This is a genomic window from Pseudodonghicola xiamenensis DSM 18339, assembly GCF_000429365.1.
Classification (GTDB): domain Bacteria; phylum Pseudomonadota; class Alphaproteobacteria; order Rhodobacterales; family Rhodobacteraceae; genus Pseudodonghicola; species Pseudodonghicola xiamenensis.
On the sequence record NZ_AUBS01000014.1, the window covers coordinates 55,230 to 105,609 of the forward strand.

Here is a 50,380-nt window from a genome sequence, read left to right on the forward strand (position 1 = left end):
ATCGCGCTCTGGTTGGCACTGTCGCTTTATACCGCCGCGTTCATTGCGGAAATCGTGCGCGCGGGGATCCTGGCGATCTCGAACGGCCAGACCGAAGCCGCCGCCGCGCTGGGGCTGCGACCGGGCCGGGTCATGCGGCTGGTGATCCTGCCGCAGGCGCTGCGTGTCATCGTGCCGCCGCTGATCTCGCAATATCTGAACCTGACCAAGAACTCCTCTCTGGCGATCGCGGTGGGCTATATGGACATCACCGGCACGCTGGGCGGCATCACCATGAACCAGACCGGGAAAGAGCTGGAATGCGTTCTGCTGCTGATGCTGATCTATCTGATCATTTCTCTGAGCATTTCGGGGGTGATGAACTGGTACAATGAATCCGTGAAGCTGAAGGAGCGCTGAGATGAGCAAGCAACTCGCCTATGTCCGCACCGAAATGCTTCCGCAGCAAACACCGCCGGTGACCTCGGTCGGGATGCTCGGCTGGCTGCGCGGAAATCTGTTTTCCGGCTGGCTCAATACGGGGCTGACACTGATTTCGCTGGTGGCAATCATCATGGTGCTTTCGGCGGTGGTGCCTTGGGTCCTGTCGCCGACGTGGCAGGCCACCTCGCTGACCGAATGTCGTGGGATCCTGCATGAACTGGGCCGCGATGGCCATTTCTCCGGCGCCTGCTGGGGGGTGATCCGTGACCGCTGGGTCCAGCTTTTCTTTGGCTTCTATCCCGCCGATCTTTATTGGCGGCCAATCTTGGCCTTCCTTCTGCTGGCCGTGGCCCTGGCCCCGATCCTGTTTTCGGACAAGGTGCCGGCAAAGCTTCTGTGGTTCTCGGCGGCCTTTCCGCTCCTCTTTCCCTGGTTGCTCTGGGGCGGGGCCTTCTGGGGGCCGCTTCTGATCCTTGCCGGGTTGGTTCTGGCCTATCTGGTGTTTCTGCAGGTCAGCCGGGCCAGCAGCACCTTGCCCGGGCTTATCGCTGCGGTGATCTTTGCCGCGGCCTGGTTCCTCTGGGGAATGGGGCTGATAACCGGCGCGATCAACTACGGGCTGGGCTCTGCCCGGATGGAGGGCACGCGGGCCGCTCTGGAGCTTCGCGTTGACGGGCTCGAAACCCGGGAGGCTGAGATCGACCAGGCCATTGCCTCCGCTCAGGATGCCGTGAGGGAGGTGATGAGCGGCGAGGCCGAGGCCGTTGCGTCGGGGGATGGGGCTTATCGTGCCCTGATCGCCCGTGCCGCCGCTCCGCGTGACAGGCTCAATACGCTGCAGTCCGAAAAGGCGCTGCTCGATGAAGCCCTGTTTTCCGCGCAGTCCCTGCTGGGCCGGATCGAGGTGCTGAAGGGGCAGGAAGAGGCGTTGCCGCGGCTGAAGCAAGAGGCCGAGGCCGCGCGCGCGGCCCTGCCCAGGACTGTCAGGAAGATTGATACCGATATCGGCCTCGAGGCGCTGAAACAGCGGATTCTGAGCGGCGAGGCCAAGGTTCCGGCGGAAGATATGGCCCAGCTTGACCGGGTCCTGGGGCTCGAGACCAACCTGCGCTCGGTCATCCTCGCAATCGACAGAACCTATGCGGATGTCGCGATGATCGGTCTCAGGCCGGTCACCAGCCGTGATTTCGGCGGCATGATGCTGTCGATCACCATCGGGGTGGTGGCGATCGCCTGTTCGCTGCCGCTGGGCATCCTGCTGGCGCTGGGGCGGCGATCTGACATGATGATCGTCAAATACCTCTGCGTCGGTTTTATCGAGTTCATCCGCGGTGTGCCGCTGATTACCCTTCTGTTCGTGGCCTCGACGCTTTTGAACATTTTCATGCCGCCAGATACCAAGTTCGACATCATCTTGCGGGTGCTGATCATGGTCACGCTGTTCGCGTCGGCCTATATGGCCGAGGTGATCCGGGGCGGCCTGGCCGCCTTGCCGAAGGGGCAGTACGAAGGCGCCGATTCGCTCGGGCTGAACTACTGGCAGGCGCAGCGGCTGGTGATCATGCCGCAGGCGCTGAAGATCTCGATCCCCGGGATCGTCTCGACCTTCATCGGGGTGTTCAAGGACACCACGCTGGTGTCGATCATCGGGTTGCTCGATCCGCTGGGCCTGTCGAACTCGATCCGCGCCGATGCCAACTGGAACGGTATCGTGTGGGAGCTTTACGGCTTTATCGCGCTGATCTTCTTCCTCTTCTGCTTCGGCATGTCCCGGTATTCCATGTATCTGGAGCGCAAGCTTCAGACCGGCCACAGGTAAGGAAACGCTATGTCTGAACTTACGACTGACCGTCAAATCGACCGCTCGAAAATGACCGTCTCGGATGAGATCGCGGTCGAGATCATCAACATGAACAAGTGGTACGGAACCTTTCACGTGCTGCGCGACATCAACCTGACGGTGAACTCCGGCGAACGTATCGTCATCGCCGGCCCATCGGGGTCGGGGAAGTCGACGCTGATCCGCTGCATCAACCGGCTGGAGGAACATCAGTCGGGCAAGATCATCGTCGACGGGACCGAACTGTCATCGGATCTGAAGAACATCGACAAGATCCGGTCGGACGTGGGCATGTGCTTTCAGCACTTCAATCTGTTCCCGCATCTGACCATCCTGGAAAACTGCACGCTGGCGCCGATCTGGGTGCGCAAGACCCCCCGGAAGGAGGCGATCGACACCGCGATGCACTTTCTGGAAAAGGTGAGGATCCCCGATCAGGCAAACAAGTACCCGGGCCAATTGTCGGGCGGTCAGCAGCAGCGGGTGGCGATCGCGCGCAGCCTGTGCATGCGACCGCGCATCATGCTGTTCGATGAACCGACCTCGGCGCTGGACCCCGAGATGATCAAGGAGGTGCTCGATACCATGATCGAGCTCGCCGAAGAGGGGATGACCATGCTCTGCGTGACGCATGAGATGGGCTTTGCCCGTCAGGTGGCGAATCGGGTGATCTTCATGGACCAGGGCCAGATCGTCGAACAGAACGAACCCGAGGAGTTCTTCAACAACCCGAAGAGCGAACGGACCAAGCTGTTCCTCAGTCAGATCCTGGGGCACTGAAGACTGTGGAAGCGACAGGGACGGGGCCGGGCCATGCGCCCGGCCTTTCTCATGCCTCGGTCAGCTCGCGCGGGACGATGAAATCCACCACTGTTGCCCCGCGCCAGGCGATGCGGGACCAGTCGTCAATGTCGAAATCGACAACCAGGGTCGCCCCGGTGGGATAGCTGGCGAACTTGGGGTGATCCGGCGGTTCCGGCAGAATCTCGGCTGCGAACTGGCCCAGGCCGGGATTGTGTCCCACCAGCAACACGGTGTTTCCCTTCGCCTGTGACAACAGCCGCAGGATCTGGTTGGCGGTCACCAGATACAGATGTTCGCTGACCTCGGCGGGTAGATCGAATCCCATGCGCGCATAGGTATCTTGCGTGCGCCGGGCCGAGGAGGTCAACACCTGGTCGGGGACATAGCCCTTGCGGCGCAGCCAGTCGCCCAGGGCTTCGGCCGCGCGTTTGCCGCGTTTGTTCAGTGGCCGGTCTGGGTCTGACAGTTCGGGATTGTCCCAGGCGGATTTGGCGTGACGGGTCAGGATCAGGCGGCGGGTCATCGGTGAAAAGACCTCATATGATGGGCAGATTGTGCCGGGGCACGGTTTGCGCCCCGACTGACCGGGCAGGCGCGGCGCACCGCGCACCCTTCCATCATACAGGATTTTCCCGCCGCGCGGTCGAGAAAGGCGTGGCATCTTGGCACATCATAGGGATGGTCCGGGCCGAGGGCCCCGACCGGGCAGGCCGACAGGCAGGGTTTACCGCTACAGCTTTCGCAGGGGGAGAGCGCCTGTGGTGCGGGAAAGGCCATGGCATCTGCAAAATGCAGCGCCCCGCGATAAGAGATCATCATTCCGACCTGATCATGCACCAGCATGCCGGTGGGGCTGGAAAAGGCACGACCGGATTTTTGTGCCCAGTCGATGAAGGGCGCATAGGGCGGGCCGCCGAAGGGATAATACGCGACCGCGCCGAAGCGGTCTGACAATCCGCCCACCACACGGGTGGACCAGCGATCAATCGGGTCTGGGGTGCCATCGACCCATTCGGGCGCCGCGGTCAGGATATTCCAGAACCCGGGGCCGGCGCCCAGCAGGATTAGCGTGCCACCGGACAGCCCTTTGGCCCCGCTGGCGGCAACGTCAAGCGCCCCCATGACGATCATCCCGGCCGCCTCAGTCGCCTGGCGAATCGCGTCATAGGGGGCTGTCATGGGCTCAGCCCTTACGGATTAAAGACCCCGCACCGTGTTCGGTGAAGAGTTCTAGCAGTACGGCATTGGGGGCGCGGCCGTCCAGGATCACCACGGCCCGTACGCCGCCCTCGATGGCGTCCAGCGCGGTTTCGGTCTTGGGGATCATGCCGCCGGCGATCACGCCCTCTTCGGTCATCTCTTTGATCTGCGCGGCGGTCAGCTCGGTCAGCACCTCGCCGGCGGCGTTCTTCACGCCCGACACATCGGTCAGCAGCAGCAGCCGGTCGGCCTTGAGCCCCGCGGCGATGGCGCCGGCGGCGGTATCGCCGTTGACGTTAAAGGTTTCGCCATTTCGACCGGCGCCGATCGGGGCGATCACCGGGATGATGTCATGGGCGAAGAGATCGCGCAGGATGGTCGGGTTCATCTCGGCAGGGGTGCCGACGAACCCCAGCGCCGGATCGGTCTGGTCACAGACCATCAGATTGGCGTCCTTGCCCGACAGGCCCACGGCCTTGCCGCCCTGCCGGTTCACCGCCTGCACGATCCGCTTGTTGACGAGACCGGAGAGCACCATTTCGACGACTTCGACAGTAAGCTGGTCAGTCACCCGCTTGCCGTTGACGAATTCCGACTTGGCACCCAGCTTGTCGAGCATGGCATTGATCATCGGACCGCCGCCATGGACGATTACCGGGTTCACCCCCACCTGTCGCATCAGCACCACATCGCGGGCAAAGCTTTCCATAGCTTCGTCGCTGCCCATGGCGTGGCCGCCCAGCTTGATCACGACAATGGCATCGTCGTAGCGCTGCAGATAGGGCAGGGCGCTCGACAAGGTGGCGGCGGTGGCAATCCAGTCGCGGTTCATATCCTGTGTCTTCATTCGAGGCTCGATGGGTTCCATTGCTGCATGGTGTTACGCGCTTCCGCCCTCTCTGCCAAGTGTCCGTTGCCGCCGTCGTCACGGCTGCTAGAATCCGCTCGGATAACTTCGTCGGAGGGGCGATCATGACACAGAAGACGCTGCTGTTGACCGGCGCCAGCCGGGGCATTGGCCACGCCACCGTTCGCCGCTTCAGTGATGAGGGCTGGCGGGTGATCACCTGTTCGCGACAGCCGTTTTCCGACAGGTGCCCCTGGCCCGGCGGGCGGGAGAATCATGTCCAGCTCGATCTTTCCGATCCGGCAGAGACGATCAACGCCGTGGGCGTGATACAAGAGATGCTCGAGGGCCGGCTCGATGCGCTGGTGAATAATGCCGGTATCTCGCCGAAAGGGCCCGATGGCGAACGGCTCAACACGATCGACACCGATCTTCTGACCTGGGGCAAGGTGTTCCACGTGAATTTCTTCGCCTCGGTCGTGCTGGCGCGCGGCCTGCGGGAGGAACTGGCCGCAGCTAGGGGATCGGTGGTCAATGTCACCTCGATCGCCGGCAGCCGGGTGCATCCTTTCGCGGGGGCCGCTTATGCGACCTCAAAGGCGGCGCTGACCCGAGAGATGGCGCATGATTTCGGCCCGCTCGGGGTGCGGGTCAACGCCATCGCTCCGGGAGAGGTCGAAACCTCGATCCTCAGCCCCGGCACGGAAAAGATCGTCGAAAACCTGCCGTTGCGCCGTCTCGGTCAGCCCGAGGAGGTCGCTGCGGCGATCTATTTCCTCTGTTCGCAGGAAAGCTCCTATATCTCCGGCACGGAGATCGAGGTGAACGGCGCCCAGCACGTCTGAGCCGGGCAGCCGGGGGCGGGATCAGAGCAGACTGTTAATGATCGCTCGCAGGGTGGCGATGCCATCGCCCTTTTCGGAAGAGGTCAGGACAATCTCGGGATAGGCGGCGGGGTGTTTCGCCAGCGCCCCGCGCACTTGGGCCAGCACCTTGTCGCGGTCCACAGCCTTGACCTTGTCGGCCTTGGTCAGCACGCATTGGAAAGTGACCGCCGAACTGTCGAGCAGCTTCATGATCTCGTCATCGACGGATTTGACCCCGTGGCGCGCGTCGATCAGCACGAAGGCGCGGCGCAGGGTCTGACGGCCGGAAAGATACTGTTTCAGAAGCTTTTGCCATTTCTCCACCACCTTGAGCGGCGCGTTGGCATAGCCATAGCCGGGCAGGTCGACCAGATAGAGGTCGGGACCCTGGGTGAAGAAGTTGATCTCTTGGGTGCGACCGGGGGTGTTCGACGCGCGCGCCAACCCCTTGGTGCCGGTCAGCGCGTTGATCAGGCTGGATTTACCGACGTTGGAGCGACCGGCAAAGCAGACCTCGACCCGGTCGGCGGGCGGCAGGCCGGACATGGCGACCACGCCCTTGACGAATTCCGACGGGCCGGCGAACAGCAGCCTGCCGTTTTCGGCGGTCTGGGCATCGGGCTCTTCAGCTTGGGGAAAGGGCAGTTGCATCAATCCAGAACCTCGATTGTAGAGCCTTCGCTCAGGCGACCGCCGCGGGTCACCCGGGCGTAGACGCCGCAGATTTGATGACCCCAGCCGGATTTCAGCGCACCGAGCGTGTCGGCATCGCGCTCTCCGGTCTCGGGATTGGCAGTGGTGGCCATGCAGCGCACGATCGGCTCGACCACTTCCAGTTCGACCTCACCCAGACGCAGGGTCTTGCCGGGCCAATCCATCTCGGCCCAGGGGGCCAGGCCGTCGATCAGCAGGTTGCCGCGCCACCTGAGCGGCGACAGCACCTGACCCAACTCCGCTTCGACGGCGGCATGGCTGGCCAGGTTGATCAACGAGACCGAGGCGAAATCGGTGTCCGTCATCGCCTGATCCGGTGCGCGCACCAGCCGGGCCGGTTGTGGACGGCCGGGGTTGGTGATGGGGCCGGCCCAGGCGATGAAGCGCTTGGCATCCTCCGCGTCGGTCGGGTCTATGGTGATGTCGGGCCGGGCCGGGTGGGTCAGGCTGATCCGGCCGGCGGCCTCATCCACCTGCGCTTCGATTGCCATCAGCGACGGCGATCCGGCGGCCCGGGTGAAGTTGCGGCAATGCGCCCAGGCGGGCGCGGCCTCGTCAAAGCGCGCCGCCTCATGTGCCACCGCCCAGGCCCTGTCCCAGGGCAGGGCGGCGCCTGCGGTCAGATCGACCTGCGCCAGCCGCTCCCGCCCGTGGGCCTTGATCGGATGGCGCCAGATTTCCCTGACCGCTGCCGTCACTTCTTGTCCTCGGGCGGAGCCTTCTTGAAGGTCTGTTTGATGTTGCCGAAGACGTCGGGCTTATAGCCCTGCATCCGCATGATCAGATACTGCTGGGTGAAGGTGATCGTGTTGTTGGTGATCCAGTAGACCACCAGACCGCTGGCGAAGCCGCCCAGCATGAACATGAAGACCCAGGGCATCCAGGCAAAGATCATTTTTTGCGTCGGATCGGTCGGCGCCGGGTTCAGCTTTTGCTGCAGGAACATCGAAATCCCCAGCAGCAGCGGCAGGATGCCGATCAGAACCGTCGCCATCAGGCTGCCCGCCTCGGGACCAGGCCAGGGGGCCCAGCCGAAGAAGTTCATGATCGAGGTCGGATCGGGGGCGCTCAGGTCCTGGAACGGGCCGAACCAGGCGGCGTGGCGCAGTTCCATCGTGACCGAGATCACCTTGTAGAGTGAGAAGAAGATCGGGATCTGCAGCAGGATCGGCAGACAGCCGGCGGCGGGGTTCACCTTCTCCTTCTTGTAAAGCTCCATCATGCCCTGCTGCAGCTTCTGGCGGTCGTCGCCGGCAGCCTCTTTCAGTGCTTCCATCTGCGGCTGCAGTTCCTTCATCTTCGCCATCGAGACGTAGGATTTGAACGCCAGCGGGAACAGGATCGCCTTCAGGATCAGGGTCAGGGCGATGATCGACCAGCCCATGTTGCCGATCAGGGTGTGAATGTTGTGCAGCAGCCAGAAAATCGGCTTGGTCAGGAAGAAGAACCAGCCCCAGTCGATCGAATCGATGAACCGGTCGATCCCCGACCGCTCATAGGCGCGGATGGTTTCCCACTTCTTGGCGCCGGCGAACAGCCGCGTGGTGACCGAGGCGGTTTGCCCATCGCCAAGCGTTTCGGTCGGCAGCACCGCTTCGGTCTGATAGATGTCGCGGCGGTCGTCGTATTTCGCCACCTGCTTGAAGGCGCTGCCCGGCGAGGGGATCAGCGTGGTCATCCAATAGTGGTCGGTGAAACCGATCCAGCCGTTTTCCTGCACCTGCTGAACTTCGGCCCGGGCGCCTTCGCGCTCCTGATAGTCGAAGTCCTTCATCTTCTTGTATTTGGTTTCGGTCAGCGTGCCGTCGGCCATTTCGATCACGCCCTCATGCACGACCGAAAAGCCTTTCGGGCCAACCGGCAGGCCATGACGGGCCAGCACCCCATAGGGGGCCAGGCCGACGGTGGAGCCGCTGGCGTTCTCGACCGACTGGGTGACGGTGAACATGTAATTGTTGTCCACCGAAATTTCGCGCTTGAATGTCAGGCCCTTGCCGTTCTGCCAACCCAGCGTCACCGGAGAGCCGACGCTCAGCGTATCGCCGGACAGAAGGGACCAGCGGGTATTCGGCCCCGGCACGTCGTCCAGCGCCAGCCCGGCCCCCGGGGCCCAGCCGTAAAGCGCGTAATAGGCGTCCGAGGCGCCGACGGGGTGCAGCATCTGAACGATAGGAGAGGTCGGATCGACCGTCTCGTGGTAATCTTTCAGCGCCAGTTCATCCATTCGCCCGCCGAGCAGAGAGATGCTGCCCGACAGCCGCGGGGTGTCGATCCGGATGCGAGGCGCATCGGCGACAGCGGCCTCGGGCGAGGCCGAGGTTTCGGCGGCCGCGGAGGCCGGAGCGCTCGGTGCCGCAGAGGGCAGGCTGTTGCTGCTGCCGGTCTCGGTCTGGGCGACCTGCGGCGCATTGGGATCCGCTGCCTGTTCCTCTGGCGGGAAAAAGAAGAACCACCCTAGGATCACCAGAAAGCTAAGCGCCGTTGCGAGGATAAGGTTCTTGTTCTGATCGTCCATCGGGGACTGCCACCTTGTGCTGCCTATGCTATGACAGGGTGGGTTCAACAGAGTAGCGCCCCAAAGGTCAAGCAATTTCCGGGGCGCTGTCGATGCCGCCCCCGGGCGACCGGGGCGGATCAACCGGTTTCGCGGCCGATCCGGGGGGCATCGCGCAGTTTTGCGCGATGGCTGGCGATCCAGTCCAGCGTCTGTTCGAAGGGCATCGGCCGACCGATGCCAAAGCCCTGCACATGATCACAGCCAAGCTGCGCCAGCAGCGCATGCTCCCCGACCGTCTCCACCCCTTCGGCAAGGGTTTCGATCTCCAGCCGTTCCGCCATAGTCAGGATCGCGGTGATGATGCGCTGCTGTTCCGGATCGCGATCCGCCTTCATCACGAAGGAGCGGTCGATCTTGATCCGCGACACCGCAAAGCGCCGGATCGAGGAGAAAGAGGCATGCCCGGTGCCGAAATCGTCCAGGTCGATGCTGCAGCCCAGCTTGGCGAGGCCCGCGATATTATGGGCGATGGTATCATCCGGATCGGTGCTGACCACCGATTCCAGGATCTCCACTGCCAGCCGGTCCGGCGTCAGGTCAAAGCGGTCCAGCTCCCAGCGGATGCGGTCGACCAGCCCGGGGTTGCGCAGCTCCTCGGGGGAGAAGTTCACGCCGACTCGGGGCACATCGACGCCGGCGCTGTCCCAGGCCTTAAGGGCGGTCAGCGCGTGATAGAGTATCACCTGCCCCAATCGCTCCATCAGGCCGGCCTCTTCCAGCGCAGGCAGGAAATTGTCCGGCGGCAGCATGCCGTGAACCGGGTGGATCCAGCGGGCCAGCGCCTCGAACCCGGTGATCTGCCCGGTATCGGTGGAAATCTGCGGCTGATACCAGGGTTGGATCTGGCCGTTTTCCAGCGCGAAGGCGGCTTCTTCACGCAGATCGTTGCGCGCCTGCGACCGGCGGTGTGTGTCGCTGGTATAGACCCGGATGCCCGAGGGACCGTTGCGTTGCGCTTCGGTCAGCGCCTCGCCCGCGGCGGAAAGCCAGCCAGCCGGATCGTTGCCCGGCGCGCGGCGGCGCATGCACAGGCCGACCGAGGCGGTCATGTAGACAGTGCTTGCATCAAGCGCGATGGGATCCTCCACGGCGCTTTGCATCCGGCCGGCAAGTTGGATGCAAAGTTCCAGATCCAGCATGCGCACCGGTGTGAGGCAAACGGCAAACCGGCTGTCTCCGATCCGCGCCACCACATCGTCGTTGCGCAGTGCTGCGCTGATGCGTTCGCCGGTGCTCTGCGCCACAAGATCGGCGGCGGCCATGCCGTGGCGTTCGGTCAGTTCCTTGTAATCGTCCAGCTCCAGAACGAAACAGGCGGACCTGAGCCCGGACCGCTTGGTATCCGCATAAACCCGGGCGAGCGCGGCTTCGAACCCTTCGCGCAGCAGCAGCCCCGTCACCCCGTCGCGTGGCGTCGCCGGGGTGCGGGCGCGGTCGTCGAAGGCGCCCACGAAGGCGAAGAGCAACGGAAGCCCGAGCGAGACGATGACCAGGGCCGCCTCTCCCCACAGCCAGAACACGCCAAGGGTGAGCGCGGGCAGGAAGGCCAGGATCGGCGGCCCCATCAGGACCGGCAGGATCCTGTTGCGCAGCCGGGTCAGCGGGCTGGATTTGGGCAGTTGCATCACGGGGCCTTTCACCTTTTGCGTCAGTTCGCACAAGATGACCGTAACCCGATGTTCTGACTGGGATGTTAACGCAGTCGAGGAATCTTGTCGTCGCTGTCGTTTCCCGGATCGCCCATCCCGCGCATCAGCCCGGCGAAGTCGAACAGCTTGGGATCCAGCATGTGCGAGGGGCGGATATTGGTCAGCGCCCGGAACATCACCTGCCGGCGACCGGGAGAGTTTTTCTCCCATCCATCAAGGATTTGCTTGACCTGCTGGCGTTGCAGGCCGTCTTGCGATCCGCATAGGTCGCAAGGGATGATGGGATAGTTCATCGCCCGGGCGAATTTCTCGCAATCCTCCTCGGCGACATGGGCGAGCGGGCGGTAGACGAACAGATCGCCCTCTTCGTTAACCAGTTTCGGTGGCATGGTCGCCAGCCGGCCGCCATGGAAGAGATTCATGAAAAAGGTTTCCAGGATGTCGTCCCGATGGTGCCCCAGAACCACCGCCGAACAGCCCTCCTCACGGGCGATTCGGTACAGGTTTCCTCGTCTCAGGCGGGAACAGAGCGCGCAATAGGTCCGCCCGGCCGGCACCTTGTCCATCACCACCGAATAGGTGTCCTGATATTCGATCCGGTGCGGTACGCCCATGCGCTCAAGAAACTCCGGCAGCACGGTGGCGGGAAAGCCCGGTTGGCCCTGATCCAGGTTGCAGGCCAAGATGTCGACCGGCAGCAAGCCGCGCCACTTCAGCTCATGGAGCACGGCAAGCAGGGTATAGCTATCCTTGCCGCCCGACAGGCAGACCAGCCAGCGCGTCGGCTTGGCATCCTTATCATGGGCGCCGGGCTCGATCATCCCATAGTGTTCGATCGCTTCGCGCGTCGCCCGCACGATGCGCTTGCGTAGCTTCTTGAACTCGGTGGTCGAGGGCGCACCGTGGAACAGCGGATGGATATCGTCGGACTCGTCAAGCATGGGCCGGCTTTAGTTGAAACCAGCGCTTCGGGCAAGCGGTGGCAATGCGCAGGAACCGGGTCGCCGAAGCGAACCGGGGCAGGCGATGAAAGGGGTGTTGCAGCCAAAGGAATCCGCCATGCCCGATCTGACCCTGCCGTTGCTCGCCTTCCTGTTCCCGCTGGCCTACAGCCCGGGGCCGGGGAACATGATCTTCGCCGCCACCGGCGCACGCTTCGGTCTGGCTGCAACGCTACCGGCGAGCCTCGGCTATCACCTCGCCACCTGGATCGTCACCGCCGCCCTGGGCTTCGGTTTCGCCACGGCACTGGCGCAGGCGCCGCTCATGTACTCCCTGCTGAAATGGGCCGGCGCCGGCTATGTCCTTTGGCTGGCGTTCGGCATCTGGCGGGCCGGAGCGGTGGCCCAGGGGGCCCAGGCCCGGCCAATGGGCGCGCGCGATGGCGCGGTGCTCCTGCTCTTGAACCCCAAGGCCTATGTGATCATCGTGTTGATGTTCAGTCAATTCCTCGGGCCGATGAGCCAGGCCGCCGGCGTCCTCTGGATCACCACGGTTTTCACCCTGAAACGCGCTGGCCTTCGCGGTCTGGAGCCTGATCGGCGATCGGCTGGCGATCCGCTTCCGCGACCCGCATCAGGCCCGGCGGCTCAATCGCGCGCTGGGCGCGCTCCTCGCCGCGGTGGCGCTCTGGATGGCGCTGAGCTGAGGCAGAGCGCGCTGTCTTTGCCTTCTCTTCGTCCCAAATACGGCCGCCGGAGGCTCCCGCCCGCAGCAGGGGCACGCCATTGGACAGGCCGCCCGGCTGCGGCCCCAAGCCACTTTTTCAACCTGGCGCGGTCTCAGTCCTGCGATTGCCGCAGCCGTGCCGTTTCCTCCTCATCCAACCGCAGCGGATTGCCGGTCACCACCACGCCGAACAGCCGGGCCGCCTGTTTTGGGGTGTATTGCCCCATTTCGACGTCATGGCGCACCGCCTCGACCGCTCGCTGGAACGGATCGCCATAGCCGCCCCCGCCCGGGGTTCGGACGTGCACCCGGTCGCCGGCCCGCAGCGGGATGTCCTGATCCTTGGACAGATGCGGCGGGACATAGGCCTCGCCGCCGCGCCAGACGGTAACATGGTTGACCGCCCCGTCGCCGCCGCCAAGCGCCCCCTGCGGCCCGGTCCGGCCGTGATCCATGACGAAGCTCGCCCGCGCCTCGCCGCGCCGCAGCTCCACCTCGTAATCCAGGCCGAAGCCGCCGCGATGCAGCCCGGCACCGCCTGATCCCTCATGCAGCGCATAGCGGTGATAAAGCACCGGATAGGCCTGCTCCATGATCTCGATCGGCGGCGCCTTGGAGATGCCGATGGTGGAACAGCCGTTCGACAGCCCGTCATGATCGGCGTTGCCGCCGTAGCCGCCGCCGGAGATCTGATACATCACGTAATCCCGTCCCCGCGCCGGATCATGGCCGCCAAGGGCGAAATTGCCGCTGGTGCCTGCTGGCGCTGCCGTCACCCGGTCGGGCAGCGCGGTGACGAGCGCGGCAAAGACCGCCTCGGCGATCCGCTGCGACACCTCCGCCGCGCAGCCCGACACCGGGCGGGGGTATTGCGCATCGAGGAAGGTGCCCTCGATCCCCGTCACCTCCAGCGGTTCAAACGCCCCGGCGCTCATCGGCACCTCGGGGAAGACATGGCGGATCGCCAGATAGACCGCGCTGAGCGTGGTAGCGCGGACCGAGTTCATCGGTCCGGCGCAGGGGGCGCTGGAGCCGGCGAAATCGAAGATCAACCGCTCGCCCTCCCTGGTCACTGCCAGTCGGATCGCCAGCGGCTCGTTCACCACCCCGTCGCTGTCGATCCAGGCGGTGGCCTGGTAGGTCCCTTCCGGAATATCTGCGATGAAGGCGCGCATCTGGGTGGCGGCGCGGCGGCGTAGTTCCTCGATCGCCTCGCTCACCGTGTCCTCGCCATAGCGGTCAAGGAGCGCGTTCAGCCGCTCCTCCCCCACCAGCAGGGCGGCGGCCTGCGCCTTGACGTCGCCGATCCGCTGGTCGGCGACGCGGATGTTGGAACAGATGATCGCATAGATCTCCTGATCGAGTTCACCCTGCTTGAACAGCCGCACCGGCGGCAGCCGCAGCCCCTCCTGTTCGACGGCGGTGGCAGAGGCGGAAAAGCCGCCGGGCACCGAGCCGCCGGTATCGGGCCAGTGGCCGGTATTCGACAGCCAGCAATAGAGCGCGCCACCCCGATAGAACGGCATGGCGAAGCGCACATCCATCAGATGGGTGCCGCCCAGATAGGGGTCGTTGACGATATAGATATCGCCGGGCGACGGCGCGGGGGTGACGCCGCGCCGGATGCGGTCGATCAGCTGCCGGGTCGAATCCTGCATGGTGCCGACGAAGACCGGCAACCCCTGCGCCCCCTGCGCGATCAGCGCGCCATCCTTGGCGGCATAGATGCCGTCCGAGCGGTCGTTGGCTTCGGCGATCACCGGCGAGAAGGCGGCGCGCGAGAAACTCAGGTCCATCTCGTCGCAGACCTGCTGCAGCCCGGCCTGGATGACCGAGAGGGTGACGGGATCGAGGCTCATTACTCCCCTCCGATTTCGACGATGATATTGCCGTCGGCGTCGCCGGTGGCGCGGTCGCCCGGGTCGATCAGCAGGGTGGTGTCCATCTGCTGGACGATGGCGGGGCCGGTGATCTCAAAGCCTTCGGGTAAATAATCGCGCCAATAGACGGGCGTGTCGTGCCAGCCGCCGCCGGCGTCCCTGTCGGCGAACCAGACCGGGCGGCGCGACATCTGGGCCTGATCCAGCGTCGCCTTGCGTTCGGCCGGGTCGATCAGGGACGAAAGGTCCAGTTCGGCGCGCGCCCCGATGACCGAACAATTGGCGTTCACCAGATTGGCGCGGATATCGTCCAGGACGACGCGGAAGCGTTTGTAATAGGCGGTCTCGAACAGCTCTTGCAGTGTCTCGACCGCCACCTCCGGGCGATCCAGCGGCACCCGCAGCAGATGGGTCTGGCCCTGGAACTGCATGTCGGCGCTGTAAAGCCGGCGAATGCCCCGGATTTCGATATTTTCCTTGCCGATCAGCGCCTCGCCCTCCGCCGTCTGGCGGGCGAAGACCTGCGCTAGGTGGCCGGGGTCGAGCGTGTCGAGCGGTCTGTTCACCGTGGTGACGAAGTCATGGCGCAGATCGGCGACCACGCAGCCCAAAGCGTTGGTGATGCCGGGGCGCGCGGGCACCAGCACGCGGGGGATCGACAATTCCCGCGCCAGCGCCGTGGCATGGAGCGGCCCGGCGCCGCCGAAGGCAAACAGCGCGAAATCGCGCGGATCGGCGCCGAGCGAGACGGAGACCATGCGGATGGCGCCGGCCATCTTGGTATTGGCGACCCGGATCACCGCGGCGGCGGCGCCGGTGGCGTCGAGCCCCAGCGGCGCGCCCAGATCGCGGGCGAAGATGTTGCGCACATGGTCGATGGAAATGCCGCCCTCCACCGCGTTCAGCCCGGCGGGATCCAGACGGCCCAGCAGCAGGTTGGCATCGGAGATCGTCGGCCTGTCGCCGCCGCGACCGTAGCAGATCGGCCCCGGCCGCGCGCCGGCACTTTCCGGTCCGACCTCCAGCAGCCCCGCCGGATTGACCCGCGCGATGGAGCCGCCGCCGGCGCCCACGGTGCGCACATCGACCATCGGCACATGGATCGGCATGGCATATTCGATCTCGATCTCGTTCGACACCGTGGGTTCCGCCCCCCGGATCAGCGCCACGTCGGTCGAGGTGCCGCCCATGTCATAGGTGATCAGGTTCTCATGCCCCGACCTCCGCCCGGTATAGGCCGCCGCCATCACGCCCGAGGCGGGGCCGGACATCACCGTCTTGGCGGCCTCCAGCGCCACGCGTCTGGCTGAAACCATGCCGCCGTTGCCGTTCATCACCAAGACCTCACCCCCATAGCCGCCTGCGGCAAGATGGTCGGTCAGCCGGCGGATGTAGCGGTCGAGCAAGGGCTGGACCGAGGCGTTGACGGCCGCTGTCACCCCGCGTTCGAACTCCCGGCTTTCTGACAGCAGGGCATGGCCCATGGTGATGTGATCGTTGGGCCAGATCTCGCGCAGGATGTCCGCCGCGTGCAGCTCGTGCGCCGGATTGGCATAGGCGTGGAGGAAATGGATCACCACCGCCTCGCAGCCCTGATCCAGCAGCGCCTGACCGGCGGCGCGCAGCCCGGCCTCGTCCAGCGGCACCAGGACGGCGCCTGTGGCATCCATCCGCTCCGCCACCTCAAGCCGCAGGTTGCGCGGGATCAGCGGCTTGAAATCGCCCTTCATCCCATAGGCCTGCGGCCGGGTACGGCGGCCCAGTTCCAGCACGTCGCGGAAGCCTTCGGTGGTGATCAGCCCGGTCTTCGACAGCTTGCGTTCCAGTACGGCGTTGGTGGTCGTGGTGGTGCCGTGCACGATCAGATCGAGCGCGGCCAGATCCGAGCCCGCTTCCTGCAAGGCTGTCAGCACCCCATGGGCCTGGTTCTCCAGCGTGCTCGCCACCTTGGCCAGCCGCACCCGGCCCGAGCCTGGATCAAGCTCGATCAGATCGGTGAAAGTGCCGCCGACATCGACGCCGACAACTGCGCCCGGGGTCTTCTCAGCCATGCCCATCCGCTCACACCATATATATTGTTCGTACACAAATGATCTGCGCAAGCGGGTCGCGCTGTCAACGGCGCTGGTCTCTTGATGTCGAACAAGGTGAGCATGCTGCCAAAAGGGGCGGCGGTTGCGGGAAAAGGATGCGGGGGCAGGATCGGACTTTCCCTATTGTTGGCCCCGGGTACACTCGCGCTCATGCGACAGATGCTTTCCCCGCGCCGGCTCGGCACCGCGATTCTCGCCCTGATCCTCGGAACCGGGGCGGCCCTGGCCCATGCCTCGGAACAGGGGCTGGTGCTGCTCTTGCCGACGGATGTCTATATCGCCTCGGGCGCGGCGGCGGTGGCGCTGACCGTCATGCTGATGGCGGTGTTGCCCGAGGGGATGCTGGGGGTCGTTTTCGCCCCCCTGCGGCTGATCGCGCTGCCGCGAAGTGCCGCACCGTTGGTCACCTCGACCCTCTCGGCGCTGGGCGTTCTGGCGCTGGTGGCAAGCGGCTTCGCCGGGCCGCGCGACCCGGTGGAGAATCCCCTGGTGCTGGCCATCTGGACGGTGTTCTGGATCTGCGTGGTGGTGTTTCAGGGGCTGCTCTTCGACATCTGGCGCTGGATCAATCCCTGGCGCGGGCCGCTGGCGCTGATCCGGCGGGTGACCGGGCTGCGGTCGCCGCTGCACTTGCCGGCCCGGCTGGGCTATGGGCCGGCGATCGTCACCTTTCTGGGCTTTGCCGGCTTCCTGATGGCCGATCCGGCCCCGGTCGATCCGGCGCGCCTGGGGTTGGTTACCGGTGCCTATTGGCTGCTGACGCTGATCGCCGGGCTGATCTTCGGGCCGCGCTGGATGATCAGGGGCGAGGGGCTTTCAGTGCTGATGCGCTGTTATCGCCAGATGTCGCTGCTGGCCCGTCGGGGTGGGCGGCTGGCGTTGGGGCTGTTCGGCTGGCAGCTCCTGAAGACCCGGGCGCCACGGGGCGGGCTCGCGATCTTCATGCTAGTGATTCTCGCCTGCGGCAGCTTCGACGGGGTGAACGAAACCTTCTGGTGGCTCGGGGTTCTGGGGATCAATCCGCTAGAGTTTCCGGGCCGCTCTGCCGTGGTCTGGCAGAATGTCGTCGGGCTGTTGACCGCAAACGTCCTGCTGGTGGCGATCTTCGCCGGGACGATCAAGGCAGGGCTGCTGCTGAACCGCTCCGACATGGCGTTGGGTGCGGCGATGCGGATCTTTGCCCCGACCCTGCTGCCGATCGCCTTGGGCTATCACATCGCGCATTACTACACCGCGCTGCTGGTCGATGGCCAATATGTGCTGGAGCTTCTGCGCGACTGGACCGGGGCGCTGAGCCATGGGTTGGTGCATGGGCTGAGCCACGATCATGCCGAGGGGCTGCAGCACCTGCACGTCACCACCGGTTTCTTCAACGCCACCGATACCATGCGGGCGATCTGGCTGACCCAGGCCGGTGCCGTGGTGCTGGGGCATGTGATCGCGGTGATGCTGGCGCATGCGCTGGCGCTGCGGGTGTTCGGCAGCAATCGCCGCGCTCTTCTCAGCCAAGCGCCGCTGGCGATCTTCATGGTCGGCTACACATTTTTTGGGCTTTGGTTGCTCGCATCGCCTCGTGGCGTATAGAAAACAAGCGAATCAACTGGACCGGTTACCAGTTTGTTTGCACACTAACAAGATCAGAAGCCGGGAAACGGACACGCATCTTTGACGCATGGGGGACATGCCATGACCATCAAGACCACGGGAACCACTCGGCGCGGCGCGCTGAAGACCTTGGCGGGCGGCGCGGCCGCGGCCACCAGCCTGCCGTTCTGGGCGCGCTATGCCCAGGCGCAGACCTCTGAACCGATCCGCATCGGTTTCCAGATGCACCGGACCGGGATCGGTGCCGCCTATGGCCGTTGGTATGGCCGCACCACCGAAGCCGCGACCCGGCTGATCAACGAGGCCGGTGGTATCAATGGCCGCCCGGTCGAGATCGTCATCGAGGATGACGGCACCGATCCCAAGCGTGGCGCCGAGGTGGTCGAGAAATTCGCCACCCAACTGAAATGCGATATCGGCTATGGTACGCTGTTTTCCCACGTGGTGGCCGGTTCCGCCCCCCGTGCGGGTGAGCTGAAGCTGCCCTATTTCATCGTCTCCGAAGGCCATCAGCTCGCCTCCGGTGGGTTGAATCGCTACACTATCCAGCCCGGCATCACCGACGTGAAAAGCCAGGTTCAGGCAATGGCACCCTTCGTGGCGGCGAATCTCGGCAAGAAGGTCACCATGATCTATCCCGATTATGCCTTCGGTCACGATCACCGCGATTTCTTTTCCGAGGCGATCGCGGCGCAGGGCGGCGAAGTGGTGGCCAAGCTGGCGATTCCGCCGACCGAGACCTCCTTCACCAAGTATTTCCCCAAGATCCCGCGTGAGACCGAAGTGATCTATCACGTTATGGTCGGCCCGGCCGTCCTGACCTTCGTCAAGGAGCTGGGCGAATTCTTCGGCCCCTCCCGTCCCGAGATGTTCGGCTTCATCGACAGTCTCGAGGCGGTCGATATCGCCAGCCCGGGGCTCGAATTCCTGGAAGGGTCGTATTTTTGGGAAGGCATGCCGCGCTATGCGCAGCCCGATCAGACCTCCTTCGACAAGTTCTATCGCGAACAGGTGGGGGTCGATGCCAATGGTGCCTCGGTCGCCGATCCCAAGGATGTTTCGACCTATGCCCACATGTTCGCCTGCTGGGAGACGCTTTATGTCATCAAGGCGGGGATGGAGGCTGCGGGCTATCAGTCGTTCAAGGATCGTCCGGCGTTGATCGAGGCGGTCGAGGCGATGACCGACATGGCGCAGTCCAACGAACACCCGCAGGGGCCGAAGCGGTTCAATGGCAAGACCCACCAGGTCTTTGGCCAGCAGTACATCAGCCAGGTGACCGACGGGAAGCTGCTGGTGAAACACACCACCTCGCTTGAGGATGGGTTCTATCCGGACGAGACCGACTATACCAAGATGCCGTTCTGATGGAGGTTCTGAGCCTTGCGCATCTGGCCTTCTTCGTGCCGGCGGCTGTTCTGGTCGCCGCCACGCCGGGGGCCAATAACATGCTGTCGCTGGTAAATGGCATCCGCGTCGGGACCGGTCGCACGTTGCTGAGCCTGTTTGGCCGCATGGCCGCCTTCGCCCTTTTGTTGGCGGGGGTGTCGCTGGGGCTTGGAACCCTGTTCGAAACCTCGGCGCTGATCTTCGGCGTCGTGAAATGGGCCGGTGTCGCCTATCTGGCGTGGATGGCGATCGGCATGATCCGGCGCGGGTCGCTGGGTCTGGTCGAGGCGCAGCCGGCAGCGCCGCGCAGCACCGCGCGCATGGCCCAGCATGAATTCCTGGTCGCCATCGGCAATCCCAAGGCGATCCTGTTGTTCACTGCCTTCCTACCGCAATTCGTGCTGTCGGGCGCGGATTTCGCCGCCCAGCTCTGGGCGCTGGGGCTGGTCTATCTGACGATAGAATTCACCGTGGCGAGCCTTTATGCCGCCACCGGCGCCCGCATGGGCCGGATCGTGACCACGCCGGGGCGCGAGACTTTGGCCGCACGGATCAGCGGCGCCATCCTTCTGGCGATGGCGGGGCTTCTGGCGACGGCACGGCGGAGCAGTTAGCAGGCAAGAACGCAATGGATTTCGGACCCTACCTTATGCTCGCTTCGCTCGAGGGCGCGGTGATGGCCGCCGTTCTGGCGCTGACCGCCGTGGGGCTGAGCCTTGTCTTCGGTGTCATGCGGGTGGTCAACGTGGCGCATGGCGAATTCTTCATGCTGGGCGCGGTGCTGGCCTGGTGGATCGCCAGCCATGTCGGCGGGCCGCCGGCGTTGGGCTTTGTCGCCGCGCTGATCCTGGCGCCGCTCGCTGTCGGGGCGCTGGCGGCGCTGGCCGATATCACCATCCTGCGGCGGGTCGATTACGATCCGGAGCGTACCATCGTGGCGACCATCGGCATTCTCTATATCCTGCAGCAGGTCACCCTGATGACCTATGGTCCCGAGGCGCGCCCGGTCGAGCCGCCCTTCAACAGTCGTCTGGCGTTGCCCTGGCTCGAATGGGGCGACACGGGGCTGCAGATGTACTGGCCCTGGGGGTTGAGCACGACCAGCTACAAGCTTTTCGTGATCGTTGCCGCCGTGGTGGTGCTGCTGGGGGTCTGGGCGCTGATGTCGCGCACCCGGATCGGCCTGCTGATGCGGGCAACCCAGCTTGATCGCGACATGGCGCTGGCCTTCGGCATCCCGGTCGAGCGGGTCTATGCCACGGTCTTTGGTCTGGGCGGGGCTTTGGCCGCGCTGGGGGCGGTGCTGATCGTGCCGATCCAGCAGGCGCATTACCTGATGGGGGGCGATCCGCTGCTATTGTCCTTCATCGTGGTGATCATCGGCGGCCTGGGCAGCCTGCCCGGCACCGTGGTGGCCGCCATCCTGATCGGTCTCAGCGACGGTATCATCTCGGTCTTCTTCTCGCCGATGCTGGCCAAGATCTTCGCCACGCTGCTGGTGGCGCTGGTGCTGGTGTTCCGCCCGCAGGGCCTGTTCGGAGTGAAGCCACGATGAGCGACAGCACCAAGACGGTGATCCTGCACGGCGGGCTTCTGGCCCTTTTGTTCCTGCTGCAGTTCCTGCTGCCGGCCTATCACCACGGCAACCTGGCCCGCATCATGGTGCTGGCGACCTTCGCCATGGGGTACAACGTGATGTTCGGCTATACCGGGCTTCTGAGCCTCGGGCACGCGCTGTTCTTCGCCGCCGGCATGTATGGCATGGGGCTGGCGATGCAATACGCCGGCGCCGGCCCGGTGCTGGCGATGAGTGCGGGGCTGGTCGCCTCGATCGTGGTGGCGCTGGTGGTGGGGCTCTTGGCGCTGCGCACCGCCGGGGTCGGCTTCATGATCGTGACGCTGATGTTCGCCCAGGCGGGCTATCTGATCATCCTCTACTATGGGGCCTGGACCCGTGGGGACGAGGGGCTGGTGATGCCGCAGGCGCTCAGGATGCTGGGGGCAATCGACTTCTCCCAGCCGGGGCCTCGGTATTTCGCCGCCCTCGGTCTTTTCGCCACGGGCTTCCTGCTGACGCTCTGGATGATGCGCTCCCCCTTCGGCAAGGTGCTGATCGCCATCCGCGAGAACGAGGAGCGCGCGCGGATGCTGGGCTATGACGTCTTTCGCTACAAGCTGGCGGCGGTGGTGATCTCGGGCACGCTCTGCGGGTTGGCGGGCGCCGCCTATGGCCTCCTGTTCGGCTATGTCGGGGCGACCTTCGCCTCGGTGCAATATTCGATCTTTCCGCTGTTGTGGGTGCTGCTCGGCGGGGCCGGCACGGTGATCGGGCCGCTGATCGGCACGCTCTTCATGTTCTACCTGATCGACCTCTCCAGCGCAGTGACCAGCGCCTATATGCTGGTCGCGGGGGTGGTGCTGGTGCTGCTCACCCTCTTCGCGCCACAAGGCCTGGCGGGTGAGCTGCGGGCAAGGGTCTGGAGGGGGCTGCCATGAGCCTTCTGTCCACCCGTGGCCTGTCGCGCAGCTTTGCCGGCCTGCGCGCGGTGCATGAGGTCGATTTCGACCTGCCCAAAGGCGAAGTCCGCGCTCTGATCGGCCCCAATGGCGCCGGCAAGACCACTTTCGTCAGCCTGCTCTGCGGTCGCATCCTGCCGACCTCGGGCCAGGTCTTCTTCGATGGGCGCGACATCTCCGCCCTGCCGGCGCACCGTCGGATCGGGCTGGGGATGGCCTATACCTTCCAGATCACCTCGGTCTTCTCGCGGCTCAGCGCCTATGAGAACGTGGCGCTGGCCGCCCGCCGGCGGGTGCATGGCCGGGCCGAGGTCGACCGCGTGGTGATGCGGGCGCTGGAACAGGCCGGGCTGCACGACCGCCCCGATCAGCCCGCCGGCGATCTGAGCTATGGCCACCAGCGGCTCTTGGAGATCGCCATGGGGCTGGCACAGGCGCCGCGCCTGCTGATCCTCGATGAGCCGACGCAGGGCCTGTCGGATGGCGAGGTCGCCGCCTTCAAGGCGCTGATCCGGGGCCTGAAGGACAGCACCACCATCCTGCTGATCGAACACAACATGAGCGTGGTGATGGAGACCGCCGACCGGGTGACCGTGCTGAACTTCGGTGAAATCCTGGCCGAGGGCACCCCGGCCGAGATTCATGCCAATGCGCAGGTGCAGGCCGCCTATCTGGGGACCGGATGATGCTGGAGCTCAACAAGATCAACGCCGGATACGGCCGCGCCCAGATCCTGCGCGACCTGAGCCTGACCGTCAGCCCGGGTGAAATCCTCTGCCTCTTGGGTCGCAACGGCGCCGGCAAGACCACCACGATGCAGGCGATCATGGGGCTGTTGCCCTTGATGTCCGGCGCCGTGCGACTGGAGGGGGAGGAGATCAGCAAGCCGGCCGCCCATAAGATCGCCGGGCGCGGCATCGGCTATATCCCGCAAGGCCGCCGGCTTTTCGGTGAGCTGACAGTGGCGCAGAACCTCGAGATCGGGCTGCGCGCCGGCCGTTCCGGGCCGGAGGTTCTGGAGGATGCGCTAGAGCTCTTTCCCCGCCTGCGGGAGCGGCTGACGCAACGGGCGCAGACGCTTTCGGGGGGCGAACAGCAGATGCTCGCCACCGCCCGCGCGCTCTGTCTCAGGCCGCGCATCCTGCTGCTGGACGAGCCGACCGAAGGGCTGCAACCCTCGATGATCGCGGCGATCCGCGATGTCATCACGGTGATGCGCGATCGTGGCGTCGGCATCCTGCTGGTCGAACAACGGGTCGATGCGGTGCTCTCGGTCGCCGATCGGGTCGCCTTCATCGAGAACGGCCGCAATCTGGAAACGCTCGAGGCCGAGGCACTGCGGCGCGATCCCGGGCTGATCGCGAAACATCTGGGCGTCTGAGCCCGGCCCGCTCGGGGTCGGGGGCTCTGCCCCCCGGCCTGCGGCCGCCCCCCGCCGTATTTGTCACGAAGAGAAACAGGCGAGCGCCGCGCTCTGGCGCTTCTTCTCGGCCCAAATACGGCCGCCGGAGGCATGGCGCGGAGCGCCATTCGGGCGCTCAGGTCAGCTTTTCGAGCAGGCGCAGGAAGGTTGTGCGGTCTTCCTCGCTCAAGGGCTCCAGCGTTTCGGCGGTGATCGCATGGGCGGCGGGAACCTGGCTGGCATAGAGCGCACGTCCCTCTGCCGTCGGGGTGAGGGTCAGGCGGCGCTGGTCGTCGGGGTCGGGGGCTGTGGCGATCAGCCCGCGCTTGCGTAGCCGGTCCGCGACCCCCTTGATCGTCGCTGCGTCCATCGCCGTGGCGCGGCCGAGTGCGTTCTGGGTGGCCTGGCCCAGCTCGCAGAGCTTGGCGAGGGCGGCGAATTGAGTCGAGGTCAGCTCAGGGATGCCACGGGCGAAGATCGCCAGATGCCGCTGGTTGGCCCGCCTGAGCAGGAAGCCCACCTGGGGATCGAGCCGATAGCTGGGCAGATTGTCATCGTGCTGGGTCATCAGTATCCCCCTTTGGGGCCAGTTTTGTTGACAGGGCGGGAGCGCTGTCTCAGAGTCTGTTTGTATACGAACAATAATCCTGTCCAACAGAGCGAGGGTGTGGCCATGAGCCTGTATCTGCGCCCCAGCGAATTGCAAGAGGCGCTGGCTGCTTTGGCGGCGGCACCGGTGCGGGTTGCTGCCGGATGCACCGATCTTTTCCCGGCGACGGAACGCGCGGCTCTGCCGGGGCCGGTGCTGGACATCACCGGCATTGCGGGCTTGGGCGGGATTTCCGAGACGCCGGAGGGCTTGCGGATCGGCGCCATCACCACCTGGGCCGAGATTGCGCGCGCCGCACTGCCGGGCGGCTTTGATATGTTGCGCCAGGCCGCGCGCGAGGTGGGCGCCTGGCAAATTCAGAACGCGGGCACCATCGGTGGCAATCTCTGCAATGCCTCGCCCGCCGCCGATGGGGTGCCGCCGCTGTTGGCGCTCGGGGCGCAGGTCGAGCTGGCCTCGACCGCGGGGACACGGCGGCTGGCTGTGGCGGAGTTCCTTCAGGGGCCGCGCCGCACCGCGCTCAACCCGGGGGAATTATTGCTGGCGGTGCATGTGCCGAAGGCGGCAGGGGCGGGGGCAAGTCGGTTTCTGAAGCTGGGCGCGCGCAAGTCGCTGGTGATCTCCATTGTCATGGTGGCGGTGCGGCTGGTGGCGCGGGACGGGCGTACGGCCGAAGTGGCGTTGTCGGTCGGCGCCTGCGGGCCGGTGGCCAGCCGTCTGCCGGCGGTGGAGGCGGCCCTGACCGGCCTGCCTCTGGCCGATCTGGCCAGGGCGATCCGGGCCGGGGATGTGGCCAATGCGTTATCGCCGATCGACGATATCCGCGCCGATGCGAGGTATCGGCAGGGCGCGGCGGTGGAAGTGCTGCGGCGGGCGGTGGCGGATTGTGCGGGGGCCCTGGCATGAAGGACACGGTCGGGATTTCGCTGACGCTCAATGGCACGCCGGTTCTGCTCGAGGCGGCGCCGGGGCGGCGGCTGTCCGAGGCGCTGCGCGGCGATCTGGGGCTCACGGGCACCAAGGTGGGCTGCGACGCGGGTGATTGCGGCGCCTGCACCGTGCTGATCGACGGCCAGCCGGTCTGCGCCTGCCTGACCCCGGCGATCCGTGCCGAGGGGCGTGCGGTGGTGACGGTCGAGGGGCTGGCGGCGCGGACTGCCGATCTGCAGGCGGCCTTTCTGCGCCATGGCGCGGCGCAATGCGGCATCTGCACGCCCGGGATGTTGACCAGCGCCGCGGCGCTCTTGGAGGTCAACCCGGCGCCGACGCGGGCAGATGTGGAGGTGGCGCTGGGGGGCGTGCTCTGCCGGTGCACCGGCTATGCCAAGATTATCTCGGCCGTGCTGGATGCGGCCGGGCAGGGGGGGCGGCCCGATCCTGTCGACATGCTGGGTGCCGGTCAGGCGGTGGGGGCGCGGATCGAACGGCTCGATGGCGCGCCCAAGGTCGACGGGCGGGAAAGCTTCGCCGCCGATCACATGCCGGCGGGGGCGCTTTGGGTGCGCGCCCTGCGGGCACCGCATTTCGCGGCGTGTTTTACGCTGGGCGATGTCGGGGCTTGGGCTGCGGCGAAGGGCGTTCAGGTCTTTACCGCGGCGGATATCCCGGGGCGCAACCTCTTCGGGGTGATCCCCGATTGCGCCGATCAGCCCGGGCTGGCCGATGGCCGCGTGCGGATGCGGGGCGAGGCGGTGGCGGCCATCGCCGGGGAGCCGGCGGTGATCGAGGCGTTGGAGCTCGATGATTTCCCAGTCACCTGGCAGGAGGAACCGGCGCTTCTTGAGACTGCCGCGGCGCGGGCGGCCGGGGCGCCGCTTCTGCATCCGGGGCGCGAGGGTAATATCCTGATCGGTGGCTTGGTTCATACCGGCGATCCTGAGGCGGGCTTTGCCGGCGCTGTCCATATCGCCGAAGGGCAGGCCGAGACCGCCTTTGTCGAACACGCCTATATCGAGCCCGAGGCGGGTGTCGCCTGGATGGAGGGCGACGTTCTGGTCATCCGCGCCTGCACCCAGGCGCCGGTGATGGATCGCGACGACATGGCCTGGCTGATGGGCCTGCCGCAGGACCGGGTGCGGGTGATCCCCTCTGCCATTGGCGGTGGGTTCGGCTCCAAGCTCGATCTTTCCCTGCAGCCGCTGATCGGGTTGGTGGCCTTTAAGACCGGGCGGCCGGCGCGGATGGTTTATAGTCGCCGCGAAAGCATGGCCTCGACCACCAAGCGGCACCCGGCGAAGATGGTGGCGCGGGCTGGTGTCGATGACGAGGGTCGGTTGCTGGCGATGGAGTTCGACGGCGATTTCGACACTGGCGCCTATGCCAGCTGGGGACCCACCGTGGCGGTGCGGGTGCCGGTTCATGCCTCTGGCCCCTATCGCATTCCGAATTACCATGCCGAGGCGCGGGCGGTGCATACCAACGGGCCGCCTTCGGGCGCCTTCCGCGGCTTCGGGGTGCCGCAGGCGGGTATCCTGCAAGAGACGCTGTTCGACGATCTGGCGTTGATGGCCGGGATCGACCGGCTGGAGTTCCGCCGCCGCAACGCCCTGCGCGATGGTGATCGCAGTGTCTGCGGGCAGCAGATGCAGGGGGTGGGGATCGGCCCCTGTCTTGATGCGCTGCAAGACCCCTGGGTGCGGGCGTTGGAGGCGGCGGAGGCGTTCAACGCCGACCATCAGGGCGTGAAGCGGGGCGTCGGCGTCGCCTCCTGCTGGTATGGCTGCGGCAATACTGGCATGCCGAACCCCTCGACCATGCGGCTGGGGATCACACCCGAGGGACGGCTGCGGCTGCACCAGGGGGCCACCGATCTTGGTCAGGGATCGAATACGGTGATCCCGCAGATCTGCGCCGATGCGCTGGGGGTGCCGCTGTCCGAATTCACCTTCATCGGCCCCGATACCGCGCTGACCCCGGATGCCGGCAAGACCTCGGCCTCGCGCCAGACGGTGGTGTCGGGGAATGCCGCTTATCTCGCCGGCAAGGCGCTCAGGGCGAAGCTTCTGGCGCTGAGCAATATGGGAGAGACCGCCCGCATCGGGTTCGAGCCGGGCGCCGTCATCGTGACGGATGGTGCGGAGCGGCGGCGGATCGACCTGGCGGGGCAACCGGTTGATCCCCATGGCTATGCCCTGGCGGTCGAGGAAAGCTATGATCCGCCGACCGAGGCCTTGGATGAGAACGGGCAGGGGCGGCCCTATGCCGTCTATGGCTATGGCGCCCATCTGGCAGAGGTCGAGGTCGATCTGGCGCTGGGCACCGTTCGGGTGATCCGGCTGACCGCGGCGCATGATCTGGGCCGGGTGATCAACCCGATGTTGGCCGAGGGGCAGATCGAGGGCGGCGTGGCGCAGGGGCTGGGTCTGGCGCTGATGGAGGAATTCATTCCGGGGCGGACCGAGAACCTGCATGATTATCTGATCCCCACCGCGGGCGACATGCCCGAGATCGTGCCGATCCTGATCGAGACCCCCGACCCGGAGGGTCCCTATGGCGCCAAGGGGCTGGGCGAACACGCGCTGATCCCCACCGCGCCGGCGATCCTTAACGCGATCCGCCATGCAAGTGGGGCAAAAATCACCCGGCTGCCGGCGCTGCCGCATCGGGTCCTGGCAGCGATCCGGGAGGCGCAGGGATGAGGGGGGCACGCGCGAAGCTCAGGCTGGTAGGACAGAAGGCTGGTTCTGCATGTCGGGGCAACGCATCTTCAGTATATGTCTCACCAAAGGCCGTTTCGCGTCAACGACAGTTCAGAATTGAGAAGGGTAGCGACTGCCTGGGCGGGCGCGAATGCGCCTGCCGGGGGGCAGGCAGGCGTAGCCCGGCGTGCCGCCGGGCGGTACCGGTGTTCAGCGCGCTCCTGGTTCGCAGGAGGGCCTGACATGACCGACCAACCCCGTTCCCGCGCAGAAAAGATCCGCTGCGATGCCTGTCCGGTGATGTGCTATATCGCCGAAGGCCGCGCCGGGGCCTGCGACCGCTATGCCAATCAAGGCGGCCGTATCGTCCGTTGCGATCCGCTGACCGTGCTCGACCGCAGGATCGCCAAGGGCGACGAAGTCCGCCCTTTCCTCAAGGCCGAATGGGATGGCCGGCTGATCCATGACGACGATCTCTTCGTCACCGCGGTGGGCGCCGGCACCACCTATCCCGATTACAAGCCCGCCCCCTTCATCGTCTCGCGCGAGGTCGATGGTGCCGATTTCGTTACCGTGGTGACCGAGGCGATCTTTTCCTATTGCGGCGTCAAGGTGAAGATCGACACCGACCGTCACCTGGGCCCCGAGGGCGCGGTGATCCGCGTCGGGGGCGAGGCGGTGGGGCTGATGATCACCTCGGAATACGGCTCGCAGATGATGTCCTTGGGTGGGGTCGATCACCTCACCGGCGGCTCCAAGCCTGAGGGCCGCATCACCTGCGACACGCTGATGCGGCTGTGCAACCGCGAGGCGGTGGAACTGGCGGTCGACGGCGGCGCCACCGTCATCGTGCAGGCGGGCCTGCCCCCCATCGTCGATGGCCATCGCGAGGAGCGGATGCGCGTCGGCTGCGGATCGGCCACCATCGGCATGTTCGCCAGCCAGTGGCAGGGGCTGGTGGAGGAGGTGGTGGTGGTCGACGATCATATCACCGGCGTGGTCAGCGAACATCAGGCCGGCAAGGTGCTTGGCTGGCCCGACACCGGGATCAAGATCAACGGTCGCCGCTCCACCCCCGGGCGCTATTTCCAGGTGGCGGAGCCCGGGCTGGGCTGGGGCGGCACCGATATCACCGATCCGCTGACCATCCTGGGCGCCTGGAATCCGAAGAAGGGCGCACACCCGGGGCTGAGCCTGTTGATGGTCTCCACCACCGGGGAGCAATACGGCTATTACGTGCTCGATGCCGATCTGGTGCCGCAACCGTATCCGCTGCCCGAGAGGCTGAAACCCTCGGTCGACCTGATTGCCGAGAATTGCGAGCCCGCGCTTTGCACCGTGATGTTCATGGGCGGCGCCGGTGGCTCGCTGCGCTCCGGTGTGACGAAGAACCCGGTGCGGCTGACCCGTTCGGTCCAGGCCGAACGCACCCGGGTGACAGTGGGGGGCGCGCCGGCCTATGTCTGGCCGGGCGGTGGCATCACCATCATGGCCGATGTGACCCGGATGCCCGACAATGCCTTCGGCTATGTGCCCACCCCGGCCATCGTCGCGCCGCTGGAATTCACCTTGCCGCGCGCCGAATATCGGGCGCTCGGTGGGCATGATGACAAGGCCCGCCCGATTGACGACATTCTCGAACACGGTGGCGAATATGGCGCCGATCTGCGCGCCGTGCCCCCCGCGGACAAGGCGGGCTGAGATGTCTGGCCCTCAGGTCGCCTTTCTGCCCGACGGGCGGCGCCTGCACCTGCAGCACGGGCCGATCGACCTGATCCTCGACGCCGAGGGGCCGGGGCGCGCCGCCGCATTCGAGGCTGCGATCCGGCGGTTCGACACGGTGCTGGAGGAGCTGGTGGCTGAACTCCCCCTGCTGCGGACGCCGGTGGGCGCCCGGCCCGGGGGCGCCATCGCCCGGCGGATGCACGCGGCGACAAGGCCCTTCGCGCCCGACTTCATCACTCCCATGGCTGCCGTCGCCGGCGCCGTGGCCGAGGCGGTGCTGGCGGCGATGCGTGAGGCCGGCGAGCTGACACGCGCCTATGTCAACAACGGCGGCGACCTGGCGCTGCATCTGTCCCCGGGCGCAAGCTTCACCGCGGCGCTGGCGGGCGGCACACCAGGGCGCGCGGTGATCGGGGCCGACATGCCGGTGCGCGGCATCGCCACCTCTGGCCGTCATGGTCGCAGCCATTCCCTCGGCATCGCCGACAGCGTCACCGTGCTGGCGCGTACTGCCGCCCAGGCCGATGCCGCCGCCACGATGATCGCCAATGCGATCGATCTGCCGGGTAGCGCCAAGGTGACCCGCGTGCCGGCGCGCAGCCTCGCCCCCGACAGCGATCTGGGCGACCGGCTTGTCACCGTCGATCTCGTCCCGCTCAGCGCGGCGGAGGCCGCCTTCGCCCTCTCCCGCGGAGCCGCTTTTGCCGAGATCTGCCGCGACGGGTCACTTATCATCGCCGCCGTGCTGTCCCTCGCGGGCCAGTCCCGCGCGGTCGGCGCGGCGCAGACATTGCAACTCAAGGACCAAACCCATGCCCGACTTCCCCCTGCGCAAGACGATGATCTTCATCGAGGATATTCACCATGACGGCGGTTCGCCCGCCAAGCTGCCGCGCCGCCGCGCCGCCATCATCGCCATCGTCAAGAACCCTTTCGCCGGGCGCTACGTCGAGGATTTGCGCCCGGCGATGGATGACCTCAAGCCGCTGGGCCTGATGATGACCGACCGGCTGATCGAGGCGATGGGTGGGATCGAGGGGATCGACGGCTATGGCAAGGCGGCGCTGGCCGGCGAGGGCGGTGAGCTGGAGCATACTGCGCTCTGGCACGTGCCGGGCGGCTATGCCATGCGCGAGCGGCTGGGCGAGGCCAAGGCGATCGTGCCCTCGGCCATGAAGGTCGGCGGCCCTGGCACCCGGGTCGACGTGCCGCTGGGCCATATCAACGCCGCCTATGTGCGCAGCCATTTCGATGCGATGGAGGTGGGGGTGGCCGATGCCCCGCGCGCGGGCGAGCTGCTCTTCGCCCTGGCGATGAGCCGGGGGCCGCGTATCCATAACCGAATGGGCGGCCTCGCCGCAGAGGAGGTCAGGGGGGAGGATGGGCTGCGCTGATCGCGCGGCCCGCTGCCTTTCTTTTTCTGGCTAAAAGTATCCCGGGGACTGAGCAGGCTGCCCGGAAACGCTCCGGCGGAGCGTTTCGCCTGCGAAGGGGCGGAGCCTCAGAGGGGGCAGCGCCCCTGCTTTCCCGAGGGGAACGACTTACCGCCGCCAGTCGAAAAAGCCGGGGCCTGCGCGGTCCAGCAGATCGCGGGCCATCTCGGTCCCGAGGGCTGCGCCATCTTCGATCGGGCAGCTCCGGTCGTCGGCGATCGCCTCGGAACCATCGGGGCGCAACACCTCGCCCCTCAACCGCAGGCTGCCGCCGGACAATTCCGCCAACCCGGCAATCGGCGTTTCGCAAGACCCATCGAGCGCGGTCAGAAAGGCGCGCTCGGCAGCAAGCCGCTGGCCGGTCGGGGTGTCGTGGATCGCCGCCAGCATCCCGGCCACGCGGGTATCGTTGCTGCGCCGTTCGATGCCGATGGCACCCTGCGCGATGGCGGGCAGCATCTGCTCCGGTTCGATCGGGGTCGCCGGCACATCCGTCCGTCCCAGCCGGTTGAGCCCCGCCATGGCGAGGAAGGTGCAATCGGCGATGCCCTCGTCCAGCTTCTGCAGTCGGGTCTGCACATTGCCGCGGAATTCCACCACCGTCAGATCGGGCCGCCGGTTCAGCAACTGCGCCCGCCGGCGCAGGCTGGAGGTGCCGGCCACCGCGCCCTGCGGCAACCCGTCCCAGCCCGAGAGCCCCGGCGACACGAAGGCGTCGCGCACATCTTCGCGCGGCAGGTAGCAATCGAGGACCAGCCCCGCCGGTTGCAGCACCGGCATGTCCTTCATCGAATGGACCGCGATGTCGATATCGCCGCGCCGCAGCTGTTCTTCGATCTCCTTGGTGAAAAGCCCCTTGCCACCCAGTGTCTTCAGCGCGGTATCCTTGGCGATGAGCGCCGCATCATCGCCGGTGGTCTTGATCACCACGATTACGAAAGCCTCCGGCGGCAGGTCGAAGGCCACTGCCAGCCGGTCACGCGTCTCATGGGCCTGGGCCAGGGCCAGGGGTGAGCCGCGGGTGCCGATTTTCAGCGGCGCGGCGGGGGTGGGCAGAGCGGTTTTCATGGGGTTCTCCTTTAGTCGGAGCCCTGCTGCCTGGCAACCGTGGGCTTGACAAATGCCTGCGCGAAAGGGACGCGTAGCCGGGATATGAAAGGGGGCGGATATGAGCAAGGACAAGAAACTGCTGCGGTCGCTGCGCGGAGAGGTGCAAGAGGTGCCGCCGATCTGGATGATGCGGCAGGCGGGGCGTTACCTGCCGGAATATCGCGCCACCCGCGCCAAGGCGGGGGATTTTCTCAAGCTCTGCTATACCCCCGATCTGGCGGCCGAGGTGACGCTGCAGCCGATCCGCCGCTATGGCTTCGATGCCGCCATCCTCTTCGCCGACATCCTGCTGGTGCCGCAGGCGCTGGGGGCCGATCTGTGGTTCGTGCAAGGCGAGGGGCCGCGGCTTTCCACCATTGCCGAACAGTCGGATTTCGATGCCTTGAAGCCGGTCGATGCCATTCACGACACGCTGGCACCTGTCTATGAGACCGTGCGGCTCCTGGCGCGCGAGCTGCCCGAGGATACCGCGCTGATCGGCTTCGCCGGCGCCCCCTGGACGGTCGCCACCTATATGATCGCCGGTCGCGGCACCCCGGCGCAGGAGCCGGCCCATGCGCTGCGCCAGGGTAATCCCGCGCTCTTCGATACTCTCATCGCGCGGATCACCGAGGCGACGATCGAATATCTTTCGGCGCAGATCGAGGCCGGGGCCGAGGTGGTGAAACTGTTCGACAGCTGGGCCGGATCGCTGAAGGGGGCGGCCTTCGACAAATATGCGATGGAGCCTGCACGGGTGATCACCGAGGCGCTGAAGGCCCGTCACCCCGGTATCCCGGTGATCGGCTTCCCGCGCGGCGCGGGCGAGAAATACGCGGGCTTCGCCAAGGCCTCCGGTGTCGATTGCGTGGCACTGGATCAATCTGTGGATGCGGGCTGGGCTGCGGCCCATGTGCAGATCGACGGCTGCGTGCAGGGCAATCTGGCGCCCGGGCATATGGTCACAGGCGGGCAGGCGCTGATCGACGAGACCCGGCGGATCGTGCGGGCGTTTTCGAAGGGCCCGCATATCTTCAACCTTGGCCATGGGATCACGCCGGAGGCGGATCCGGAGAATGTGCGGCTGATGGTCGATACTGTGCGGGAAGGTGCGCGCGGCTGATCGCGAAGGGGGCGCCCCTTCGGGGCGTGCCTCCGGCGGCCGTATTTGCGACGAGAAGAAGCGACAGGTTGCGTATGTCCTGTCTATTCGAGTTGGGGCGGTCGGGCCGGCGCCTGGTTGCCGGGGTCCATGTGCCGATGGAAGCTGCGTGACGCAAGGCCGGGTCGCGGGAGACATGTGCCGGATCGGCATCCCCTGCGCGTAGCCGATCCGGGGCGGACAGGAGGCTCTGCCGCGACGCCTGCGGCGATGCCCGGGGATGTTTCTGGCCAGAAAAGATGAGACGTGGGGTCACTTCGGGGCCCGGTTTTCTTTTGGCGGACGGCGTGTTTCCCTTTCGGGCGAGGAGAGAGGGAGGAGAGACCATGGCGGTCGTGGATTATGAGGTCGACGGGCGGATCGCTTGGGTCACGCTGAACCGGCCCGAGGTGATGAATGCGATCAATGACGAGTTGCCGGTGGAACTGGCGGCTGCGGTGGCGCGGGCGGATGCCGATCCGGGGGTGCATGTGATCGCGCTGTCGGGGCGGGGGCCGGCCTTTTGCGCGGGCTATGATCTGACCTATTATGCCGAGGGCAATGGCAGCGGTGAGGTGACGCAGGAGATGCCTTGGGATCCGATCAAGGATTACAGCTTCATGTGGCGCAACACCCAGCATTTCATGTCGCTCTGGCGGGCGATGAAGCCGGTGATCTGCAAGGTGCATGGAGCCGCGGTGGCAGGGGGATCGGATATCGCGCTTTGCGCCGATCTGACGGTGATGGCCGAGGAGGCGACCATTGGCTACATGCCTGCCCGCGTCTGGGGATGCCCGACCACGGCGATGTGGGTTTATCGGCTGGGGGCGGAGCGGGCCAAGCGGATGCTGTTCACCGGTGACAAGATTTCGGGCCGGGAGGCCGCCGATATGGGGTTGGTGCTGGAAGCGGTGCCGGCGAATCGGCTGGACGATCGGATCGAGGAGCTGGCGGCGCGGATGGCGAGCGTTCCGATCAATCAGCTCGCCATGCAGAAGCTGGTGGTCAACCAGGCGATCGAGCAGACCGGGATGATGCAGACCCAACGGCTGGCGACCATCTTTGACGGCATCACCCGGCATTCGCCCGAAGGTATCAACTTCAAGACTCGCGCTGAGGCCGTGGGCTGGAAGCAGGCGGTGCGGGAGCGCGACGAGGGCAGTTGGGACTGGACCTCGAACGAAGAGCTGCCGCGCCGCAATCGTTAGCGGCGCGCCCCTTCAGCGTTGCGAGATCTGCCAGTTCGGGTTGATCCAGGGGGCGGCGTTCTCCGGGGGCAGGGGCGCACGGCCCAGGATATGGTCGGCGGCCTTTTCGCCGACCATGATTGACGGTCCGTTGAGATTGCCATTGGTGATCTGCGGGAAGATCGAGCTGTCGGCAAGGCGGAGGCCTTCGACGCCGATCACCCGGCACTGCGGGTCGACCACCGCCATCGGATCGTCGGCGCGGCCCATGCGGGCGCTGCCGCAGGGGTGATAGGCGCTTTCGACATGATCCCGGATGAAATCGTTCAGCGCATCGTCACTTTGCACAGCCTTGCCCGGCTGTATCTCGTGCCCGGCGAAGGGTTTGAAGACCTTCTGAGCGAAGATTTCACGGGTCAGCCGGATGCAGGCGCGGAAATCGCGCCAGTCGTCTTCGTGGCTCATGTAATTGAAGGCGATCTTCGGTGCCGCCATCGGGTCGCCCGAGGCGAGCGTCACCGCGCCCCGGCTTTTCGACCGCATCGGGCCGACATGGGCCTGGAAGCCATGTCCTTCGGCTGCCGCCTGACCGTCGTAGCGCACGGCGATGGGCAGGAAGTGATATTGGATATCCGGGTAGCGGACGCCTGCGCGCGACCGGACGAAGGCGGCGCTTTCGAATTGGTTGGAGGCGCCGGGGCCGCCCTTGGTCAGCAGCCATTGGGCTCCGACGAAGGTCTTGCCGAGAAGGTTCCAGTATTTATAGAGGCTGACCGGCTGGGTGGCAGCCATCTGCAGATAGAGCTCCAGATGGTCCTGCAGGTTCTGGCCGACGCCGGGGCGGTCGGCCACCACTGCGATGCCGTGCTCTGCCAGGTGCGCCGCCGGGCCGATCCCCGACAGCATCAGCAGCTTCGGCGAGTTGATCGAGGAGGCGGCAAGGATCACCTCGCGCCGGGCGGCGATCACCTCGGTTCGGCCCTTGCGCAGGACCTCGACGCCCTTGGCGCGGTGGTCTTCGATCACCACGCGTTGGGCGTGGGCGCGGATCAACTCGCAGGTGGAGCGTTTCAGCGCCGGTTTCAGATAGGCCTCGGCTGCCGACCAGCGGCGGCCCTGCCAGATGGTCGCCTCCATCGGGCCGAAGCCTTCCTGCTGTTCGCCGTTGTAATCGTCGGTGGTGGGATAGCCGGCCTGGCGACCTGCTTCGACAAAGGCGCGGGTCAACGGGTTGTCGCGCTTGCCGCGGGTGACGTGTAGCGGGCCGTTCGTGCCGCGCCAGGCAGGATCGCCGCCATGGCCGCCGTCGTGCCAGCTTTCCATCCGTTTGAAATAGGGCAGTACATCGGCATAGGACCAGCCGTCGGCCCCCATCTCGGCCCAGGTGTCGAAGTCGCAGGCATGGCCACGGACATAGACCATGCCGTTGATCGAGGACGATCCGCCGATCACCTTGCCGCGCGGGGTGGCGAGGCGGCGACCGCCCAGATGCGGCTCGGGCTCGGACTGATAGCCCCAGTCGTAGGTCTTCATGTTCATCGGATAGGAGAGCGCGCCGGGCATCTTGATGAAGGGGCCCGCATCGCTGCCGCCGTGTTCGATGACGATGACCGAGGCGCCGGCTTCGGACAGCCTGTAGGCCATGGCGCAGCCGGCGGAGCCGGCGCCGACGATGACGAAATCCGCTTCCATCGCAAGTCTCCTCAATAGGGAGCTTCGGTGGGGGTCAGCGCGACATAGACGGATTTGAGCTGCGAATAATGCTCAATCGCCGCATGGCCGTTTTCCCGCCCGAAACCCGAGGCCTTGACACCGCCGAAGGGCATTTCCACCGGCGTGAGATTATAGGTGTTGATCCAGGTGGTGCCGGCCTTGAGCTGCCCGATCACCCGGTGGGCGCGGGTCAGATCGGCGGTGAAGACACCAGCGGCCAGGCCGAACTGGGTATCGTTGGCCCGCGCGATCACTTCGGCTTCATCGTCAAAGTCGAGCACGGCCATGACCGGGCCGAAGATTTCCTCGCGCGCGATGGTCATCTGGTCAGTGACATCGGCGAAGACGGTGGGGGTGACGAAATGGCCGCTGCGGTTGGCGCGGCTGCCGCCGGTGATCAGCCGGGCGCCTTCGGCTTTGCCGGCCGCGATATAGGAGAGGACCTTTTCCATCTGCGCCGCGCTGATCAGCGGGCCGAAATTCACCGCCTCGTCCATCGGGTCGCCCATGACGACACCTTGCAGCCGTTCGGTCAGCCGGGTCAGGAATTTCTCCTTGATGCCCTTCTGCACGAAGACGCGGGTGCCATTCGAACAGATCTGGCCGGAGGAATAGAAATTCCCCAGGATCGCACCGGAGATGGCATTTTCGATATCGGCATCATCGAAGACGATCAGGGGGGATTTCCCGCCCAGCTCCATCGTCACATGCTTCAGCCCCTCGGCTGCGGCGGCATAGACCCGGCGGCCGGTAGGGACCGAGCCGGTGAGCGAGACCTTGGCAACGCGCGGATCGGTGGACAGTGCGGCACCGACCGGTCCCATGCCCTGTACCACGTTGAACAGACCCGCAGGCGCCCCGGCCTCGATCAGGATTTCGGCCAGCTTCAGGGCGGAAAGCGGTGTCATTTCAGAGGGTTTGAACACCATGGCATTGCCGCAGGCCAGCGCCGGGGCAGCCTTCCAGCTGGCGATCTGGATCGGATAGTTCCAGGCGCCGATGCCGGCGCAGACGCCCAGGGGTTCCCGCACGGTATAGGCGAAATCGGCCCCCAGCGGGATATGTTCCCCGGTCAGCCCGGCGGCGATGGAGCCGAAGTATTCCAGCGCATCTGCACCACTGGTGGCATCGGCGACCAGGGTTTCCTGCAAGGGCTTGCCGGTGTCGCGGGTCTCCAGCTCTGACAGCTTGCGGTTGTTTGTGCGCATGATCTCGGCCGCGCGGCGCAGCACGCGGCCACGTTCGCTGCCGGAAAGTCTTGCCCAATCCGCCTGGGCGCGGGTGGCGGCGTCAAGCGCTTGGTCGATCAGCGCTGGCGTGGCAGCATGCAGGCGGGCGATCTCCTCACCCGTCGCGGGGGAGATTACCGGGATCGGATCGCCGGCGGCATCTTCTATATATAGGCCGTCGATGAAATGGCTGGCGGGCGGTTGGCAAAGCGCGGTCATGGGGCACCTCGGGGCTTGATCGGGCGGGAGAGTCGCCGTGATCGGAGTTCGGGCAGAATAGGGTCTCTAGACCGTATATTGATTGACCAGTCAATCAGTGCGGTTGCGAGAATCCCAAAATTATGGTTCTTGAGTCGGAATAATCGAAAATGGGGAGTGATCATGACGTTCAGACTGTCGATTTCGGCTTTGGCCCTGGCGGCCATGGCAAGCGCCGCGAGCGCCGCGGACTGCGGTAAGGTGCGGTTTTCCGATGTGGGCTGGACCGACATCACCGCGACCACGGCGGCCACCACCACGGTTCTGGGGGCGTTGGGCTATGACACGGATATCAAGGTTCTGTCGGTGCCGGTGACCTATACCTCGCTCGCCAAGGGGGACATCGACGTCTTCCTGGGCAACTGGATGCCTACGATGGAGGCCGATATCGCCCCCTATCGCGACGCTGGCACCGTCGACACGGTGCGCGCCAACCTACAGGGGGCGAAATACACGCTGGCCACCAACGAGGCTGGGGCCAAGCTGGGCATTACCTCGTTCAAGGCCATCGCCGAACACGGCAAGGACCTGCATGCCACGATCTACGGGATCGAGCCGGGCAATGACGGCAACCGGCTGATCATGGACATGATCGACGCGGATGCCTTTGGACTGAAGGGCTTCAAGGTCAAGGAAAGCTCGGAACAGGGGATGCTGGCGCAGGTGGCCCGTGCTGACCGCAAGGATGAGCCGATCGTCTTTCTCGGCTGGGAACCGCATCCGATGAACGCCAATTTCAAGATGACCTATCTTGAGGGTGGCGATGATTGGTTCGGTCCGGATTTCGGCGGCGCCACGGTCTATACCAATACCTCCGCCGGTTATGTCGAGGCCTGTCCGAACGTGGGCAAGTTCTTGCAAAACCTCGAATTCTCCCTGGCGATGGAGAATGAGATCATGGGCGCCATCCTGAACGACGGCACCAAGCCCGAGGCAGCGGCCAAGACCTGGCTGGCGGCGCATCCGGATGTCCTGGGCCCCTGGCTGGACGGCGTGACCAGCAAGGACGGCGGCGACGCCATGGCCGCGGTCAAAGCGGCGCTGGGGCTCTGACCCGCGTCGGGCCCTGCCGGCGGCGGGGCCTTTCCGGCGATTGACAGCGCCTGTCCTGCGGGCGCCAATGATCCGCGGACGATGCCGTCCGGCGGGCGTGCGGTTGCATGGTCTCTCCGACAGGCTGTGACGCCCGCGAACAGGGCCCGCGATGGCCCTGAAACGATACTGAACAACAAGGCGAGCTGAATGACCTGGCTGAGCGATCACAAGATCCCCATCGGTGATGGGGCGGAGGCGTTTTTCCTCTGGTTGCAGGATCACGGCGGGTGGTTCTTCGATGGGCTCTCTGCCGCGATGGAAAGTCTGATCGGCGGTATTCTCTGGGTGCTGCAGACACCGCCGCCGCTGATGGTCATTGCCGTCTTCGTTGCGATCACCTGGGGGCTGCAGCGGAACTGGAAGACCTGCCTTTTCGTGGCGCTGGGATTCCTGTTCATTCTCAACCAGGATTACTGGATCGAGACCACCGAAAGCCTGACGCTGGTTCTGTCGGCCTGTGTCTTCTGCATGGCGATCGGGGTGCCGATCGGCATCGCCGCTGCGCATCGGCCACGGCTTTATCAGGCACTGCGCCCGATCCTGGACCTGATGCAGACGCTGCCGACCTTTGTCTATCTGATCCCGGCCATTGTGTTCTTCGGTATCGGCATGGTGCCGGGGCTGCTGGCAACGGTGGTCTTCGTGGTGCCGGCGCCGATAAGGATGACGCATCTGGGCATCTCCTCCACCCCGCAGCCCTTGCTCGAGGCGGCGCAGGCCTTTGGTGCCACCGGGCGGCAGACCCTTTATAAGGTGGAGCTGCCCTATGCATTGCCGCAGATCATGGCGGGGATGAATCAGACCATCATGCTGTCGCTGTCGATGGTGGTGATCGCCGCGCTGGTGGGGGCCGACGGGCTGGGGGTGCCGGTGCTCCGCGCAATCAATACGGTCAATATCGCACTTGGCTTCGAAAGCGGTTCGATCATCGTGGTGTTGGCGATCATGCTGGACCGCATGCTGCGGATGGAGCGTTAACCCATGACCACGGCAGTGAAATTCGACAATGTTTCCATTATTTTCGGCGAGGCGCCCGAGGCGGCCTTGCCGCTGATGGACAAGATGCAGTCCCGCGCCCAGGTGCAGGAGAAGACCGGCCAGGTTCTGGGGGTTCATGATTGTTCGCTCGAGGTGGAAGAGGGCGAAATCCTGGTGCTGATGGGGCTGTCGGGGTCGGGCAAGTCCACGCTTCTCAGGGCGGTGAACGGGCTGAACCCGGTGGCGCGCGGCGATGTGCTGGTCAGGGATGGCGGCCAGATGGTCAGTGTCACCGGGGCCGAGGCCGCCAGTTTGCGCCATATCCGCCAGCGGCAGGTTGCCATGGTGTTCCAGCAGTTCGGCCTGCTGCCCTGGCGCAGCGTGCGCGAGAATGTCGGGCTGGGGCTGGAGCTGTCCGGCGTGCCCAAGGCCGAACGCGCCCGGCGGGTCAATGACCAGCTTGCGCTGGTGGGGCTTTCCGATTGGGCCGATCACAAGGTGGCCGAACTGTCGGGCGGCATGCAGCAGCGGGTCGGTCTGGCCCGCGCCTTCGCGACCGAGGCGCCGATCCTGCTGATGGATGAACCCTTTTCCGCGCTCGACCCGCTGATCCGGACCCGCCTGCAGGATGAGCTGCTGGACCTGCAGAAGACGCTGAAGCGCACCATCATCTTCGTTAGCCACGACCTGGACGAGGCATTCAAGCTGGGCAATCGCATCGCCATCATGGAAGGCGGTCGGATCGTCCAATGCGGCACGCCGCAACAGATCTTTTCGCAACCTGCCGACGATTATGTGGCTGAATTCGTGGCGCATATGAACCCGCTGGGGGTGTTGCGCGCCTGCGACGTGATGGGGCCTGCGAGCGGTGAGCCGGACCATAGCGTCCTGCCGACTGCACCCATTCAGGAGGTCATGGCCCGTATGGTTGCGGCTGGCGGGTCCCTCGGGGTCGTCGAAGGCGGGCAACTGCTGGGCGAGATCACGTCCGATGCGGTTCTGACGAAGCTTCTGGACCCGCGTGGTTGACTGTGTTCTCCTGCTTCTAGTCCGCGTCAAGACGGGCTGTGCAGGGGGAGTTTGTCGTGGGCCAGACAGTATTTGCCCAATTTCACGGCGACGCGATTAATTGTTGTGCGATTTTTTCGCCGTGTTGCCCGGGAACGATGCGGCACTTCGCCGATCCCTTGCTGTTCCGTTAACGAGGGAGGCTGATCGTCTCATGGGCCACACCGATACACAGTTTGATGAAATGCTTGCCGGCCTCGATCAGGCCCGGCCGCCTTACGAAGGCTATTACGATTGGTTTTGCGGCGAAGACCTGAAGGGGCTCCGGCGCAAATCGGCAGAGGCCGAGGCGTTCTTTCGCCGGATCGGCATCACGTTCAACGTTTACGGACAGGAAGAGGCCGACGAGCGGCTGATCCCCTTCGACATCGTGCCGCGGATCATCTCGGCACGCGAATGGGCCAAGCTGGAGCGCGGCATCGAACAGCGGGTGCGGGCGATCAACGCCTTCTTGCACGACATCTATCATCGCCAGGAAATCCTGCGCGCCGGGCGCATTCCGCAGCATATCATCGCGGGGAACGATGCCTTTCTGCCGCAGATGATCGGGGTCAATCCGCCCGGCGGCGTCTATACGCATATTGTCGGCGTCGATCTGGTGCGTACCGGCGAGGACGAGTTCTTCGTGCTGGAAGACAATGCCCGCACGCCCTCCGGCGTCTCCTACATGCTGGAGAACCGCGAGACGATGGTGCAGATGTTCCCCGAACTCTTCACCCAGCTGAACGTGCGTCCGGTTAGCTCTTATCCGCAGCTTCTGCGCCGCTCGCTGTCGGATTGCGCGCCGCAGAACTCGCCGAACGGAAAGCCGGTGGTGGCGGTGCTGACGCCGGGGATCCACAACTCGGCCTATTTCGAACATGCCTTCCTGGCGGACCGGATGGGGGCCGAACTGGTCGAGGCTCACGATCTGAGGATCGAGGATGGCCGCGTGGCGATGCGCACAACGCAAGGTTATCAGCCGATCGACGTGATCTATCGCCGGGTCGATGACGATTATCTTGATCCGCTGACCTTCAATCCCGAGAGCCTGCTGGGTGTGCCGGGGATCATGGATGTCTATCGCGCCGGAAATGTGACGCTGGCCAATGCGCCCGGCACTGGCATCGCCGACGACAAGGCGCTCTATTCCTATATGCCGGACATCATCGAATTCTATACCGGCGAAAAGGCGATCTTGCCCAACGTGCCGACCTGGCGCTGTTCCGAACCCGATGCCTTGGCCTATGTGCTGGAGCATCTTCCGGAACTAGTGGTGAAGGAGGTTCACGGCTCGGGCGGCTATGGCATGTTGGTGGGGCCGGTCGCCAGCAAGAAGGAAATCGCCGCCTTCGAGAAGAAGTTGCGGGCCAAGCCATCGAATTACATCGCCCAGCCGACCCTGTCGTTGTCGACGGTTCCGATCCTGACCAAGGCGGGGCTGGCGCCGCGCCACGTGGATCTGCGGCCCTTCGTGCTGGTGTCGCCCAACCGGATCGACATGACGCCGGGCGGGCTGACGCGGGTGGCGCTGAAAAAGGGATCCTTGGTGGTGAACTCGTCGCAGGGCGGCGGCACCAAGGATACCTGGGTTCTGGGAGACTGAGACATGATGCTGGGAAAGAACGCCGGCGGACTGTTCTGGATGTTTCGTTATCTCGAACGTGCCGAAAATATCGCCCGCCTGCTGGAAGCCGGCTGGTACATCGCGCTGACCCACGCCAAGGACGACGGATCGAACGAGTGGGAATCGATTTTGATCACGGCGGGAATGAATGCCGCCTTTCTTGAGAAATACGAAAGCTATGATGCGCACAGCGTGATCAACTTTCTGCTGCGCGAGCGGTCCAACCCCTCAAGCGTGATGAGCGCGATCGAGGCGGCGCGCTCGAACGCGCGCATGGTGCGCACCGCCTTGTCGGGCGAGGTCTGGGAGGCGGTCAACGAATGCTGGATGGAGCTGAAGGCAATCCTGGCCCGGCCGGTGACGGAACGCAATCTGCATGAAACCCTGACGTTGGTGCGCAACCGGACCTCGGTGGTGCGGGGCGCGTTGCATGGCACCATGTTGCGGAATGATATCTACGCCTTCGCGCGGCTTGGCACTTTCATCGAACGGGCCGACAACACGGCGCGGATCCTGGATGTGAAATATTACGTGCTGCTGCCCTCGGCCTCGTTCGTCGGCTCAAGCATGGATAACGTCCAGTGGGAGGTTGTCCTGCGGTCGGTTTCGGCCGAGCGGTCCTATCACTGGCTGAACGGTGGCGATGTCACGCCGCAGGGAATTGGGGAATTCCTGATCCTCGACAAGCGGGTGCCGCGATCCCTGGCGTTCTGCTATCTGAAGATCGGTCAGTACCTTGATCTTCTGGAAGAGGAATACGGTGTGCGGCAGGACAGTCAGGTTCTGGCGCATAGCGTTTGCGCGCGGCTGGACAAGGCGACGGTGGAAACGATCTTTGACGAGGGGCTGCATGAGTTTCTGAGCGCATTGATCGCTGATACCGGATCGCTTGCGCATCAACTTGAAACCGATTTCCGGTTTTACGGATAAAAGACATGCGGCTGAATATTTCCCACAAGACCACCTATGAATTCGAATTGCCGGTCTACTATGCGCTGCAGCAGCTCAGGCTGACACCGCTGAGTTCTGAAGGACAGCGGGTCATTGACTGGTCCTCTTCCATCTCTGGTGGCAGAAAAGAACTGCAATTCGAGGATCAGTTCGGCAATTTGACCGAGCTTGTCACGATCGAGCCTGGTGTGTCCCGAGTCGAGATCCTCACCGAAGGGGTGGTCGAGATCGAAGACCGAAACGGGGTGATCGGGGCCCATCGCGGGTTCGCACCGCTGTGGCTGTTCAAGGATAACGCTGGGCTGACGGCGAACGGGCCACAGCTGCGCCAGCTTGCCGGCCGTATCCGGGCGGAGTTCAAGGAGCTGGGCGGGATCGAGCCGCTGCATGCGTTGATGGCCGAGATTGCCGGGGCGGTGGACTATGAAACCGGCCATACCGACAGCACCACCACCGCCGAGGCGGCGCTGACCGCCGGGCGCGGGGTCTGCCAGGATCATGCCCATATCATGATCGCGGTGGCCCGGCTTCTGGGATATCCGGCGCGCTATGTCAGCGGCTATCTGCTGCTTGATGCGGTGGTGGATCAGGACGCTGCCCACGCCTGGGCCGAGATCTGGACCGAAGGGCTGGGCTGGGTCGGCTTCGATGTGTCGAACGGAATCTGTCCCGATGCCCGATATGTCCGGGGGGCGACCGGTCGAGATTATCGCGATGCCGCCCCGGTGCATGGTTTGCGGCAGGGGGCGGGGGAGGAGACGCTGCATGTCTCCTTGCAAGTTCAGCAATAGGCTGGTTGATAGGCGCGGTCGCGAAAGAGGTGCCGTCATATGACCTATTGTGTGGGACTCATGCTGAACCGGGGGCTGGTGTTCATATCGGACACCCGCACCAATTCGGGTGTCGACAATATCTCTACCTTCCGGAAGATGTTCACCTGGGAGGTGCCGGGAGACCGGTCGATCACCCTGATGACGGCAGGCAATCTGGCCACGACGCAATCGGTGGTCAGCCTGCTGGAAGAACGCAGCAAGGAACCGGCGGCGCGTCAGCCCGGTATCCTCGAAGCCAAGTCGATGTTCCAGGTCGCCACCTTTGTCGGCAATACGCTGAAAGAGGTGATCGCCACCCATGCCGAAGCTGGCCAGCGTGCCGATGCGGCGTTCAATGCGACGATCATTCTGGGTGGGCAGGTCGCCGGGGGAGAGCCGCGGTTGTTCCTGATCTATCCGGAGGGGAATTTCATCGAGGCCAGCTTTGATACCCCCTATTTCCAGATCGGGGAAACCAAGTATGGCCGTCCGATCCTGGTGCGCGCCTATAATCCCGAGATGACCTTTGAAGAGGCGATCAAGCTTCTGCTGGTGTCGTTCGATTCGACCATCAAGGCCAATCTTTCGGTCAGCCTGCCGTTGGACGTGCATGTCTATGAACGCGACAGCCTGCGGACGGGGCAGCTGTTTCGGATTCAGCAGAACGATCCCTATTTCGAAGAGATTTCGAACGGCTGGGGCATCGCCTTGCGCGATGCCTTCGGCCAATTGCCGGACTTCAGTTTTCCCGACGATGCGGAGTGAAGCGGGCTGATCTGTCGCGGGGACGGGGGAATTGCCTCGGGCGCGCAAAGCGGGCAGAGTGGCGCCATGAAAGCCCTTGGTTCCCTTCGACTGTTCGGTGTCCTGCTGGTGATGGTCCTGACCATTGCGACGGGGGCCCTGGGCTTCGCTCATCGCCTTCCTTCGGCTGATCAGCAGGCTTTGGACGCTTATGTTCTGGCTGGAGGCAACCCCGCGGATATCTGCGGCGGGGCAGGGGGGAACCGGGACGATCATCATTGTCCTGCCTGTTCCCTGACCGGTGCCGTGGTGCCTCCCGATCCGGTGGGCTTGGTCCATCGCGCGGAATATCATTACATCGCCCAGATCATCACTCCGCGCGAAAACCGCGCAGTGCGCGCGGTTCTTGATCCGGCGCTGGGGCTGCGGGCGCCTCCGCTGGCCTGATTTCGCCTGTCGTTCGATTCGCCTCGCGGTTCCGCACGCGGCGAGGCCGATCAATCTTTCAGCTTCTCGGACTTTCAGATTATCTGAGCTGCCCCGCTTCGGTGTCGGGGTGGCGTCTTCCGAGTTCACGGCGTCGTGGAGAGACGTCCCTTTCTTCGCGGCCCGTGTCCGGTCAGATCGTTCTGCGTGTGAGGTCTGGCCGACTTTCCCGCCGGGTGGCGACCCGGCGGGCTTTTTTTATAGGGGTCGAGTGTTCCGAAATCTGAACGATTTCAGAGCTCGGTTGAGGGGCTGAAACCGGCGTTATTGGCGTGATGTAAATTCACTGCCGAGAGAGCTGCGCGCCGCTGTCGTCTGTTTCGGGGATCGAGATTTCCTTCGAAATGCGATCGAGGTCGTTTGTCAGGCTGTCGATTTCATCCATCGGGATGTTGCGTAGTTTCCGAGATGTTTCCTCGCGGTGCAGGGCAAGCGCCGTTTGAAAGATCTCCAGCCCCTCTTTGGTGATCGAGGCGCGAAATGATCTGCGATCCCCGGGTGCAATGGACTTGGCAACATAGCCGTCCTTTTGCAGTCGCGCGATCAGCCCCGAGACATTGCCGTTGGTCACCTTGAGCTTGGCGGAGAGCTCGGACATGGAAAGACCGTCGCGAAATCGGTAAAGCTGCGCAAGGGCGTCGAATTTCGCAACGCTCAGTCCTGCACCAGCCATCAGCGCGGTGTTCAGGTCATCGAAGATCCGCCGGCGCAGCCTGAGAACCTGAAACCAGAACCGGGCCTCGGCCATCTCACGCTCGGTCATAGGCGTCTCTCCCTCAGCGAAGATGTCCTGCCGGTTATCGTCGGTCAGAGGGAGAGAGGGCTGGCTCATATGAAATTCCCGTATTTTATTCGGTTTATTTTTCAGTGTTTTAATTTGATTCTGTTTTGTTTCGAATATTGTTCTGAATTGTGCGTGATTGAAGTGCTTCCGGATATGTTGTTTTCATATAGTTGTCTTATGAAATTTTATTGTCACCTTTGATGGTGTGACGGGTCAAGCAATAAGAATTTCTTTCCGCTTTCGACGTGCGGATAAAGATATCAATTTTCCTCGGCCGTCGAGCAAGCGGTGAGGCCCCCGTCGGCACAAGGATATGACGCCGGTATCGGGGGCAGGCTGTCGTGGGAATTCAGTTCGAATTGGCCACAGTCGCTGGACCCGCTCGACCGAAGGGGCGGGAGTGGGTCCAGCGCAGGCTGGTTTTGATCGTTAGTTTGGGGGGCTCAGATCACCTTGCCCGGATTCAGCAATCCCTTGGGGTCAAGCGCTGTCTTGATCGCTCGCATCGTGGCGATTTCGGCCTCGCTGCGCGAATAGGGCAGCCAGTCGCGCTTGTAGGTGCCGATGCCATGCTCGGCCGAGACCGATCCGTTGCGCGCCCGCACATGGCCATAGGCGATGCGGCAGATCCGCTCCGGCAGCGACGGATCGGTTGAAGGCAGATCGAGTGTCAGGTGCAGGTTACCGTCGCCGACATGGCCGTAAATATAGATGATGATGCCGGGCACCGCGGCCCTGAGCTCGGCGGCGCAGGCACTGGCAAAGGCCTCCATGTCGCCGACAGCCAGGCTGATGTCGAGATTGTAGAGATTGACGATAGGCCGGATCGTGGCGCCGAATTCGCGCAGGCTCCAGAACCGGCGGGCATCGGTGAGGGATTGCGCCACCAGCGCGTCCTGCACATAGCCCTCCTCCAGCGCCGCCTCGAGCGTTTCCATCAGTCCGGTGCCCTCGGCCTCGATGATCACGGTGAATGGGGGCACCTCGGGGAACAGGCCCTCACCGCCGCCGAAGACGAAGAAATCGCTCCACATCACCTCGAAGGCCGAGATCACCAGGTCGCGGCGGGCGCGTTCCAAGAGGCGGATCACCGCATCGAAACTGTCCAGCGCGCAAAGCGCGGTCTCGACGGCGCGGGGCAGCGGTTTCAGGGCCAGCACCGCCCGGGTCACTACCGCCAGCGTGCCTTCCGATCCGGCGATCAACTGACCCAGGGCATAACCGCTGTTGTCCTTGGTGACCTTTGACAGGTGCGACAGCACGGTACCATCGGCCAGCACCGCCTCGATCCCCAGAAGGTGCTGGCGGGTCATCCCCTGGCGGATCACCCGCAGTCCGCCGGCATTGGTGGAAATGACCCCGCCCACCTGGCATGATCCGCGCGCACCAAGGTCGATCGGCAGCAGGAGTCCCGCCTCTTCTGCAGCACGTTGGGCGGTTTCCAGCACGGTGCCGGCGCGCACCGTCATGGTGCCGGCGATGGGGTCGATCTCGTCAACGCCGCTCAGCCGCGACAGCGACAGCGCCACTTCTCCGGGCTTGACGTTGGCGCCGCCGGCCAGCCCGGTCATGCCGCCCTGAGGCACCACCGGCTGGTTGTGGCAATGGCAGATTGCCAGCGCCTGCGATACCTGAGCCGTGCTCTCGGGGCGCAGCAACGCGATCGGCAGTTCATCCGTGGTGAGCTCGGCCGTCTTGTCCGACAGTTTCGCGACCTCTGCCATCTCGGGGCCGGTCAGGCAGCCTCCCGGCCCCAGAGCGGCCTGCAATTCCCTGATCAGATCGGCTGTCATCTTCTGCCCCGCTTTATTTGACCTGCTTCAGGCATTCTCTGTTCCGCACGGCGGGTCAATCTCTTGATGTCGGAAACGGGGTCGTCAGCCCGGGACGGTCCATTGCTGCATAATCTCTGGTCGTGGCGCGCTGATTGGTCGGTCGTGTGCGCCTGCGGGAAATCGCTGCGCTCCGCATGTGGACTTGCCACATTTCGCAGAGATCCTCATACCTTATAGTTCCGGCGCCGCGTGCGCGGGTCTGACATATGGCTTCAAACAGATGGCGGTATCGCCGACGGAGAGACCGGATGCCCAATTCCGTGCCGACGCTCGCAGTGTTTCGAAATCGGACCTTCCGTATGCTGTGGATTGCCACGCTGGCATCGAATTTCGGCGGTCTGGTGCAATCTGTGGGCGCTGCCTGGATGATGACGACGCTGACGTCGTCACAGGCGATGGTGGCGCTGGTGCAATCTTCCGTCACCCTGCCGATCATGATCTTTTCCCTGACTGCGGGGGTCTTCGCCGACAATTACGACCGCCGCAAGATCATGCTCTGGGCCCAAAGCTTCATGTGCGTGGTATCGGTTGTCCTGGCCTTCATGGCCTACGAAGGGTTGCTGTCGCCCTGGTCGTTGCTGTTCTTCACCTTCATGATCGGTTGCGGCACGGCGCTGCACACGCCCTCCTGGCAGGCCTCGGTCGGGGATATCGTCACCAAGGAGGAGTTGCCGGCGGCGGTTTCCGTGAACAGCATGGGGTTCAACATGATGCGCAGCGTCGGGCCAGCGGCCGGCGGCGCGATCGTGGCCCTGGCCGGTGCGGCGGCCGCCTTCGCGGTGAATGCCTTCAGCTATATCGCCATCATCGCGGCGCTGTTCGGCTGGCAGCCGCAGCGGCCGCCCAGAACCTTGCCGCGCGAACCTTTCGGAAGCGCCTTTGCTGCCGGACTGCGTTATGTCGCGCTGTCCCCGAACCTGATCCGCATCATCCTGCGGGGGTGCCTGTTCGGGGTTTCAGCCGTCGCGGTGTTGGCGCTGTTGCCGCTGGTGGTGCGCGATCATCTTGCCGGAAATGCCTTGACCTATGGGGTGCTGCTGGGCTGTTTCGGCTTCGGTGCCGTCGGCGGGGCGCTGGCCAATGGTCGGTTGCGGGAGAGATTTCGTAACGAGACCATCACCCGCATGGGCTTTGCTGGATTCATCGTCACCTTCGCCGTGCTGGCGCTCAGCCCTTCGGCGATGCTCAGCGGCGCCTCATTGCTGTTGGCTGGCTTTTGCTGGGTGATCTCGCTGTCGCTCTTCAATGTCACCATGCAGCTTTCCACGCCGCGCTGGGTGGTGGGGCGGGTGCTGGCGCTCTATCAGACCGGCACATTCGGAGGCATGGCCGCAGGAAGCTGGATCTGGGGTGCGATTGCCGAACAGGCCGGGCTCGTAACCGCGCTCTTCGTCGCCTGCGGTGCCCTGTTCGCGGGCATCATCGTCGGACTGGTGGCGCCCTTGCCCGACTCGCATGATCTGAACCTCGATCCGCTGAACCGGTTCACCGAGCCGCCTTTGCAGTTGGATATCAAGCCGCGCAGCGGGCCGATCATGATCATGGTGGATTACGAGATCGACCAGAACGATGTTCCCAGGTTTCTCGAGCTGATGGGGCAGCGCCGCCGTGTCCGCATCCGGGATGGGGCGCAACAATGGGCGTTGCTTCGCGATCTGGAAAACCCCGATCTGTGGACCGAGTCCTATCACGTGCCCACCTGGGTCGAATATATCCGCCATAACGAACGCCGCACCCATGCCGACGCTGGGGTCTTCGAACAGCTTCGCGCCCTGCATAAGGGAAGGGAGTCTCTGAGGGTTCATCGGATGATCGAACGCCAGACGGTGTCGCCCCGGGACGATATCCCCCGTCGTGCATCCTCGGCCTCTGCAGCACGAGGGTAGAGCCGGCGCCGGCTGGGTGATCTGTCGGTTTGTCACGGCTGTTCGCTTCCACCTTCCGGAGATTCCTTCTGTTCTGTCGCTTTGACGTGTCTGTCGGGTGATTCAGGTGGGGGTGGGATTCTGGTGATTTTGTGGTGGGATTCTTGGGTTTTGTGGGTATGTCTGTGGATAAGGCTGTGGGGGATTGTTGGAGGGGCGGGGCGAGTCGTTTTGGGGGAGGGATGAGGGAGTGATCCTGGTGGAGCGGGGGAGTTTTTTGATTTTCTATCCTGTTGAATACAAAGGGATTTTCGATAAAGTTCGGGTTGCGTGACAAAAACTTCAAAAAAGGGGTTGCGGGGTTTGTGTGTTATCCGTAAAAGCCCCTTCACCGGCGGCGCTGAGGCGCTACGGGGCGCCACGGAGGCGGACGGAACGGAAGGCGGCGGAGCTGCTGGAGGGACCCGAAGTCGAGGTGGTGGACGGAAATTCAGAGGAATGATCGGGCGGGCGCGCCGAAAGATAGGGCGCACTGGTCTGGTTTTTGTCTCTACGCTCTTTGAAAACTGGATATCTGAAGAGATATGTGGGCGGTTTGGTCCAATCGATGGATCGGTCTCGCATATCGCGCTGGTAGGGTTTCGGCCCGATGACCAGTGTCAGCTTCACTGTTTGTACG

At 64.7% G+C, this 50,380-nt stretch carries 42 protein-coding genes and 2 pseudogenes (1 of these 44 running past the window's edge); 28 read left to right on the forward strand and 16 right to left on the reverse strand.

Features of this window, described 5'->3' with window-relative positions:
* From G455_RS0113030 to G455_RS0113040, 3 genes and pseudogenes are all read left to right on the forward strand, one after another.
* Window positions 1–399 carry the end of an amino acid ABC transporter permease gene (locus G455_RS0113030; RefSeq protein ID WP_028094108.1) on the forward strand. It extends 870 nt beyond the left edge of the window, so only the last 399 of its 1,269 coding nucleotides appear in the window; its start codon lies beyond the left edge, outside the window; it ends in the stop codon at window positions 397–399.
* Window positions 400–1,591: 1,192 nt separating this feature from the next.
* A pseudogene (locus G455_RS27200) lies at window positions 1,592–2,242 on the forward strand (amino acid ABC transporter permease); the annotation flags it as partial.
* A gap of 9 nt (window positions 2,243–2,251) precedes the next feature.
* Window positions 2,252–3,043 (forward strand): amino acid ABC transporter ATP-binding protein, encoded by a 792-nt coding sequence (locus tag G455_RS0113040; protein ID WP_028094110.1) that lies wholly within the window; start codon window positions 2,252–2,254, stop codon window positions 3,041–3,043.
* Window positions 3,044–3,092: 49 nt separating this feature from the next.
* Here the strand turns inward: G455_RS0113040 and G455_RS0113045 are convergent, their stop codons facing one another.
* The 3 genes from G455_RS0113045 to argB are packed head-to-tail and all read right to left on the reverse strand — an operon-like array spanning window position 3,093 to window position 5,114.
* Entirely contained in the window at window positions 3,093–3,590 is a 498-nt protein-coding gene (locus tag G455_RS0113045) for a SixA phosphatase family protein (protein WP_028094111.1), read from the reverse strand.
* Entirely contained in the window at window positions 3,587–4,246 is a 660-nt protein-coding gene (locus tag G455_RS0113050) for a hypothetical protein (protein WP_028094112.1), read from the reverse strand. The genes G455_RS0113045 and G455_RS0113050 overlap by 4 nt, the downstream gene beginning before the upstream one ends.
* A gap of 4 nt (window positions 4,247–4,250) precedes the next feature.
* A complete protein-coding gene (argB, locus tag G455_RS0113055) occupies window positions 4,251–5,114 on the reverse strand; it encodes an acetylglutamate kinase (RefSeq protein WP_028094113.1) in 864 nt (287 codons plus the stop codon).
* A gap of 125 nt (window positions 5,115–5,239) precedes the next feature.
* Here argB and G455_RS0113060 point away from each other — a divergent pair, with 125 nt between their 5' ends.
* Entirely contained in the window at window positions 5,240–5,959 is a 720-nt protein-coding gene (locus tag G455_RS0113060; RefSeq protein ID WP_028094114.1) for an SDR family NAD(P)-dependent oxidoreductase, read from the forward strand.
* 21 nt (window positions 5,960–5,980) lie between these two features.
* Here the strand turns inward: G455_RS0113060 and yihA are convergent, their stop codons facing one another.
* The 5 genes from yihA to ttcA form a co-directional block, all read right to left on the reverse strand.
* A complete protein-coding gene (yihA, locus tag G455_RS0113065; protein ID WP_028094115.1) occupies window positions 5,981–6,631 on the reverse strand; it encodes a ribosome biogenesis GTP-binding protein YihA/YsxC in 651 nt (216 codons plus the stop codon).
* Window positions 6,631–7,392 (reverse strand): MOSC domain-containing protein, encoded by a 762-nt coding sequence (locus tag G455_RS0113070; RefSeq protein WP_028094116.1) that lies wholly within the window; start codon window positions 7,390–7,392, stop codon window positions 6,631–6,633. Before G455_RS0113070 ends, yihA begins: the two co-directional genes overlap by 1 nt.
* Entirely contained in the window at window positions 7,389–9,209 is a 1,821-nt protein-coding gene (yidC, locus tag G455_RS0113075) for a membrane protein insertase YidC (protein ID WP_028094117.1), read from the reverse strand. The genes G455_RS0113070 and yidC overlap by 4 nt, the downstream gene beginning before the upstream one ends.
* A gap of 119 nt (window positions 9,210–9,328) precedes the next feature.
* Window positions 9,329–10,876 carry a putative bifunctional diguanylate cyclase/phosphodiesterase gene (locus G455_RS0113080; protein ID WP_028094118.1) on the reverse strand — a complete coding sequence of 516 codons (1,548 nt, stop codon included), beginning with the start codon at window positions 10,874–10,876 and terminating at the stop codon, window positions 9,329–9,331.
* A 68-nt stretch (window positions 10,877–10,944) separates the two neighbouring features.
* Window positions 10,945–11,841 (reverse strand): tRNA 2-thiocytidine(32) synthetase TtcA, encoded by an 897-nt coding sequence (ttcA, locus tag G455_RS0113085; protein WP_028094119.1) that lies wholly within the window; start codon window positions 11,839–11,841, stop codon window positions 10,945–10,947.
* Between the two features lie 187 nt (window positions 11,842–12,028).
* Between ttcA and G455_RS27185 the strand changes: the two are divergent.
* A pseudogene (locus G455_RS27185) lies at window positions 12,029–12,343 on the forward strand (LysE family transporter); the annotation flags it as partial.
* Between the two features lie 338 nt (window positions 12,344–12,681).
* Here G455_RS27185 and G455_RS0113095 read toward each other — a convergent pair.
* Window positions 12,682–14,427 carry a hydantoinase B/oxoprolinase family protein gene (locus G455_RS0113095; RefSeq protein WP_028094121.1) on the reverse strand — a complete coding sequence of 582 codons (1,746 nt, stop codon included), beginning with the start codon at window positions 14,425–14,427 and terminating at the stop codon, window positions 12,682–12,684.
* On the reverse strand, window positions 14,427–16,499 hold the full coding sequence (locus G455_RS0113100; protein ID WP_035366727.1) for a hydantoinase/oxoprolinase family protein: 2,073 nt from the start codon (window positions 16,497–16,499) through the stop codon (window positions 14,427–14,429). Before G455_RS0113100 ends, G455_RS0113095 begins: the two co-directional genes overlap by 1 nt.
* Window positions 16,500–16,691: 192 nt before the next feature.
* Between G455_RS0113100 and G455_RS0113105 the strand changes: the two genes are divergently transcribed.
* The 7 genes from G455_RS0113105 to G455_RS0113135 all read left to right on the forward strand — a co-directional run bounded on the left by G455_RS0113105 (window position 16,692) and on the right by G455_RS0113135 (window position 23,433).
* A complete protein-coding gene (locus G455_RS0113105) occupies window positions 16,692–18,125 on the forward strand; it encodes a hypothetical protein (RefSeq protein WP_028094123.1) in 1,434 nt (477 codons plus the stop codon).
* Between the two features lie 102 nt (window positions 18,126–18,227).
* Window positions 18,228–19,514, forward strand: a complete 1,287-nt coding sequence (locus tag G455_RS0113110) for an ABC transporter substrate-binding protein (RefSeq protein ID WP_028094124.1) — start codon at window positions 18,228–18,230, stop codon at window positions 19,512–19,514.
* Window positions 19,514–20,149, forward strand: coding sequence for a LysE family translocator (locus G455_RS0113115; protein WP_051312473.1), 636 nt, complete (start codon window positions 19,514–19,516; stop codon window positions 20,147–20,149). Before G455_RS0113110 ends, G455_RS0113115 begins: the two co-directional genes overlap by 1 nt.
* A gap of 14 nt (window positions 20,150–20,163) precedes the next feature.
* Window positions 20,164–21,090, forward strand: coding sequence for a branched-chain amino acid ABC transporter permease (locus G455_RS0113120; protein WP_028094126.1), 927 nt, complete (start codon window positions 20,164–20,166; stop codon window positions 21,088–21,090).
* The gene (locus G455_RS0113125) at window positions 21,087–22,031 is read left to right on the forward strand and encodes a branched-chain amino acid ABC transporter permease (protein ID WP_028094127.1); all 945 of its coding nucleotides are present in this window, start codon (window positions 21,087–21,089) and stop codon (window positions 22,029–22,031) included. The genes G455_RS0113120 and G455_RS0113125 overlap by 4 nt, the downstream gene beginning before the upstream one ends.
* Window positions 22,028–22,738, forward strand: a complete 711-nt coding sequence (locus G455_RS0113130; protein WP_035366731.1) for an ABC transporter ATP-binding protein — start codon at window positions 22,028–22,030, stop codon at window positions 22,736–22,738. The genes G455_RS0113125 and G455_RS0113130 overlap by 4 nt, the downstream gene beginning before the upstream one ends.
* Complete coding sequence (locus G455_RS0113135) at window positions 22,738–23,433, forward strand: ABC transporter ATP-binding protein (protein WP_028094129.1); 696 nt, start codon at window positions 22,738–22,740, stop codon at window positions 23,431–23,433. Before G455_RS0113130 ends, G455_RS0113135 begins: the two co-directional genes overlap by 1 nt.
* Window positions 23,434–23,590: 157 nt before the next feature.
* On the opposite strand, the gene G455_RS0113140 is transcribed toward G455_RS0113135, so the two are convergent.
* Window positions 23,591–24,022, reverse strand: a complete 432-nt coding sequence (locus G455_RS0113140) for a MarR family winged helix-turn-helix transcriptional regulator (protein ID WP_028094130.1) — start codon at window positions 24,020–24,022, stop codon at window positions 23,591–23,593.
* A gap of 105 nt (window positions 24,023–24,127) precedes the next feature.
* On the opposite strand from G455_RS0113140, the gene G455_RS0113145 reads away from it, so the two are divergent.
* From G455_RS0113145 to G455_RS0113165, 5 genes are all read left to right on the forward strand, one after another.
* On the forward strand, window positions 24,128–24,970 hold the full coding sequence (locus G455_RS0113145) for an FAD binding domain-containing protein (protein WP_028094131.1): 843 nt from the start codon (window positions 24,128–24,130) through the stop codon (window positions 24,968–24,970).
* Entirely contained in the window at window positions 24,967–27,702 is a 2,736-nt protein-coding gene (locus G455_RS0113150; protein ID WP_028094132.1) for a molybdopterin-dependent oxidoreductase, read from the forward strand. The genes G455_RS0113145 and G455_RS0113150 overlap by 4 nt, the downstream gene beginning before the upstream one ends.
* 243 nt (window positions 27,703–27,945) lie before the next feature.
* Window positions 27,946–29,403 carry a 6-hydroxynicotinate reductase gene (locus tag G455_RS24060; RefSeq protein WP_051312474.1) on the forward strand — a complete coding sequence of 486 codons (1,458 nt, stop codon included), beginning with the start codon at window positions 27,946–27,948 and terminating at the stop codon, window positions 29,401–29,403.
* A 1-nt stretch (window position 29,404) separates the two neighbouring features.
* Complete coding sequence (locus tag G455_RS24065; RefSeq protein ID WP_084437069.1) at window positions 29,405–30,295, forward strand: UPF0280 family protein; 891 nt, start codon at window positions 29,405–29,407, stop codon at window positions 30,293–30,295.
* A complete protein-coding gene (locus tag G455_RS0113165; RefSeq protein ID WP_028094133.1) occupies window positions 30,240–30,821 on the forward strand; it encodes an amino acid synthesis family protein in 582 nt (193 codons plus the stop codon). The genes G455_RS24065 and G455_RS0113165 overlap by 56 nt, the downstream gene beginning before the upstream one ends.
* A gap of 147 nt (window positions 30,822–30,968) precedes the next feature.
* Here G455_RS0113165 and hemC read toward each other — a convergent pair whose 3' ends face one another.
* Window positions 30,969–31,928 carry a hydroxymethylbilane synthase gene (gene hemC, locus G455_RS0113170; RefSeq protein WP_028094134.1) on the reverse strand — a complete coding sequence of 320 codons (960 nt, stop codon included), beginning with the start codon at window positions 31,926–31,928 and terminating at the stop codon, window positions 30,969–30,971.
* Window positions 31,929–32,028: 100 nt separating this feature from the next.
* Between hemC and hemE the strand changes: the two genes are divergently transcribed.
* Together hemE and G455_RS0113180 are read left to right on the forward strand one after the other, a co-directional pair.
* Window positions 32,029–33,072 carry a uroporphyrinogen decarboxylase gene (gene hemE, locus G455_RS0113175; RefSeq protein WP_028094135.1) on the forward strand — a complete coding sequence of 348 codons (1,044 nt, stop codon included), beginning with the start codon at window positions 32,029–32,031 and terminating at the stop codon, window positions 33,070–33,072.
* Window positions 33,073–33,350: 278 nt separating this feature from the next.
* A complete protein-coding gene (locus tag G455_RS0113180) occupies window positions 33,351–34,298 on the forward strand; it encodes a crotonase/enoyl-CoA hydratase family protein (RefSeq protein ID WP_268246086.1) in 948 nt (315 codons plus the stop codon).
* A 12-nt stretch (window positions 34,299–34,310) separates the two neighbouring features.
* Here the strand turns inward: G455_RS0113180 and betA are convergent, their stop codons facing one another.
* Window positions 34,311–35,969 (reverse strand): choline dehydrogenase, encoded by a 1,659-nt coding sequence (gene betA / locus G455_RS0113185; protein ID WP_028094137.1) that lies wholly within the window; start codon window positions 35,967–35,969, stop codon window positions 34,311–34,313.
* Window positions 35,970–35,980: 11 nt separating this feature from the next.
* Window positions 35,981–37,438 (reverse strand): betaine-aldehyde dehydrogenase, encoded by a 1,458-nt coding sequence (gene betB, locus G455_RS0113190; protein ID WP_028094138.1) that lies wholly within the window; start codon window positions 37,436–37,438, stop codon window positions 35,981–35,983.
* Between the two features lie 162 nt (window positions 37,439–37,600).
* On the opposite strand from betB, the gene choX reads away from it, so the two are divergent.
* The 8 genes from choX (at window position 37,601) to G455_RS0113230 (ending at window position 45,178) form a co-directional block, all read left to right on the forward strand.
* Window positions 37,601–38,530, forward strand: a complete 930-nt coding sequence (gene choX, locus G455_RS0113195; RefSeq protein ID WP_028094139.1) for a choline ABC transporter substrate-binding protein — start codon at window positions 37,601–37,603, stop codon at window positions 38,528–38,530.
* A gap of 189 nt (window positions 38,531–38,719) precedes the next feature.
* A complete protein-coding gene (gene choW / locus G455_RS0113200) occupies window positions 38,720–39,550 on the forward strand; it encodes a choline ABC transporter permease subunit (protein WP_028094140.1) in 831 nt (276 codons plus the stop codon).
* Window positions 39,551–39,553: 3 nt separating this feature from the next.
* Window positions 39,554–40,579: a choline ABC transporter ATP-binding protein gene (gene choV, locus G455_RS0113205; RefSeq protein ID WP_028094141.1), complete on the forward strand. Its 1,026-nt coding sequence runs from the start codon at window positions 39,554–39,556 to the stop codon at window positions 40,577–40,579.
* Between the two features lie 193 nt (window positions 40,580–40,772).
* Window positions 40,773–42,203, forward strand: a complete 1,431-nt coding sequence (locus G455_RS0113210) for a circularly permuted type 2 ATP-grasp protein (RefSeq protein ID WP_028094142.1) — start codon at window positions 40,773–40,775, stop codon at window positions 42,201–42,203.
* 6 nt (window positions 42,204–42,209) lie between these two features.
* Window positions 42,210–43,154 (forward strand): alpha-E domain-containing protein, encoded by a 945-nt coding sequence (locus tag G455_RS0113215; RefSeq protein ID WP_028094143.1) that lies wholly within the window; start codon window positions 42,210–42,212, stop codon window positions 43,152–43,154.
* A 5-nt stretch (window positions 43,155–43,159) separates the two neighbouring features.
* The gene (locus G455_RS0113220) at window positions 43,160–43,966 is read left to right on the forward strand and encodes a transglutaminase family protein (protein ID WP_028094144.1); all 807 of its coding nucleotides are present in this window, start codon (window positions 43,160–43,162) and stop codon (window positions 43,964–43,966) included.
* A 39-nt stretch (window positions 43,967–44,005) separates the two neighbouring features.
* A complete protein-coding gene (locus G455_RS0113225; RefSeq protein ID WP_028094145.1) occupies window positions 44,006–44,752 on the forward strand; it encodes a proteasome-type protease in 747 nt (248 codons plus the stop codon).
* Window positions 44,753–44,818: 66 nt separating this feature from the next.
* Window positions 44,819–45,178: a hypothetical protein gene (locus G455_RS0113230; RefSeq protein ID WP_028094146.1), complete on the forward strand. Its 360-nt coding sequence runs from the start codon at window positions 44,819–44,821 to the stop codon at window positions 45,176–45,178.
* Window positions 45,179–45,500: 322 nt separating this feature from the next.
* On the opposite strand, the gene G455_RS24070 is transcribed toward G455_RS0113230, so the two are convergent.
* A complete protein-coding gene (locus tag G455_RS24070) occupies window positions 45,501–45,980 on the reverse strand; it encodes a MarR family winged helix-turn-helix transcriptional regulator (RefSeq protein WP_051312476.1) in 480 nt (159 codons plus the stop codon).
* Between the two features lie 464 nt (window positions 45,981–46,444).
* On the reverse strand, window positions 46,445–47,794 hold the full coding sequence (locus tag G455_RS0113240; RefSeq protein ID WP_028094147.1) for an FAD-binding oxidoreductase: 1,350 nt from the start codon (window positions 47,792–47,794) through the stop codon (window positions 46,445–46,447).
* Between the two features lie 290 nt (window positions 47,795–48,084).
* Between G455_RS0113240 and G455_RS0113245 the strand changes: the two genes are divergently transcribed.
* Window positions 48,085–49,722, forward strand: a complete 1,638-nt coding sequence (locus G455_RS0113245; RefSeq protein WP_028094148.1) for an MFS transporter — start codon at window positions 48,085–48,087, stop codon at window positions 49,720–49,722.
* The last annotated feature ends 658 nt before the right edge of the window (window positions 49,723–50,380 follow it).

What these genes read in the sequence shown, in the direction of transcription:
- G455_RS0113040 (WP_028094110.1), top strand. Translation starts at nt 2,252, where the DNA reads ATGTCTGAACTTACGACTGACCGTCAAATCGACCGCTCGAAAATGACC.
- G455_RS0113045 (WP_028094111.1), bottom strand. Translation starts at nt 3,590, where the DNA reads ATGACCCGCCGCCTGATCCTGACCCGTCACGCCAAATCCGCCTGGGAC.
- G455_RS0113050 (WP_028094112.1), bottom strand. Translation starts at nt 4,246, where the DNA reads ATGACAGCCCCCTATGACGCGATTCGCCAGGCGACTGAGGCGGCCGGG.
- argB (WP_028094113.1), bottom strand. Translation starts at nt 5,114, where the DNA reads ATGAAGACACAGGATATGAACCGCGACTGGATTGCCACCGCCGCCACC.
- G455_RS0113060 (WP_028094114.1), top strand. Translation starts at nt 5,240, where the DNA reads ATGACACAGAAGACGCTGCTGTTGACCGGCGCCAGCCGGGGCATTGGC.
- yihA (WP_028094115.1), bottom strand. Translation starts at nt 6,631, where the DNA reads ATGCAACTGCCCTTTCCCCAAGCTGAAGAGCCCGATGCCCAGACCGCC.
- yidC (WP_028094117.1), bottom strand. Translation starts at nt 9,209, where the DNA reads ATGGACGATCAGAACAAGAACCTTATCCTCGCAACGGCGCTTAGCTTT.
- G455_RS0113080 (WP_028094118.1), bottom strand. Translation starts at nt 10,876, where the DNA reads ATGCAACTGCCCAAATCCAGCCCGCTGACCCGGCTGCGCAACAGGATC.
- ttcA (WP_028094119.1), bottom strand. Translation starts at nt 11,841, where the DNA reads ATGCTTGACGAGTCCGACGATATCCATCCGCTGTTCCACGGTGCGCCC.
- G455_RS0113095 (WP_028094121.1), bottom strand. Translation starts at nt 14,427, where the DNA reads ATGAGCCTCGATCCCGTCACCCTCTCGGTCATCCAGGCCGGGCTGCAG.
- G455_RS0113100 (WP_035366727.1), bottom strand. Translation starts at nt 16,499, where the DNA reads ATGGCTGAGAAGACCCCGGGCGCAGTTGTCGGCGTCGATGTCGGCGGC.
- G455_RS0113105 (WP_028094123.1), top strand. Translation starts at nt 16,692, where the DNA reads ATGCGACAGATGCTTTCCCCGCGCCGGCTCGGCACCGCGATTCTCGCC.
- G455_RS0113110 (WP_028094124.1), top strand. Translation starts at nt 18,228, where the DNA reads ATGACCATCAAGACCACGGGAACCACTCGGCGCGGCGCGCTGAAGACC.
- G455_RS0113115 (WP_051312473.1), top strand. Translation starts at nt 19,514, where the DNA reads ATGGAGGTTCTGAGCCTTGCGCATCTGGCCTTCTTCGTGCCGGCGGCT.
- G455_RS0113120 (WP_028094126.1), top strand. Translation starts at nt 20,164, where the DNA reads ATGGATTTCGGACCCTACCTTATGCTCGCTTCGCTCGAGGGCGCGGTG.
- G455_RS0113125 (WP_028094127.1), top strand. Translation starts at nt 21,087, where the DNA reads ATGAGCGACAGCACCAAGACGGTGATCCTGCACGGCGGGCTTCTGGCC.
- G455_RS0113130 (WP_035366731.1), top strand. Translation starts at nt 22,028, where the DNA reads ATGAGCCTTCTGTCCACCCGTGGCCTGTCGCGCAGCTTTGCCGGCCTG.
- G455_RS0113135 (WP_028094129.1), top strand. Translation starts at nt 22,738, where the DNA reads ATGCTGGAGCTCAACAAGATCAACGCCGGATACGGCCGCGCCCAGATC.
- G455_RS0113140 (WP_028094130.1), bottom strand. Translation starts at nt 24,022, where the DNA reads ATGACCCAGCACGATGACAATCTGCCCAGCTATCGGCTCGATCCCCAG.
- G455_RS0113145 (WP_028094131.1), top strand. Translation starts at nt 24,128, where the DNA reads ATGAGCCTGTATCTGCGCCCCAGCGAATTGCAAGAGGCGCTGGCTGCT.
- G455_RS0113150 (WP_028094132.1), top strand. Translation starts at nt 24,967, where the DNA reads ATGAAGGACACGGTCGGGATTTCGCTGACGCTCAATGGCACGCCGGTT.
- G455_RS24060 (WP_051312474.1), top strand. Translation starts at nt 27,946, where the DNA reads ATGACCGACCAACCCCGTTCCCGCGCAGAAAAGATCCGCTGCGATGCC.
- G455_RS24065 (WP_084437069.1), top strand. Translation starts at nt 29,405, where the DNA reads ATGTCTGGCCCTCAGGTCGCCTTTCTGCCCGACGGGCGGCGCCTGCAC.
- G455_RS0113165 (WP_028094133.1), top strand. Translation starts at nt 30,240, where the DNA reads ATGCCCGACTTCCCCCTGCGCAAGACGATGATCTTCATCGAGGATATT.
- hemC (WP_028094134.1), bottom strand. Translation starts at nt 31,928, where the DNA reads ATGAAAACCGCTCTGCCCACCCCCGCCGCGCCGCTGAAAATCGGCACC.
- hemE (WP_028094135.1), top strand. Translation starts at nt 32,029, where the DNA reads ATGAGCAAGGACAAGAAACTGCTGCGGTCGCTGCGCGGAGAGGTGCAA.
- G455_RS0113180 (WP_268246086.1), top strand. Translation starts at nt 33,351, where the DNA reads ATGAGACGTGGGGTCACTTCGGGGCCCGGTTTTCTTTTGGCGGACGGC.
- betA (WP_028094137.1), bottom strand. Translation starts at nt 35,969, where the DNA reads ATGGAAGCGGATTTCGTCATCGTCGGCGCCGGCTCCGCCGGCTGCGCC.
- betB (WP_028094138.1), bottom strand. Translation starts at nt 37,438, where the DNA reads ATGACCGCGCTTTGCCAACCGCCCGCCAGCCATTTCATCGACGGCCTA.
- choX (WP_028094139.1), top strand. Translation starts at nt 37,601, where the DNA reads ATGACGTTCAGACTGTCGATTTCGGCTTTGGCCCTGGCGGCCATGGCA.
- choW (WP_028094140.1), top strand. Translation starts at nt 38,720, where the DNA reads ATGACCTGGCTGAGCGATCACAAGATCCCCATCGGTGATGGGGCGGAG.
- choV (WP_028094141.1), top strand. Translation starts at nt 39,554, where the DNA reads ATGACCACGGCAGTGAAATTCGACAATGTTTCCATTATTTTCGGCGAG.
- G455_RS0113210 (WP_028094142.1), top strand. Translation starts at nt 40,773, where the DNA reads ATGGGCCACACCGATACACAGTTTGATGAAATGCTTGCCGGCCTCGAT.
- G455_RS0113215 (WP_028094143.1), top strand. Translation starts at nt 42,210, where the DNA reads ATGCTGGGAAAGAACGCCGGCGGACTGTTCTGGATGTTTCGTTATCTC.
- G455_RS0113220 (WP_028094144.1), top strand. Translation starts at nt 43,160, where the DNA reads ATGCGGCTGAATATTTCCCACAAGACCACCTATGAATTCGAATTGCCG.
- G455_RS0113225 (WP_028094145.1), top strand. Translation starts at nt 44,006, where the DNA reads ATGACCTATTGTGTGGGACTCATGCTGAACCGGGGGCTGGTGTTCATA.
- G455_RS0113230 (WP_028094146.1), top strand. Translation starts at nt 44,819, where the DNA reads ATGAAAGCCCTTGGTTCCCTTCGACTGTTCGGTGTCCTGCTGGTGATG.
- G455_RS24070 (WP_051312476.1), bottom strand. Translation starts at nt 45,980, where the DNA reads ATGACCGAGCGTGAGATGGCCGAGGCCCGGTTCTGGTTTCAGGTTCTC.
- G455_RS0113240 (WP_028094147.1), bottom strand. Translation starts at nt 47,794, where the DNA reads ATGACAGCCGATCTGATCAGGGAATTGCAGGCCGCTCTGGGGCCGGGA.
- G455_RS0113245 (WP_028094148.1), top strand. Translation starts at nt 48,085, where the DNA reads ATGCCCAATTCCGTGCCGACGCTCGCAGTGTTTCGAAATCGGACCTTC.